This is a genomic window from Methanocorpusculum sp. (genome assembly GCF_030655665.1).
Lineage (GTDB): Archaea > Halobacteriota > Methanomicrobia > Methanomicrobiales > Methanocorpusculaceae > Methanocorpusculum.
Genome location: NZ_JAUSPQ010000006.1, coordinates 225,386 through 283,056 on the forward strand (window position 1 = coordinate 225,386; position 57,671 = coordinate 283,056).

Below are 57,671 nucleotides of genomic sequence, written 5' to 3' on the forward strand. Positions count from 1 at the left end.
TATCTCCTGCCGCCCGGCAGATACGCTTGAACCGATCTACGATAAAATGAAAGCCGACGCCGAAGCTCAGGGACTCATCAAAAAAGAAGAGGATGTCCTCACCTACATCCTCTATCCTGCCATCGCTCCGGCATTCCTGAAAGGCGAAAAGACAGCCGAAGCATTCCCGGTGATCCCGACCTCTGTCGGAGGCATGGCGCCTACGGATTATGACATCCCCAGATCCATGGAAGTCGAAGTCGACGGTGAGATATTTGCTGTGCGGATCCTCTCTGTTGAAGGAGAAGCTATTGTCAGCTCCGGAAAACCGACCGAGACCCGTCACCGCGGCGATGTTCCCGGCGGCGTGAAGAGCAGTATCCAGGGCATGGTCCTTGACATCAAAGTTCAGGCAGGTCAGAAAGTATCTGCAGGTGAGACCCTCCTCGTTCTCGAAGCAATGAAAATGGAGAACCCCATCGTCAGTCCGATCGACGGAACGGTCACCGAAATTTTCGTCGAGAACGGAGCAGTCGTCCAGAGCGGCGATGTGTTAGTGGTGGTGCAATGAGTAAAAACGAATACTTTGACAAAGTATTAGTTGCAAACCGGGGAGAGATCGCCATCCGCGTTATGCGTGCATGCCGGGAAATGGGCATCGAAACGGTCGCAGTTTACTCAGAAGCCGATGCAAACGCATTACACGTGAAGTACGCCGATGAGGCTTTTCTCATCGGAGCTGCTCACCCGACGAAAAGCTACCTCAATATGGACAGGATCCTCGAGGTCGCCGAAATGGCCGGAGCCGACGCGATCCACCCGGGATACGGGTTTCTTGCAGAAAAAGCAGCCTTTTCCGGTGCGGTGACAAAAGCAGGTTTCACCTTTATCGGTCCATCTGAAGCAACCATCAAAATGATGGGTTCGAAGCTCGATTCCAAGCAGGCGATGCATGACGTCGGGGTCCCGGTCCTTCCCTGGACCAAGAGTACCGACCATGACGAGGCAAAAGCATTTGCCGAATCGATCGGTTACCCGGTTATCGTGAAAGCGTCCGCCGGCGGAGGGGGTATCGGTATGACGATCGTCAACAACGAGACCGAACTCGACGAAGCGATCGCAAAATCCAGCAGGACAGCGGCTTCCGCTTTCGGCGATTCCACGGTCTTCATCGAAAAGTATCTGGCAAAGCCCAGACACATCGAGGTCCAGATCTTCGCTGATGGAAAAGGGGATGTGATCCACATGTTTGAGCGTGAGTGTTCTATTCAGAGACGTCACCAGAAACTCATCGAAGAGTCGCCATGCCCCATCATGACCGATGAACTCCGCGAAAGAATGACCCAGTCTGCGATCACCGTTGCAAAAACCTGTAATTATGAAAATGCCGGGACCGTTGAGTTCCTGTATGATTCGGGGAACTATTATTTCATGGAGATGAACACCCGTCTGCAGGTCGAACACACCGTGACCGAGCTGATCACCGGCCTCGATCTGGTCAGAATGCAGATCAAGGTCGCAGCCGGCGAACCTCTTCCCTATGCTCAGGACCAGGTCACCTGCAGGGGACATGCGATCGAGTGCCGTGTGAACGCCGAGGATCCGATGAACAACTTCCAGGCGGATGCAGGAAAGATCAGCCGTTACCGGTCCCCCGGTGGTCCGGGTATCAGGATCGACAGCTGCATCCATGCAGGATACTCGATCCCGCCGCTGTATGACTCGATGATCGCAAAACTTTGTGCGAGAGCAATGACCCGTGAGGAGACCGTCGCGAGAATGCGTCGTGCACTCACTGAATACGTCATCATCGGCGTGAAGACGACACTTCCGCTCCATTATGCAGTGATGAACAATCCGGAGTTTATCGCAGGAAATACCCACACGCATTTCCTTCAGGATCCGGAAATCACCCGGTCTCTTACGAGATATATGCGTGAAAGCGAGACCCGTATGAATCAGCTCGGAGATTCCCTCCGTCAGGGAAAAGAAAAAACCATCGCGGTCACCGCGGCAGTCAGCGCTTATATGAGTGCTCTTGCAGCAAAGAACGGCCAGAAAAAAGAATAATTTTTTTATTTTTATTTTTCTTGTTTGCGATACCCTTCCATCATCAGGGTCGCGATATTTTTTACCGGCAGTCCGGTCACCTGATTAAGATGGAATTCGCAGAACGGACAGACCGTCACGATGTAATCGGCACCGGTCTTTTTTACCATCTCTGCGCGAACTGCTCCGATCTTTGCCGCTTCTTCAGGCTGACCGGATTTCACGCCGCCGCCTGCTCCGCAGCATCTCGCAGGCATCTCCACGAACTTTTCGGCGACCGAGTTCAAAAGGATCCTGGGTTGTTCTGAGATACCCTGTCCCCTGAGCAAGTGGCACGGATCGTGATAGGTGTAGGTCCCTTCAACCTTTGCAGGAGCAACAAATCCGATCTCGCAGAGGAACTCGGTGATGTCGACGACCCTGAACGGGGTTTCATAATCGTTTTTCAGCGTCGATCCGCATCCTGCGCAGATGGTGAGGACGGTGTCAACGCCTGCGTTGACAAACGCATCGATGTTTCGTTTCTGCAGTTCGGGAACGAATCCCGAGAGTCCTGTTCTGATCAGCGGCGAGCTGCAGCAGACCTGATCTTTTGGAATGATCACTCTGACTCCGTTTTTGCGGAGAAGGTCCATGGTGTCCAATGCAGGCTGGATGACTCGTCCGTTGAACATGCATCCGACGAAAAATCCGACTGTGGCCCGGATCTCGCCTTCAGGTTCGATGACATCCGGTACCCGTTCGAGGAATGTCGGCTCCTTTCGCTCGACCGAGCGGCCGGTTTTTTCAATCAGAGAAGCAAGGGCTTTGTGTGCCGGGAGGGAGAGCCCTCTCTTTGCCGCTTCGGCCCGGAGTTTTTCAATAGCTTTCCTTGGCGTTTCGATCTCTTTTGGACAGACCTCGACACATTTATGACAGGTCGTGCAGGAAAAGAGTCCCTTGTCGATCGCTTCAAGGATCCGGTCCCCTTTGTCCCGCGGATCGAGATTAAGTCTCTGCTCCTGGCGCATGATCGTCGGACCTTTGTAATCCGAGGCGGAGATCGCGGGACAGGAGGAGATACAGGAGTAGCATTCGATGCATTCCCGGAGAGGTTTTATCTCCTCGATCTCCTCCTGTGTAACAGGAGAACAGTCGCATCCGTTGTTCATCCAGGCGATCTGTGCCATGATCGGGGCAATGTCGACGACCAGGTCTCTGATCCTCGGCAGCTCGAGGGGTTCGATGATATCGCCTTCGCGGGCTTCCTGCATGCAGGCAAGGACCGGTTCGCCGTTCACGCGAACCGCACATGAACCGCACTGCCCGCCCCGACAGCAGTGTCGGTAGGCAAAGCCTGGATCGATCGTATCTCTGACGGCATCCAGAACATTGAGTACGCGTGCAGCTTTTTTGACACTGACCTCATACTCAACAAATTTGGGAGGTTCTCCGGTGTCCGGATCGAAACGGGAGATGGTTACTTTCATAGTTTTTCCTCCAGGATCTCAATGCCTGATTTGCCTTTGACAAAGAATGTGTGCCCAAACGGCGAGGTCTCGTTCGTCCAGGTCTGTTTCACATCGGTCCGGGTGTGGGCTCCTCTGGATTCTCTTCTGAGGAGCGCTCCTTCGATAACGAGCTGTGCGACAAGCAGCATATTTTCTGTGATAACTGCATCGGGAAGTTCACGCGGGCTGTCGATTTTCAGCGGAGTGTTCTGCAGTTTTCGGATATCCCGTTCAGCGACCCTGAGGTCCAGCTCGTTTCGGTAGATCCCGACATTGTTCCACATCGTTGTTTTCATGGACCGTCGGACGTCAGCGGTTTTTGTCGAGCCGTTATAATATGACGCAAGTTTTTCTTCTGCTGCCTTTATTTGATTCTTGTCGACATTTTTGGCAGTCCGTTCGGTTTTGCCTGCCGCGATCCCTGCCCTTCTTCCAAACACCTGGGTGTCGGCGAGAGCGTTTCCTCCAAGGCGGTTTCCTCCGTGAACTCCCCCGGTCACTTCTCCTGCTGCATAGAGATGGGGCACTGTTGTTTTTGCGTCAGGTGTGATCATTATCCCTCCCATGAAGTGGTGGGCTGTCGGTGCGACCTCCATTGGTTCGTTTCTGATATCCACGCCGAACTGCAGGAACTGATTCAGCATGATGGGAAGGCGTGTCTCGATATGTTCACGCGGGAGATGACTCACATCCAGCCAGACACCTCCGTGAGGAGTGCCCCGTCCCTCAAGAACTTCGGTGGCGATTCCTCTCGCAACGACGTCGCGTGTAGAAAGTTCCATGCGTGCCGGATCATATTTCGTCATGAACCGTTCGCCAAGTGCGTTTTTCAGGATGCCCCCCTCTCCTCTGACTGCTTCGGTGATCAGCCGTCCGCGGGAATCGTAAGGGGTCACGGCGCCGGTCGGGTGGAACTGGACTTGTTCCATATCGATGAGCTGCGCTCCGGCTTTGTACCCAAGTGCGTATCCGTCCCCGGTCCCTGCGGTCGAGTTGGTCGTCGTGTCATAGACCTGGCCTGCTCCTCCAGTCGCGAGGATCACTGCATCGGCCGTGATGACCCCGAGCTCTCCTTCACGATCACAGGTTATCGCGCCGTTCACCCGCTCGCCGTCATAAAGCAGGTCAAGGACCGTCACTTCATTTTCGATCTGGACCGATGAACCCCTGAGTTTTTCAAGCAGGGTCATCACCAGTTCGTGACCCGTGTGGTCACCGGCATAACAGGTCCTGGCACACCGCTGTCCGCCAAAAGGCCGCTGAGCTATCGTATTATCTTTTGCCAGATCGAAGACGGCACCCCAGGAAAACAGATCACGTATTCTGTTCGGAGCTTCTGCGGCGAGAGTCTCTACAAGCGACTCATCGTTCAAAAATGCCCCGCCTCTCATCGTATCTTCGAAATGGGTCTGTATCGAATCTTCTTCGTTCAACACTGCATTGAATCCGCCTTCTGCCATGACGGTACACCCGCCTTTGCCGGTGATCGTTTTTGAGACGATGATGGTCTCGCCAAACGTTTCCGCTTCAACGGCGGCACGTATTCCTGCGCCGCCTGAACCTATGACCAGTACATGACAGTCTGTTTTGTTTTCGATGCCCATTTCGAATCCTTTAGTATATTTATAGGAAGAGGGAGGGGATAAAAGCAAGGGAAAAGGAAAGTTATACCTCGAGAATCGTCTCTCCTTCCGGTGTCGTATAATATTTTATCACGGTCCCGTCGGGTTCAGTGGCGGTATACCGGATGTTTCCTTCGGAATCGGTAAACCAGACCGTTTTTGATCCGTCGATGAAAAGGATAGACCCCTCGGTCTCATCTCCTGTGAGGATATTTCCATCTTTATCGGTATATGGTGAATTTTCATCCGGCTGTGCCACGCATCCGGCTGAAAGGATCAGCAGCAAAAGGATCATTCCGGCGATCAATATTTTCTTCATGAAAGAGTGTTGGTCCGAATAATTGATATCCTTTGTTCCCAATCCCGCAGAGTATATCTCTTGCTACGACCCATAATCTACACAACTATTCAAAGGTGCTATCAATAATATGCGGCTCGTAATGAAATTCGGTGGAACATCGGTTGGTGATGCAGAGTGTATCGCGAAAGTCGTTGATCTCATCAAAAAATCCCGTGAGGAAGGTAATGAAATCGCTGTCGTAGTTTCAGCAATGACGAAAGTCACCGACCAGATAATCACGGAGGCTGAAGGGATCATCAGCTGTACTGACAAGAATAATCTGGATACGTTCATCAATGACCTCAGAAACCGGCATATTACGGCACTTCGTGTTGTGGCTCCGGATTATATCGATGAAGTCACCGCTCACATCAACGTAAGACTTGAGCGGCTCAGAAATATCCTCATCGCTGTCAACCATCTTAGAGAACTCACGCCGCGTTCCCGGGATTACATCATCTCCTTTGGTGAAAAACTCTCTGCACCGATCGTTTCTGCGGCGCTTCGTCAGGCAGGTATCCCGTCATTTCAGATAAGCGGCTGTGATGCAGGAATTCTTACAGACGGTGTTCACGGCGGAGCTACTGCGCTTCCGGAAAGCTACCCAAGGATCATGGAGCGTATCGGATCAAAGCTTAGAGCTCAGGTCCCGGTCATTCAGGGATTCACCGGTTGTTCCGGTGAGGGCGCAGTTACCACTCTCGGCCGCAGCGGATCGGACTACTCCGGAGCGATCATCGGAGCAGGTATCGATGCTGAAGAGATCATTATCTGGACCGATGTGGACGGTGTTATGACCACGGATCCCCGGCTCATTCCCGAGGCACGCGTCATCGATTCACTGTCGTTCCTGGAAATGATGGAGATGTCCTACTTTGGTGCAAAAGTCATCCATCCGCGTGCTCTTCTCCCGGCAATGGAGAAAAACATCCCGGTCTATGTCAAGAACACCTTTAACCCGACACACCCCGGAACCGTTGTTATCAGAGAAAGCCATGCCGACAAACGCATCGTCAAAGCCGTTTCACTCATCAAAAACAGCTGCATGATAAGTATCAGCGGATTTGCGGCCGGCAGACCCGGAGTGGCAGGCGAAATATTCACCTCTCTTGCGGCAGCAGGCGTGAACGTGATGCTCATCAGTCAGGGTTCATCTGAGATGAACATCTCGCTGATCATCACCGAAGAACAGGTAAATGCTGCAAATAAGGCTCTTATCCAGATCAAAAACAAAGGACTGATCCGTGAGTACACGTTTGCCAAGGATGTGAACGTCGTTTCGGTCGTTGGTGCGGGAATGGCGGGGACCCCCGGAACTCTCTACCGGATCTTCCATGGACTCGGTGTCGCAAAGATCAATGTGATGATGATCTCCCAGGGTTCGGAAGTGAACGTTTCGTTTGTGGTAAAGGAAACGGACGGGATCCGTGCAGTAAGAGCGATCCACGAGGAGTATGATCTCGAAAAGGAGGAAGCATGACAAAGAAGTATTCGTATAAAGAGGCCGGGGTCGATATCAACCTTGAGGCCGACGGGGTAAAAGCCCTGATCCATCAACTGAGCTACAAACGCAGTGGTGAGCATGGAATGGTCGGCGATGTCGGTCACTTTGCCGGGATGATCGATTTCGGCAGCAAGGTCCTTTCCTTGTGTACTGACGGTGTCGGAACCAAGATGCGGATCGCTGACGATCTTCAGGATTGGACAACGGTCGGTATCGACTGTATGGCGATGAATGTGAACGACATGTATGTCATGAACATCGAACCGATCGCGTTCGTCGATTACATCGCGACCGAGGGTATCAAAACCGAGCAGATGATCCAGATCGGTGTCGGTCTCAACGAAGGAGCACGTCTTTCCAACATCAATATTGTCGGCGGCGAGACTGCTACGCTGAAGGGAATGATCAATGGACTTGACCTTGCAGGCACCTGTCTCGGTGTTCAGGACAAGGATAAGGTCGTCACGGGCGAAAAAGTTGCACCCGGCGATATCATTATTGGTGTCGCAAGCACCGGCGTTCACTCAAACGGGTACACGCTTGCACGCCAGGTCGCTGAAGAAAACGGAGGCTATGCAACCGTTCTTCCGTCCGGCAGAACCGTCGGCGAAGCATTGCTTGTTCCAACAAGGATCTACTCTGAGGTCCTTGATGTCTGCAGCAAAGCAGTCGTACACGGCATGTGTCACGTGACCGGCGGCGGTCTGCTGAACTTCCTTCGGATCTCCAATTACGGTTTTGCGGTCGAAGACCCACTTCCGGTTCCGGAGATCTTAGCATGGATCACCGAGAAGGGCGCTCTTGAGATGAACGAACTCTACCGTACCTTCAATATGGGTATGGGCTTTGCGTTCATCGTGCCAAAAGAGAGCGTGGAGACCGTTCTTTCCATGGTCGAAGGGGCAAAAGTCGTCGGCCGTGTGATCGAAGATCACAAAGTCACGCTCAAGGGCGTAGAAATCACCTAATTTTTATCTTTTTATAGGGCGTACCTGTTGCCCATCCAAAAGTATATTTACCGATTAAGCAATTCTAAATACCTCATTACCAAGCCTAATAAGCGCCAACATAGTATCCTTTGTCCCTGCATTAAACGTTGAATAAGAATCATCTGGTTCGAACAGTTTCCCATCTTCATCCCCAAAGTAGATCTTTCTCTCAAATAGATCTGTATTGGGATATAATCCATATTTTTGAATATCATAACAAAGATTATGAATATCTTTATCAGACAATGTAAATGCAGGATAAAATACGATTGAATAACCTGCAGATTTTACCTCATTGATAATTTCATCAGGAGATTTATTAATTTGTTTCGCAACTGAGTATATTGAGTTGATTGTTACAGATTTGCTCCTTTCAACATCTTTGGCTGCTTTTGAGATTAATTCATCCGGAAACAGACTACAATCATCACCATTATAGAATAAATCATGAATCTTTCGCGTCATTTTGGCAGATTGCTGAAATTTAATACATCTCCAGTTAAGTTTCCAGGATCTTGGTTGTGATGTAATCATCTCCTGAAATGTGGCTGCTATGGTGTTTTGTTTGGATTCATCAATATTCATCTGAGTGTTATTTTGATAATTGAAAAACTCATTCCAGCAGAAAGCTCTCTGAAGGGTTGGGCGCTTAAAGTGCTGTACCCCGATTATTGAGTTTATTCTCGAATCACCACCACCATTATCAACTGGGTAAAGATAGAATGAGATTGGATGTGCTTTTTTGATGCATCCTATTCCCTTGGTTACCATTTTGCATTGATCAGTATCATAGTCATATCGGTGTGTTGCAAAAAATGCTGCGATGAATGGTTCACTTGAAACATCAATGAGATTGGTTCGAAGTCCATAATGTTGAGCGAGAGCTTCCCAATTTATGTTAATTTTTCCCATCTGTGCAAGAATCGTATTTGGAAAAGTTTTGGCAATCTGAGTAAACTCCTCAATTTTCAGGAGATCGATTAACTGCTGAGTCGAAAATGGAATCCCAGTTGTTCTGGAAATATCCCGCTGACAACTTGGAAGAGTTGTTTCACGAAATTTATACTCTCCTCTATATAATCCTGGAAAATGTGTTCGAATGTGTTGTCGTAAAAATTCAACATTTGAGGATGATTCGCCCATTATATTTTTATAATAACCTGCTTCAAAGGAATAAGGAAGCCCGACTCTTTTCCCGTTGTCGTATCTTAATATCTCAGCACTAGGGCTTGGTATTCTATAATCTATTTTTTGGCAGTTTTTCAGATAGAGCATGTGATGAACTGGGTGCAGCTGCCTTATTGCCTCGAATATATCATCGCAAATTTTACAATCTGTTGAGGGATGATAAGTGTTGTTGATATCCAATTCAGGGGTTATGTTATAGTCTGTCAATAATATTAATTATCCGACATAGTATGATATATTTTTAGGGTCATATTTGAATTGAAATTGGTTACAAAGAATCTCAATAGAACTTACTCAGTGTTAGTCTCGATCCAATTTGGAAAGGGTCTAGTTGAGTGTGGAAACATGAGAAAAAAACCAACCGCGAATCGGCGCGAATCCCGCAAGCCTTTGGCTTGCTCCCAGAATCGGATTTGCTTATCCTCACTCTCGCAATTCAGCTTCGCTGTCTTGCTCGCCCCTCATCGGGAACGTTCGGGCAAATCCTGTCGCCGCCCCAGCGGCTCCCAATAACAATTTCTTCCTCCCCTCCTCCTCCAAATAACGTTTATCTGAATATTTCTTTCACGAGAGGCGCTGGGGCGCCGATAGGATTTGCCCGAACGTTCCCGATGAGGGACGAGCCGTCGTGTCGTCTAGACACGACGAGCGAGAGTGAGGATAAGCAAATCCGATTCTGGGAGCCCGAAGGGCGGGATTCGCGCCGATTCGCGGTTGGTTTTTCTCATGTATCAAAAAACATCCCGTACACGAAAATCAAAGTACATCTTTCATGTACCTCAACTTTTTGATTGAGAGCACACCGCGTAAGTCTTATTTTAACAAGACCTGAAATCGGTTATTGATATCGTAATACAATGATCCTGCAGTCAAATTCACAATTACTAAATTTACCAAAATTAGTAATTGATGAGTAATTCAAAAAAAGAGATGGTCCCCTATACTCTGGTATAGGTGTGTGTTACATCCTTCCAGGTCTCGGTAAGTATTCCATCAGTTCCGAGGGTGAATGTTGAGATATCATTCAGATATGAATAGCTGTAGATCCCGTCCTTCTTTGACCAGATAAGCGGATAGGTGGATTCCAGCGTGGTATTATTCTGATAATACCAGGAGAACGCTCCTGAATTATTCTCATAAAATGCAAACTCTCCCTCGTAGATCACGCCGTCATTTTCCCATGGAATGTCCTTTGTCCATATGCCGACAAATCCGTCTCCGGAGAATCTGTCTCCGCTTCCGTCTCCGGAAATGGCAAAGGTCTTCTCATCGTCTGAAAGAAGGAGCTGATATGCAAATGCCGCCTCATAGGTCGAATTGCCGACTGCTTGCCATGTTATATTGAACATACTGATACCCTTTGCAGGATCTTCAAACACCTCGGTCACATTCCCGGTCCCGTCTGCATTGAAAACATACGTGAAACTCGTAGCGTTGAATTGTTCCGGATTTACCACATTCCAGGTGCCGGTAAAAGGATCGGGTGATGCCCCCGGGCTCGTACATCCGCTTGCAAAGATGACCGCGAGGATAATGATCCCGACAATTGCGATTTCTTTCATACCTTGAATAGTATGCAACCATCACACTTGAATTTGCCGAGGGTGCAGTATTCTCAGAGAAAAATCCGCAAAAAAAGTGAAAGAAAAATCTATCTCTTACTCGAAGGTTTACCCGTCTTCTTTCCCCGATAATTCGGGGAGGGTTTTTTGCCGTATTTTTCCTTCAGTAAGGCGATCTTGTCAGGAGCTTTATTTCCTGTTGAAACACCGGCGATCATTCTGGTGAAACTTTCACGTCCCATCAGCAGATTGTAGGCATTCTGCTGTTTATTGAACCGTACCATTACCGAATCGACGGCCACCACAGATCCGTAGGATGCGGTGAGCAAAGCTTCATGCTCGGGTATTCTGTGGAATGCCGGCAGTGCCAGGTAGGTCGGCGTTGTGCCCGTCCCGTCACAGACGAGGAACAGATAATTTTTCGCATCGCCGATGTCTGCCGACATTACCGAAACCGTGATATGGATCCTTCTCTCCAGATGTTTTTTGAGTTGGGAGAGTCTTGCTCTCTTTGCATCCGCCGGGATCTTGTATCCGCATTTTCTGTGCCCGTCGGTTCTGAGGATCGCATAGGAAAACTTCACATCCGTGTTCACGAACCTGAACTTCTCTTCAGCACCGCCAAGTGCGAACATAAGGTCTGTTGGTTTGATGTCGGCATAGGAACGGAACGACCAGCAGGGTGAAACCGTACAATACATGCCCCGGAGATCATTACAGGGGGCGTATAAGGTAAGGCCTTGTTTCTTCACATCGCGTGAGAGATCGCGGAGCATCGTTGAATTGGTAAGGTCGGCTGGTTCAAGGAGGACCAGATTTCCGTCAAAGACAAGATGCTTCGACAGTGCCATGACAAGTTCTGCTTTTTTCTCCGGGTCAAGACCGCTCAGTTCGTTGATAACATTTGAACAGACGATCAAGTCGAACTCCCCTTCGGGGATGTCTTTCGTGATATCTTGTGCGAGCGGTTTTTCCGCGGTGACTTTTCCCCCGGCATTTTTGAGAAACTCAGGAACGATCACCTGATACGCTTCGATATGGGTCTCGTAATATTCAAGGGACGTGATCTCGGCGGTCATCCCCTCCAGACAGGAAAGGACACGGGCAACACCGATCGAAACGGTTCCGGGTCCGGCCCCGATGTCCAGGATCTTCACATGTTTTCTGATCAGGCCCGAGGTGATCATTGCGGCAAAAAATTCAGAGAACTCGAGAACATAGCCCGGCATCTGGTATGCCATGTAGCCGAGAACGCTGTATCCTCCTTTGTAGGAGATACTCTTCTGCACTCCCTCTTTCCAGTATGATTCCTTCTGGGTGATGATGGCGTTTCGGATCTTTTCGAGAACAGTCTCATCTTTCCAGGACTTGCCGGTCACCTTCTCGATATATTTGATCGTCTGTTTTTCAAGTTCAGGGACGCTGCGTATCTTTAAAAAAGCGTTGAGGCGGGTTATTTCCTCAGCGGTCGGGATGTATCGTGGATTATCCATTCTATGTTACACGAGTGTTTTGACGGAGTATCCGTCAGCTTCTGGCTCAATTTCGAGTTTGGTCTTCTTAGCTTTTGAGGAGACGATACCCGAGTTTCCGCTCGGGTCAGTGATGATGACGGTAAATGGTATTTCTGATCTTCTTGCTTTATCGATCTCTTCCAGGAGTTTTTTTGCCTGGGCGATCTCGTCTCCTTCACAGGATATCGAGGCGCGTTTTACTGCATCCTCTGCCCGTTCAAGGATCCCTTCGATGTTTGATACGAATCCAAAGCAGGCTGGCCCCGGATGGATATTTATGCCGAACTCGGGGATATCGATCTCACCCTGCATACTGCGTATGACCCGTGCATCAAGATCGTTCTGTGTCTCTACTTTCATCTCCCAGCGGCTTGGTTCGTGGTCGTTTAACACCATGGTATCGACGATGCGAAACCCACAGTTGCAAACGCCGCAGATCAGGAGAATGTCGGAAAAATACGGGATATTTTCCGTATCATATATGTATTCGATATCCTCTCCGCATTCAGGGCAGGGGGCGGGGATTACCTGACGCATTGGGTGTTAGTACCCGCCGAGTTTCTCGCGGGAGATACGGACACCGGTCGGCACAACGATAACGTAACGTTGGTCGCCAAGTCCGATGATGTCACCGTTCACATCACGGGAAACGGCACGAAGATCGCCCATTACACGATCGAACATGATTTTATCGAGTTTCAGTTTGGTGATGTCGATGATGACAATATTTCCGTTGTAGATCTCGTCTTTTATCTTCGGACAGTCTTTGATATCACAGACGCTTGCGACTTTGACATACATCGTTGCGGGTTCGTTCTCTCCGACCGCGCCTTCGTATGCCTGCAGATCAAGCTTCATGTAAGTATCTTCTTCTGTTGATTTATCCTTTGAGCCAAATACTCCGTCAAGAAATCCCATATGAAAAATAGTTTAGTTGTTGCTTATTTAATTCTATCTGTGTGAGCCCTCTAGATCTCCATATTCCAGAGCTCATCGCCGATGTAATGCAGATTTTTCGCCGCCTTCCCCTTCTCGAGCGCGATGATATCCTTTGCATCATACAGTGGAAGGACCACGGCGAGGGGTTTGTTATGGCTCTCATCGACTGCGAGTGCCGGCTGACCAGCCTTAACATCGTCCGTGACCGAAACGATTCCCGGTCGCATGATATCTGCGCCGTTGATCATGTAGGGAATTGCCCCCATATCGACTACGATACGTCTGCCGGTAAACGGACGGGAGATCGCCCCGCGGAGTGTGGGGAATGCCCAGTCATCCTTTTCCATAACGAGCGGCTTTTTGTCGATGATGTAGATGTTGAATTTTGATGCTGTCTCTGCGATTTCGATCATCGGAGCATTGTACAGAGCAGCTTCTTCTCCGATATTCTCTGTAAGCTTTGTCATCAAAGCCGCAAGCTGACTTTTTTTGATGGCGTGGCGTTTTTTGATGATAAGTTCTACCATTTGTTATTGTATTATTTGGCGCGTGAAATTATATAGACTCCGTGACCGGTCATTTGCGAATATCATGTGTAAGCATAGGAGATTTCGCCTGCCTGCCCTGTTTTCAAACTTCAGATTTTGGGCTCAACTCCCCGCTATCTTTATGTGTCACAGTGGCGTATACATTAAGCACTCGTCCATGAGTCTTAGGCTTATGTGACGTCCGAAACCTGCATGAAAGCCGCGGCTTTTGTGTTTGCCCGGCATATTCTGCCTGCGGTTTTCGTTTCGGACTCTCTCCCTGAGAGAAACGAGAGGTAATCCAATGACAAAGCGACCACTAGAAATTTTAGATCAGGTTCTGAACCGCCAGCCGGTTATCATTTCACTGAAAGGTGGACGGGAGATCCGTGGAGTTCTTCAGGGATACGATGTTCACATGAACCTGGTTCTTGACAAGGCAGAGGAAGAAGGAGAGAACGGGATTGCTGAACTCGGCACTTTGATCGTGCGCGGAGACAACGTCATCTACATCTCTCCATCTGTAGAATAAACATCGAGGTGAATTAACAATGACAAAAGGCACTCCATCAATGGGTTTGAAAAATAAGCATTCCCATATCATCTGTCGCCGCTGCGGTAAACAGTCTATGCACGCACGGCACGGAGTATGTTCATCATGCGGCTTTGGCAAAAGTTCAAAGATCCGTGGGTACAACTGGACGAAAAAAGCAGCAGAATAATTAAAAAGGTTGTAATATGAGTGGTATTGCAGGCATCGTCGACTCTCGAGGTGTCGCTTACCCCCTTTATTATGCTCTGCATGCCCTGCAGCACAGAGGGCAGGAAGCTGCGGGCATATCTACTTTTGACGGGCTTGTATTTCATATGCATAAAGGTCCCGGACAACTTTCCGAAGTGTTTTGTGAAAAGGTACTGGACCGTTTGGTCGGTAACGTGGGTGTGGGTCAGGTCTTATACACCCAGAAAGCACATCGGGGACGAACGGAAAATATTCAGCCGTTCAACTTTACGTTCAAAAACCACAAACTTTCCATTACCGTTTCTGTTGCTTTGATCAACCGCGAGACACTTCGGAGCGAGTATGAGGGTAAGGGACACATTTTTTCGACGACAACCAATGCTGAGCTGATAGCAGCGATGATCGCTCACGAGCTGATATCCGGTGTTTCAGCAGAAGATGCGTTCGTAAATACGATGAAACGGCTTTCCGGGGCGTATGCGGGAGTCGCCGTTCTGGATGGTGTTTTGTATGCATTCCGTGATCCCCTCGGCACAAAACCGTTGTGTTTTGGGAAGACCGATTTTGGTTTTGTCGTGGTTTCCGAAAGCGAGGCTCTGGATATTCTTTCAGGGACCTTTGAAGGGGATGTTCGCCCCGGCGAACTTCTCACAATAACAGATGACGGGATTTCCCGCCGTCAGGTCCTCGAATCTGACCATAAAGCATATTGCGTGTTTGAATACGTGTATATTGCGAGACCCGATTCGGTCCTTGACGGCGTGCTTGTATATGATGCCCGAAGAAAGATCGGGGCATGTCTTGCAAAAAATCCTCCGAAGGCTGATCTTGTTTCCCCGGTCCCTGACTCGGGCATTGCCTTTGCTACGGGATATGCCTCGGAATCCGGGATCCCGTATATCGAAGGTCTGTTAAAGAACAGATATGTCGGCAGGACCTTCATTATGCCGGCTCAAAGTCTCCGGGAAAATGCCGTACGGATGAAGATGAATCCGGTCCGCCGCCACGTGGCCGGAAAATCGGTTATCCTGGTGGACGACAGTATCGTTCGGGGAACCACATCCCTCAGGATCGTTGACATGGTCAAGGATTTCGGCGCTGATGAGGTCCACCTGAGGATAGGTTCCCCGCCGATCGTCGCTCCGTGTTATTTCGGGATCGATCTTGCTACCCGTGAGGAACTGATCGCCGCAGGTCTTAATGTGGAATCGATCCGTGAAAAGATCCATGCCACGACTCTTCAGTATGTATCGACCGAGGATCTCGTTGCTTCGATCGGAATCCCTGCCGAGGATCTTTGTATGGGATGTTCCAGCGGCAGATTCCCGCTTGAAATACCTGGCGAATGTTCGGGCTGCTGTAGAAAGATCACTCCGGTCAAAAACTAATTTTTTAGCGAAGTTTCTTGTATTTCCGAAACCCACCGAATGGTGATGCAACTGCAGTATACATTAACAGAGAATGATTATATCGCGTTCAATAAATCCCATTATTCCCGTTCGCCCAGTATGAGAAGACAGTTTTCCAGGTCCCGTTTTTACATGTCGGCAGTGTTCTTTTTTATCCCGATGTTACTTGCGGTCACATTTACCGGGTTTACCTATCTCTGGGCAGGGCTCGCCGGAGGCGTGATCGTTTTTGCCCTGATCTACTGGATCTATCCGAAGTTCTACTGGAAGATGATCGACAGAAATCTCAGAAAGTTTCTGCGTAAGGGAGGCCCTGGCGTGCCCTGGGAAATGCCGGCAGAATTGTCTCTCAAAGATGACGGCATGCATTTCTCTATCGGTCCAAACTCCTCAGTCTCCCCCTATTCATCGGTTCAGGATATCGTGAATGAGAACGGGGCAGTGTATATTTACGTGGATGCTCTGCAGGGAGCGATCATCCCCGCCGGTGTTTTAGGGACAGATGAGTTTGTTTCTGCGCTGAAAGCAAAACTCCCCGCTAATTCATAATTTTCATAACCTTCCCCGTCCAATTCCCTTTACCATGATTACAGTTTTTTCCGGCGGAACAGGAACGCCCAAACTCATCCGCGGTCTCAGACAGATCCTGCGTGATCACGAGATCACTGTTGTCGTGAACACGGCTGAGGATCTCTGGATGTCGGGCCTGTATGTTTCTCCGGATATCGACTCTATTCTCTATCTCTTCTCCGGTCTTTTGAATACCGAATCCTGGTGGGGGATCCGCGGAGATTCCTTTGAGACATTTCATGCGATGGAAAAACTCGGCTACACTGAACTCCTGCCCCTTGGGGACAAGGACCGTGCCACGAATATTGCCCGTGCAGAGTTTCTCAGAAACGGAATGACCCTTACTACGGCCACCGAGAAGATCGCGAAAGGCTACGGCGTATCTGCGCGGATCCTTCCGATGTCGGATCAGGGTGTTACGACGTATGTGGTGTGTGAGGATGACTCCCTGATGCATTTTCAGGAGTACTGGGTGGGCAGACGCGGGAACGTGAATATCAAAGGAGTCGTCAGAAAAACAGCAGACGGTTCTCCGCTGAAAACCACCCCCGAGGTCATCTCGGCGATCGAGGAAAGTGATGGGGTTATCATCGGTCCCTCAAATCCGGTCACGAGCATCGGTCCTATCCTTGAGTGTGCCGGTGTATGTGAGGCTCTGCAAAACAAGTTCACGGTGGCCGTAAGTCCGTTTATCGGGAACCGGCCGATCAGCGGACCTGCCGCCGCTCTGATGAAGGCATGGGGCTATGAATCCACGTCCTACGGGACCTGGCAGATATACAAAGATGTGGTGGATATGTTCATTCAGGATATCAAGGATTCTGCAATAGAAGTGCCCGGAGCTCATCGTCTGGACACCATAATGACCAATGAAAAAAAGGCTGAATCCCTTGCGTGGGATCTGCTCTCGTACTTCCCGAGAAAATAAAAAAATAAGACTTGTGCGGAGTTGGTGCGGATAGATGAGATTCGCGGTTAAATAACCCGACGGTCGCAAATCGGAGATTTGCTCAGCTAAGGGCGAGCCTGTTCGCAAACCTTCGGTTTGCTCTCCGACTCGGGTCTACGACCCTCGCTTGTCGGCTCACCCGCCTCGGCTGAGACCGACCTTGCGGGTCAGCCCGCAAAAAAATCAGAGGGAACGCAGGCGGAATTCGTGCGCTGCTTTCCCTGGGTCAGCTGATTCGTAAATGGCACGGCCGACAATGATCCCGTCAACATATTTTTTGATATCTTCGGGCTGTGCTCCCTGAGCACCCACACCGGGCGAATAGATCTTCATCGAACTGCCGATGATATTTCTTAAGATCATCGTACGCTCTGGTCTTGTCGCAGGAGCGATGATCCCGTCGGCTCCTGCCTCCTTCGCCATCTTAGCCATTCGTTCGGCATTCTCACCGCTCAGAAAATCAAGAGCTCCGGGGTGACTCATTTCACAGACCACAAAGGCATGTCCCCCGTGATCATGTGCCCCGTCCACGATCGCCTGAAGAGAATCCGATCCGCAGAATGCGTGGGTGATGATCCCTGAGCATCCTGCTGCAAAGACCTCTTCGCAGATAAGGGTGTTAGTGTTAGGAATGTCGGCAACTTTGAAATCGGCAATGATCGGGATGTTGGATTTTGCCAGCTCCTTTACGATTCCCATACCGGTCGAAAGGACAAGCGGGTAGCCGATTTTTATTGCATCGAGTTCCCCTTCGCATGCCCGAGCTACACGGACCGCTTCGCCGGCGCCTTTTACATCAAGTGCGAGAAGAAGTTCGGCCATTTATTTTCCCTCCAGACGCTCCAGCGTTGCTGCGGCAAGAATCGGGAGTGTTATTGTGGCATCGCCGTACACGGTAACGCCGGTCCCTCCCTCGCCGATCTTACCCCAGGACTTTGCTTCGTCAAGCGTCGCCCCGGAAAGTCCGCCAAGGTCGGGGCGGTCTCCGGTAAGCTGGATCACATAGGTGAAATCGTTTGGCGTCATCAGCATGCTCTGAAGCGTGAAGTTCTTCGGGACCCCTCCGCCAACTAAAACCGCTCCGGCCTTTTTGACATTGAACACCTGATTCATGAGAACATGCATATCGCCGATCGCGTCAAGGATCGTCTTTTTATGGAACTGGGAAAACATCCAGTACTGGAGACCAAGGACCGAGTCCTGAAATGCCGGGCAGTAGATGGGGACATCATGTTTCGCTGCCGCTGCAAGGATCCCTGTGTCAAGTTCATTGCCGATCGTTTTCAGAAGATTGCTGATCGTGATGGGCTCTTCAGGAAGCCCGCAGTATACGTCCTGAATGAACTCTTCCAGATCCTCGAATGCATCGTTTGGCAGGAATACATCGTAGATCCGGTTTATTTCATCGTTTCGGAGTTCGACATCATCGCACTCCGCTTTACCATGATAGTGATGACAGCCGATCGCTTCGATGACATCATGGGTGAGGTTTGCACCTGTTGAGGTCAGAACATCGATGTGACCTTTTTCTATGAGTGTAGTTACGATCCCTCCCATTCCCGCCGGGACCATCGCTCCGGAAAGAGCGAAGAACTTTGTCATGTCGGGGTCGGAGAGCATTTTCTCGTACACTTCTACGGCATGGAAGAGACTTCCTCCGTTATACGCTCCTGCTTTTCCCATCTCACAGACCAGTTCATTCACGGTCATGTCGCCGCGGGGGATAAACTGCTTGACCGGGGTACTACAATGTTTATGCATGATTTTGACCTTAATGCTGGATATAGTTGGTTGGGTAAACCCATATAGGTATGTCTTGCCAATGAAAAAATAGAACGTCGTACCTCATGTGCACTCTATCTTGCAGCATCTCAGGGTCGTGGTTACCCCGTCAGAAAACACTCCTTTTATCGAAATATCTCTGCTTCCGGAGACCCCTTCGACAACTCCCCGAAACGTGCAGGTATTGCTGTATATGTGCTGTCGTGCCTGATCTTCAGTAAGCTGCACACCGTTTATACAGATGATGATTTCTCTTAGATCGGCGACATCATTACCCCCAGATATGAAAATCACTACATCGTCCCTGGAAACAGAGACTGCCGTCTGCACATCTTTAGTCAGGAATGGATTTTGCATAACCAAACTGCTGCTGAACAACCCGGTGCTTGTCGCGGCGATGAGTATCAAAATGAGCAAAGCTATCAGAATGATTCCTGCCGAGGTCATGGTCTTACCTTTTTTGATCCTGGGTCCGGGTTTTTTTCTCATACTACTGGTGATCGGTCTTGGTCCCAGGAATACTACCGTAAACTCTGCACAATACCGATTTTTTGATTTTTGGATATTTTTCTGAGTCTCTCTTAACTGCACTGTGAATGGGGGATCGCAAAAAGATACTCATAGTCTCAAATGCTTTTTAGGATATGAAAAAGCACTATGAATTATTACTAATCTAAAATCGTAATACAAAATAATAAAGATATCTATCCTGGCATTTTCTTGGGATAAGAGATACAAAATCGATTAAAAACTGCCGATCTAGTAATTACAAAAAGACTCTCGGAATAATTGGTGAGGGCAGCAGTATCCACACTGCTTTGTACTCCACATCCCCCACCTAACAGTAATATATGACGTTAACTGGTTTTAATCTTACCGTCTTTCCCTGACAGAACACTCTGTTTTTTCAGGTCAGAGACGACTCCTGATAAATACTCGGGCGATAAATCAAAGGAAATCACATCTTCTGTTCCTTCGAGCGGGAAGGCGGGGGCATCAAAGGCGGCAAGCAGCTCTGCTTCGCTCTGCTTTCCCTCAGAAACCAGTTCATGGACCTTTCCGATCAAAGCCTGTTTGAAAAAGACCGCATCCACGAATCGCGCAGCTTCGTCGTCCTCAACATCCATATGATCTAAGAACTCGGTAAGATCCTCAATGTCGCATACGAACAGAAGTTCTACGCCTGTTGTTATAATAAACTCGGTAGTCGAGGAGGTTCTGATGTGGCTCATCGTTCCGGATTCTTTCAGATCATCTTCAGTTACACCGTTGAAGTCAGTATATGCATACATAACGCGGAGATCTTCCGGATTTTTTGTTCCAAGAAGCGTGTAGCACTCCTTTTCCTCTGATACTTCCAGAAGATCATTATCTTCCAGGGTCCCAAGGATCATCAGTGCATTCATGAATTTATCGGATGCCTGTTTTTGCACATCTTCGCCCATTGCATCGATAGATTCCGCCTGTGCCAGAAGTTGTGAAGGTGTTGCATCCGTTAAACAGTCTCCTGTTTTGTGTGATGCGAAAAACTCCTCAAGGGTTTTTTTGCGTGCAAGAAGATCGGACTTCAGTTCATCCAGATCGGCATCCGTCTCACGCGCATGTATTTTATCTATGAGCTGCAGGATCGACGCTATGCTTCCCTCAAAGTAGGGTGTTCCCGAAAAGCTGTGTTCAACCGATATCCGTGACGGACATCCCTTTTCCCGGAGATACTTCTGAAACGCTGCCGCGTCTTCCCGGGAATAAAAGGTGATTTTTTCTTCCAGTGTCATCTGGTTATTTGTATGCTCTCTATATGGTTATTAATTCCGTGCTACTATGACACTTGTTAACACGGAGCATATTATTTTATACAGGGAGCACAAACATTATATCAGCACATCAACACCACTTAAAATCCGGAATACAGTTCGGTCTCCGGCGTGGTGCAAGATTACCACGGGGTATCGGCGGGACTGTTTTTCGGGTTATTTGTATTTGTTTTGTGCTGATTTAGGTGAATTACTCATGGATCTTGATACTGGTGCAACAGCCTGGGTTCTCATTTCAGCAGCATTAGTGTTGATGATGGTTCCCGCAGTCGGGCTGTTCTATGGTGGTATGGTAAGGAAGAAGAACGTCATCTCAACGATGATGTTGTCCTTTGTGGCACTTGCCCTTGGTATAGTTCAGTGGATTATCATTGGTTACACGCTTGCCTTCGGCGCTGATGTTGGAGGAATTATCGGCTGGTCTTTGGATTATGTCGGTCTTTCGGGAATTCCGATCGACGGAGTGACAGGCGGTATACCTGACATTTTGTTCGTCTGTTTCCAGATGATGTTTGCCTGTCTGGCACTTGCGATCCTGACATCAGGTATCGTTGGACGGGTGAAAATGTCCTCCTACATAGTCTTCGGTTTTCTGTGGCTGACCCTGGTTTACGCACCTCTTGCCCACTGGGCATGGGGCGGTGGCTGGGCATATAGCCTCGGTGCCCTCGACTTTGCCGGTGGAACAGTCGTCCACATCAGTTCTGGATTTGCAGCCCTTGCTCTTGCTTTAGTCATAGGTAAGAGGGTCGGGTACGGCAAACAGATGTTCAGTCCCCACAACATCCCAATGACGCTTATCGGCGGAATGTTCCTGATTGTTGGCTGGTTCGGGTTCAACGCAGGTTCTGCACTTGCTGCAAACCAACTCGCTGCAAGCGCATTCCTCGTAACCGCAGCTGCAGCTGCCACTGGTGCTCTCACCTGGATGGCACTCTCCTGGAAGAGCGGAAAGCCGAACTCCCTGGGTTTCATCTCGGGAGCCATTGCCGGTTTAGTCGGTATCACTCCGGCAGCAGGATACGTCAATGTTGGCGGTGGACTGCTGATCGGTATCATTACCGCTGCTGTCTGTTACGGTGCCCTTACCTGGAGAATGAAGGTTGGGCTTGATGAGTCTCTCGATGCCTGGGCAGTCCACGGTATGGGAGGTTTCACTGGTGCAATTCTGACTGGTGTCTTTGCAGTCTCCGCAATCTGCGGGGTCGGTGGACTTCTTGAAGGAAACATCATGCAGTTCGGCATCCAGATCCTTGACGCGGTGATCGCAGTGGTTTTCGCCTTTGGAGTGACCTTCATCCTTGGATGGGTCATTGACAAGACCATGGGACTCCGGGCCACAGAAGAAGAGGAATACATCGGTATGGACCTTGCCCAGCACGGTGAACAGGCATAAGCAAAAAGAGGTTTCACAACATGAAAATGATAACAGCTATCATCCGCCCGGAAAAGGTGGATGAGGTATTGAATGCACTTGAGCAGAACAAAATTCCGGGTGTCACAATCACCGAAGTTCTTGGTCGCGGCGAGCAGGGAGGCGTCTGCCTTCAGTACAGAGCCGGTAAAATGCAGGTGAAAACCCTGCCTAAGGCCAAACTCGAAATAGTTATCCCGGATAAAGATGTGGAGATGCTGATAAAAATCATCCGTGAACATGCACGGACCGGTAAAAAAGGAGATGGCCGGATCTTTGTTCTGCCTGTTGAGGCAGCAGCTTGGGTCAGGACCGATGATTACATCACCGGATAACCCCCTATTTATTCTTTCCTTTCTCTCAATCCAATCTTTTTTTTTAATGATCTGATAAGTCGCCTTAATCTCTCATCCTGACAGCTGGTTTTGCCAGATGCCGTCTTGATCCCGGCGGGACTTCATACCATCTTGTCTGAATAGTTCTCTCTCGGCTCTCCACATCGCGAACTCTTGCAGAACATTCCCGGCATTTGTACCCCTTGTCTTTTCCTGCAGACGTCATCCGTCCGCCGCAGATCGGGCAGCGAGGAGACGAACGATGTTCCTGTTCCGTGAGCCGGTCAGGTCTGAATTTTTCCAGATGAAGGATCCCTTTCTGGAAACTTCCGCAGACGGTGATCCGGTCCCCGCAGGCAAGTTCACGGACCGCGTTCCTGAAATATTTGGTTGGTTCAAACGCAAACACCTGAATGCTCTCACCATTTGCGAGGATGGTGAACTGCACATGACCTCCGCGGTTCGTTCTCGGCGCTGATTCTACCACACCAAAAAACCGGTATGATTCCCCTTCAACAGGTCCCCCATAGGGGAGGGAAAGGAGATGAGCATCCGTTCCCTGATTTGTTTCCCAGATTTGAGAGAATGCCGGCTCTTCGGTATCCAGAAACCCAGTCGCTTTTTCGACCCACTCGGGAGTATCCCCGCGGATCCCGTACAACACCGGGTCTTTTCCATGAGGAACACAGACGATATCTCTCCGAATAAAATCCACCGTGTCCCATGTGTGTGGCGCCGTTTTATCCTCTGAAGTAAAAAATCCTTCTTTTTCAAAGATACGTGGAGTCCCGAGCACGTCTGCCTTTCGGTATGCAAGACATTCAAAGGTTTTGTCCGGGAGGACCGACGAGACGGCTGCCAGTGCCCCAATCAATCCTCTGCCGTTTTTGTATCCTTTATACAACGCCCCGATCCTTTCCAGCCGCGAGACCGTCTCTTCGATTGTGCAGAATCTCTGCAGAGTCTGAAAATAAAATGCAGGGTCCGGAGGAGAATCGACCACAACAACGCCGGGATTCGTTTTTTCGCAGTCGAATTGTGCGAACCGGTCCACAAACCCACAGGCAATGTCAAAAACGGTTTTTGGATCGCCCCCCAAGATCTCGATACATATTGCCGCGTTACCCCGCGTTTTCCAAATGACGTTTGGATTCAGCCTGACAAGACGATGGTTCGTGACCTCATACCCCAAGCGTTCCAGCTCATCGGCTATCAACGCCCCAAGGTACGTCGTACACATCCCGTCAGGTGAATCCGTGTCATCAAGCCCGAGTAACATAAATGATATTATTTTATAGAACCGCATTACTATTACGATTATACATCTTATGTCCAACGACAGACTCCTCCAAAATGTGGTCAGTATCCTTCTGATGACTGGATACAATGTCTCGGAACGATGCGAAATTCGTCCGAGAAGTTTCGACCTTATGACATCAAAGGGAGAGAATCTGCTGGTTATCAAAGTAGTTTCACAGATCGATAGTGTAAACGAAGATATTGCCTGGGACCTGGATATGATCGCCCGGCATCTCCACGCGGTCCCGCTTATCATCGGGGAGCGCGCGCGTGATGTCGCTCTGGAACGGGGGGCGATCTATCTCAGATATGGGATCAACGCCGTTTCGTCTTCCACTCTGTATGATTATCTTGCAGAAGGCGAACTCCCTCTGGTGTATGCTTCACCGGGAGGTCTGTATGTGAACATCGATGCAGAGAGACTTCGAAACCTCCGTGAAGAACAGTCGATGTCTCTTGGCGATCTTGCCCATGCATTAGGTGTTTCCCGACGGACGATCAGCAAGTACGAAGGGGGGATGGGTACGACCCTTGAGATGGCGATGCGGCTCGAGGAATTTTTCAACGATGATATCGTGATGCCGATCGATCTGCTGCATTACACGCCTGCCGAAGAGGAACGTGTCCCGGCATCGCTTGCCTCCGGTCATAATCCGGAATCCGATGCTCTGCCGAAAAGACCCGAGGATCATCTCAGGTCGATAGGTATCAATGTGCAGGAACTTAGAAGGTCGCCTTTCCACGCATTTGCGGTGTTTGAAAACAAAACGATCCTTACCTGTTACGGATCTCCGCAGAAAACCGTTCAGCGGGCAGAACTTGTGGGCAATATCTCCCAAATCACCGGCACCCATTCATTGTGTGTGGTCTCTGATTATCGGAAAGAAAAGATGATCGGCAAAACGCTCGTGATAGGTGAAGAGCGTCTCAAGGATGTGGAGGACGGCGAGGATCTTCTGGAGATGGTGATCGATGAGAAATAATACGTTTTTTACAATCTGGATGTTAAAATAATACCTTTTATATCAACTCGCACGCGTAGTAACACTTATTACATAATACGTGTTATTGTAATATACAGGTGAAAACACTACGCACATACCTGATTTTCTGTTTGGTTATAGCGGACTCGGCGTCCCAATTGGTATCGTATTCTGGATAATTGCTCTTGTCTTTATTGCTCTTGCAATAAACTGGGCAAGGAAAAATCTTGACGAATCTAAAATCCCGATCCTTGCGGTCATCGCCGCAGGCATTTTTGCCCTTCAGGCATTCAATCTTCCTACCGGTTTTGGTGTATCTGGACATTTAGTCGGCGGTGCTCTCGCAGCCATCATTCTCGGCTCGCCTTTTGCTGCTGTATTTATTTTGACGATCGTTCTTGTCATTCAGGCACTCATCTTCGGTGACGGCGGAGTCCTGGCACTTGGTGCAAACATCATCAATATGGGTGTTGTTGCAGGATTTGTCGGATTTTACTCATTCAAAGGACTCAGATCAGCTCTTCCAAAGCTTCCTCTCGCGGGAGCAGCAGGTATAGCAGCATGGCTTGCGTGTGTTATCGCTGCCTGTTGTGCCGCTGTTGAAATCGCCATTCTCGGCGCTGTTCCGATCTCGGTCGGTCTTCCGACAATGTTTATCTACCACGCGATCATCGGTATCATTGAAGGTATCATAACTGCGGTTGTGGTAACGCTTGTCTTCACCGTTCGCCCGGAACTGACGGGAGATACGACGAAAAAGGCTGTCCCGATCAAGAAGTTCCTTGTTGCTGGTCTTGTCATCGCTCTCATTATCGGGGGCTGTGCGGTCTTATTCGCATCAGGCGATCCGGACGGACTTGACAGCACACTGCTTGTGAGTGGAGGCGTTAAAGAAGTATTTGCTCCGGCAACGGGAGAAGAGATCATTGAAGCTGAAGATCCGATCGGATGGTCGGCGCCAATGCCTGATTATGCTCTCGGAGATAGTATGGCCGGTGGAATAATAGCCTTGATCATAGGAATCTTTGCAGCTCTCGTTGTAATTCTCCTCGCGGCGAAGATCGTCTACTCCTCCTCAGGGAAGAGTAGTTAACTCCTCTTTTTTTCATCCAAAGTACGTACAACCCCTTCATTAATTCAGATTATGTAAGAACTCTAATATAGGGATACGACAAATACTTCAATATGGTTGGAGAGTCGGATCTTTCACGTATTGGTATTTCGCTGCCTGAGAATCTTCTGAATAAATTTGATGATATCATCGGGAAACGCGGATATTCTTCAAGATCGGAGGGGATCAGGGATGCGATCCGTTCCTATATCACGTATTATGAATGGATGAATGACGTTTCGGGAGAACGCCAGGGTGTCATTACGATGGTCTATGATCACGATCACCGCGGTCTTATGGAAGCGATCACGGAGATCCAGCATGGAAACAGACATATTGTCCAGTCCACTATCCATTCACATGTCAGTGATGAACGGTGTCTTGAGGTCATTCTTGTCCGTGGTCAGGGCGAACAGCTCAAAACGCTTGCAGAGCGCCTTATGTCTCTCAAAGGTGTTGAGTCAGTGAAACTGACAACAATAAAAATCGACTGATACATTATCGTCGTAATAAAAATAATCTCTTATTTATTCGTTTTTTGCTTCAGAGAAGCTCTGTCTATCAACGTATTCAGCACGCTCTCGATAAACAGAATCCCACCCTCGACCCCGGCAATTGGCCGTGCCGCTATCGAGACCCTGCTTCGGTCGGGCGGCGTGATCCCGAGGAATGCGGCGTTGGGATGGGCATTTGCTTCAAATGTTGATCCTAGAATAAGGTCAGGAGCGCAGTCAGCAATCTGCCTGGTGATCTTCGTCAGATCGGTTTCACAGGGAATAGATACTGCATCACTGTTTCGTGCAAGGATTACCGGGACCTCGGAGCCAAAATAATGTTCCATCATCACTGTGGCGAACACTGCGTAACTCTCCTGAGCGCAGACGGCCACGACCGGCGGTTCATATTTTCGGAGATACTTGTCGCATGAATAAAAAATCTGCTCGTCAGCGCGTTTCCATTCCTCAAAAACCGGATCTGTATCTGCGTTCGGGAATGTATCTGCGAGTTTTGCACAGGTCTCTTTCAGATTGGAGAACAGAAATGAACCAAGCATCGTTCCGATTCCCGACGGGTACGACGGATTTACCGATACGGTATGGAGAGCCGCTCCCTGCCGGAGATTTTCATAGCTGTCTTTCGCGAATCGGACGGCCACCGGGATTCCCATTTGTGAGAGAAGCCGCTCGGCTTCGTGGAGATTTCCCCGCCAAAAGAGATCCAAAAGAGAAACCCCGTCGATGTTCACGCCTTCGCGCGATGGATCCGTCTTGATCCCGAGACTGTCGAAGGCGATCTTCGCTCCCTTCTCAACATTCCCGATAAATCCGGGAGCGTCGACAAAGATCCCTTCCCCTCCGGAAAACGCCCCCGAGAGATCATCGCCGGTAAGTGCCGGGATACAGGTGTTCAAAATGGCGATCGGTTTGTTCGACGTCGAAAGATTGCTCACGACTTCTCTCAGGCGGTTTACCGTCCCGAACACGATCTCCGACTCCAGGAGATAGGTGCTGAACAGCGGGACCTTCAGCAGTGACCGTGGATAATAATAGCAGCCTGAAGAGCCGTGGATAAGCACGTTGATCCCGGAAATGCCGGCAAGGACTGAACAGGCCCCTGTCATGGCGCACGGCCAGACCGGATTCACACACAGCCTTTCATCCATGGAGGATCGCCCTCCTCCAGAGATAGAGCATCTTCATTGTCCCGGATACCCCGACAGGCAGATAGAACGGCAGTCTCACTTTGATTCCCTTGGGAGACTCGGTCATCCCAAGGCGTTTTAGCGCTTCCCGTGCCACGGCAAGTGTTCCTTCGAACGGTTCGACCCCGAGGCAAACCTCGCTCTCGGAGAGATTTGCAAATCGTTCGAGCATCATTTTCTGGTGTTCAGTCTCTTTCGAAATCGCTTCTGCGATAACGTCTGCAGAAAGTCCGCAGGCTTTTCCGGTCTCCTGCAAAAATGCGATCGAACCTGAGAGTCCCCGTGGAAACTCGCCGATCACCGGTCGGTTGAATCTCTTTCCAAGTTCACGTCCCGCATCTGCGCAGCGTCCGTCTCGTAAAATAAAACAAGAGACTGTTCCAAGTTTTCGGAGATCCGCTATCCCGGCATTTCTGCAGAATCTGACCGTGACGGTAAGGTCCAGCAGATCGAGCAGCCGACTCACCTCGGCAAAATTCTCCTCGACCTCGGACTCCAGATTTTTTTCCCCGATGATTCCAACAGTCCCAGGAATCGGTTCGGCAGGCGCTGCCAGAGTTGAAAGTCCGATCAGTGCAGCGTTCTCCCCGTCCTTTGCACTCCCTCCAAGGAACCCGGATGTTGGAATATAGAGGGCCGACGCAGCATACGGATGTTCCCGGCAGACGGCCAGACAGTCATCGCCGATCGTTTCCGGCACGCAGGATGTAACTACGATGATCAGCTCCGGATGTTTCTCTGCTGCACGGTCAAGAGCCTGATTAAGACAGGCCTCTCCGCCGAAGATGACATCTTTGTCAGAAAGACCCGAGACCAGGATCTCAGGGACGATTTTCGTCTCCGCTTCGTTCATCAATGCATGGAGCATGGAAAATGTCTGATGGGCACAGCCTTTCGGGGCGTGAACTACCGTTACTGCCCCGGGAATAAAACAGGCGACGGAAAGGGCACCTGTGAGGGTGCACCCTGCCATCCTTGACTCAGAGATATTCTCTTGCAAGTTCTTCAAGTTCCTCTAATTCGAGCGGTGTCGGGATCCTGAGATCAGTGTTATCCAGCATCGTTTTTGCACAGTCACGGTAAACAGCCGCCTGCTCGGATGTCGGGTCGTGTTCGATGACCGTCATCTGATTCACTTCCGCTGTCCTGACCGAGTTGCTCCGCGGAATATAACAGATAAGCTTTGACCCGATCCTTTTTGCAAATTCCTCGACGAGTTCCTGTTCGTTCTCCATATTTCTCGCGTTGCAGATCACACCGGCAAGCCGGCATTTCGCGGTGCTTCGCTCCGATATCCGGGCTATCGCTTTACAGATATTATTCGCCGCATAGAGACTCATCAATTCCCCGCTTGTCACAAGATAGACCTCTTGTGCATATCCGTCTCTCATCGGCATCGCAAACCCTCCGCAGACGACATCGCCAAGAACATCATATACTATTACGTCCCCATAGAGCGAATTCATTTTTTCCAGAAGCTGGAACGTTGCAATGATCCCCCGACCCGCACACCCGATCCCCGGCTCAGGTCCTCCTGCCTCGACACAGCGGATGTTCCCAAATCCCTGATAGATTATGTCCTCACTTTTGATCTTCTTCTGATCATACATCTGTTCAAGAACGGTCGGGATCCAGCGTCCGTGCATGAGCATACGGGTACTGTCATGTTTCGGGTCACAGCCAATCTGCATGACATCCAGGTCCATCTCCGAAAATGCCGCCGAAAGATTTGCCGATGTAGTGGATTTTCCAATACCTCCCTTTCCATAGAGGGCGATCTGTCTCATTCCCGTATATATTGATTTGCAGAATACATATAATTTGAGTTAAATCCATGTTGTCTGGTCAGGAGACCGAACCTTCATGCTATTATTCATCTCTCTTACGTGTGCCTTTTTGCGTATCGAATCCCCGAAGGATACCCCATATCAGAATAAGCACCGGGATAATTTCCAGTCTGGTGATCCACATAACAAAGATAATAATGACTTTCGAGTAATCCGGCATCAGAGGTCCGATAACTCCGGTCGAGCTGCCGTTGTTTCCAATACAGCTGCAGAGATCATAGATCGTACCGGCGAGATTCTGCGAAAAGTACGGGTCGTGCAGGAGCACGATCAGTGTTCCGATCATGAGCAAAACATACAGCAGTATCACAAGAAGGGATTTTGTGATCAGTGTTTCCCCCGCTTTTCCGTAGAGAGGTTTTCCGTCGTGACGTATCGGGACCACTGCACGCGGACTCTGCAGCGTCTTTCTGAACCACCAGCTAAATGCTTCGAACATGATCTGGATACGATTCAGTTTGATACCTCCCGATGTACTTCCCTGGCCTCCTTCGATCATAAGGAATATCGAAAGGAACAGGATCGGCGCCATTCCCCAGCCGGCAAAGGTCGTGTTCTGGAATCCGGTAGAACTCACGACCGAACTGGCCATGAAGAGACTTTCCCGAAGGGTGTCCATGAGAGGCATTCCTGCGGTGAAAAGTTCAACGATCAAAACCGCTGAAACCAAAATGAACACGCCGATCAACATGTGCAGGATCCGGTCGTGCAGGATCTCCCGAAACGATCTGCTGACATATATCACATAATAGAGCCGGAACGGGATCGCTCCGGCGAGCATGATCGGAACCAAAACCATTTCGAGCGCAAAATTGTTAAAGTGTGTAATACCATCGGCATATATTGACATGCCTCCTGTGGCGATCGCACAAAAGGCAATGTTGACTGCGTCCCAGAGACTGAGTCCCGTCAGAAGAATTGCGAGAATCGCAATCAGCGTTAACGTGAGGTAGATTTTCCACATCTGAAAAGCCGTCGCGATCACGCTCGGCATGAATGATTCCGATCCGCCTTCGGAGCGGTAGAGATTCTGGGTGACCAGTCCTGAGCGGCTTGCAACCGTCAGCGTGAATGCGACGATCCCGAGACCGCCGATCCACTGCATCAGTGAACGCCACAGAAGAATGGTGTTCGGCCAGTCTTCCAGATTCGTTGCAAGGGAAAATCCTGTCGCGGTCCACGCCGACATGGATTCGAACACAGCATCGAGGAATGGCATGCCTGCAAAAATGAAGGGAAAACATCCAAGAAATCCGACCAGAGCCCAGATAACAGCGGTCGCGGAGATCGAGAGACTTGCTCTCGGGGGTTTCGTGTTTTTCGGCAGAAGGTGAAGTAAACCGCCAATCCCCAGCATCGCGACCGTGGAAGTTGCCATCCAGGGAAGAGCATACCATTCCTGATAGAGACACCCGACAATGATCGGAAGAAGTGTGGCGGCACCTATGAGCAGAAGTACTGACCCGATATCACGACCAATCGCCGGAAGTTCCCTGAGATACCCCATTTGTAGTACAATTAGGTGTTTGATAATAATAGTCGTTCCCAGAAAAAGCTTTCAGGAATAAAAAAATAAATGGAGAGAAAGTCTATACTTCCTTGACCCAGAGTCCGTGCTGATTACAGTACTCACATGCTTTCTTTGCCTTTGCCGTGGTCTTTACTATCATCTCGGGTTTCTCTCCTGGCACAAGGAACTTCTCGTGAACGATCTCATCATCGGTTTTGAGAGCGACCCAGGTGATGTAGTGTTCATCAACCATTGGGTGAGCGACCGAACCGACGGCCACTTTGTAGCCTCCCGGGACCGTTTCGATGACCGGGACATGTTTTTCGACCGAGGCGTCAGTACTGTTTTCTGCAAGCAGGTTCATCGGCTGGCCGCAGCAGACAAGCTGCCCTTTGCCTTTTCCAATTACTCTGACCGTGTTTCCGCAGATAGCACATTTGTAGATTTCTTTTGCCTGTGTCATACTAGAATCTTAGGTCAAACGTAAATAAAAACGTACGTATCGGGGAATAAAAAAGAGAATCAGAGCGTTTTATGACGCTCTTCAATAGAATCTGCAAGTTTGTGCAGAGCTTCGATCGCCGGTTCATCCGGGAGACCCTTGATGTACACCGGTTCAAGCATTTCGGCTCCGAGAGGAGACAGCATCTCGGCAAGATAGTTCACGGCATTGGTTCCCCAGCCGAATGAACCGATCACGCCAAGGTACTTAGCTTTCGGACGAAGTGCTCTGACCAGATATGCAGTATTTACTGCAACCGGGTGAGGGCCGAAGAGAACGGTCGGTGTTGCAAGAATAATTGTGGCTGCATCAACGATCGCACTGCCAAGTACACCGGTGTCCGTTTCAAGAAGATTGTACTGCTGAACGGGGATCCCGCGCTGAACAAGATCGTCAACCAGGAAATCCACCATCATTTTGGTACTGCCGTGCATGGATACATACCCGACAACGACCGCGTTCTTTGGCGTGTCAGATGACCATTCCCGATACAGATCAATGATCTTTGCGGGAAGTTTCAGGACTGGACCATGACTTGGACCGATAATGACCGGCGCGATCTCATCGATCAGTGCAAGATACTCGCGGACCGATGCCCTGAAAGGCATCATGATCGCTGCATAGTAGCGTTTTGCTGCCTCCAGATATTCGGGAAGATCATTATCCTGGAAAAGTGTCGGGGATGCGTAGTGGGTACCAAGGAAATCCGAGGTGAACAGAACTTTGTCTTCGACCACTTCTGCAAACATCGTGTCGGGCCAGTGGACCCAGGGAGCGAGATAGAACTTCAGCGTCTTGTCGCCAAGAGAAAGTGTCTCTATGTCCCCGATAACGATGAACCGCTCTTCGAGTTCTTCCAGATGATGCATAGCCATCAGAAGTCCTTTACAGACCTCGTTTGTGACGACCTTCACCATCGGATACACTTCGAGAAGCAGCGGAAGCATGCCTGAATGATCCTGCTCAGCGTGCAGACAGACGACGTAATCCAGAGAATGCTGGTCCAGCCGCATAAGATTGGTGATGAACTCTGCTTCTTCGTGGGGTTCACCAGTATCAACAAGGGCGGTCTTTTCGCTTCCTTTTACGAGGTAAGCGTTATAACTGCTTCCTCTCGGTGTCGGCATGATCGCATCAAAGTACCGGAGGTCCCAGTTGATCGTACCGACCGCATAGATATTTTCAACAATCTCGCGGGCTGCCATGAGCGTTTACACCTTTTTGAACTGCGATTTGCTGGCGCCGCAGACAGGACACTTCCATGTGTCCGGAAGCGATTCAAAAGCGGTTCCTGGCGGGTACATGATACCTGCACCTTTTTCAGGGTCGTAGACGTATCCACAGACCGAGCAACGGTATTTGTCCATTTTTATCAATCCTTCCTTAGTTTCTAAGGCATTACAATAATTCGAGCCTCAAGGTTATAAGTGCTTTCTATAGGATAATTTAGCCGTAATATTAACATCTGTAAACGCCAATTAACAACTACACTATGGCGAGTGTAAGTCTTCGAAGATATGGTCAGATCGCTGATGTATTAGTCAAATATGGGTTTGGGTACTTCATCAACGAACTGTTTCCCGGTTTTATCAATACGAAAAAAACAGCTGTTGAGGAGTACAGCGGATACTCGACGTACGTCAGGGTCCGTATGGCCCTTGAAGAACTGGGTCCCACGTTTGTAAAATTCGGTCAGCTCATGAGCACGAGAACTGAACTGTTCCCTGCCGAAATGATCGACGAGCTGTGCAAACTGCAGGACAGGGTGGGCGTGGTCCCGTTTGATGAAGTCATCCCCACGCTGGATGAATACATCCCCGACTGGCGTGACGTTTTCACCTCAGTCGATCCAAAACCCCTTGCTGCTGCCTCTATCTCGCAGGTGTACCGGGCCGTAATGCAGGACGGGACCATTCTTGCCCTGAAGATCCAGCGTCCCCGGATCACAGAAAGGATCGAACAGGATGTCGTTCTCCTTCGATCCATCGCCCAGCTGCTTGAAGACAAACGCCCGGAACTGCGTATGTATAATCCGGTCTCTCTTGTCGACGACTTCACCACACAGATCAGAAAGGAACTGGACTTCAACCGTGATGGTATGAATGCCGAGCGCCTCGCCCGGAACATGAGACTTTCCGGCATCCCCGGCATAAAGGTCCCGAAGATCTACTGGGACTTCTCCGGAAAAGAGCTGCTTGCCATGGAATTTGTTGCCGGATGCAGAAGCGACGACATCGATGCGATCATTGCGATGGGCATGGATCCAAAAGAGCTGTCAAGCCGTGGTCTGAAAGCCTTCATGGTCCAGATCTTCCAAAACGGTTTCTATCACGGCGATCCGCACGCAGGAAATCTCCGGATCTCGCCGTCCGGCGACCTGGTCTTCCTCGACTTCGGCGTCTGCGGAGTCGTGATGAAGGATATGAGAAACAAATTCATCTCGCTTATCCTCGCGCTCCTTTCTGCCAACACCGACATGACCATCCGGTACATCAAAAATCTGGGTGTTCAGATCCCTCAGACTGGTATCGACGAATTCCGGGGAGAGCTGTATCTGGCTCTCCAGGATTACAAAGAGATGGGTGCCCAGGTGAACTTCTCCGGTCTCCTCGGCTCTATCCAGGATTTGTTCCAGAAAAACAACATCCGTGTTCCGCCAAACATCATGCAGCTCTTAAAAGCCCTGATGCTTGTCTCCAATGTTGCCTTCACCCTTGATCCGGATCTTGAATTCACCAAAGAAGTGGAACCTTTCTTAAAGCAGATCGTGGCAGATGAGATGAAGGACCCTGCCAACCTGCAGAAAAAGATGCTGGATGCCAAAGTCAGACTCGAAGATCTTGCCCGGGTCCCTCGGCAGCTCGGCTCGGTTCTCGAGATGGCTTCGGAAGGAAAACTCAAAGTGGATATCTCTGCTAAAGAGGTCACGCAGCTGAGTAAAACGATCGAAAGTTCCGTTGATAAACTGGTTATCGGGCTGATCCTTTCTGCGATCGTGATCGGTTTGTCGCTTGTGATGATGAGTCAGACTTTTACGGTCGAATTTGTCCCGATCATCGCCTATATCATCGCTGTTTTAGTTATCATCGTGATCTTCTACAAGATGCGAAGTCGAGGCAAAAAACACGATGATTAACCTTTTTTTTACCGTCAATTCGTGACAACAAGTATATCAAAGAGAAGGAATGATAATTATAGTTATTCACTACCCCTTTGGGAGTTAACCAATAATGACGCATACTACGTTAAAAGAAAAATTACAGATGCTCGGTATCAAGCGTGTTCTTAGTTACCTTGATTCCGACCCTGACAAAAACATTCCAAAGCTCCTTAAGTGGGTCGAGCTCCTGGACAGAAACAACACGCTGGACGGTCCTCTTCCCACCGTGAAACGTGTGCTCTCCGACAAAGACGGAGTTTGGTACAAGTTCATCAAAGATCTTTACACCGATATCGATCCCGGGGTCCGAAAACGGATCTTCGAGAATTTTATCGTCAATGCTGTTGTTCTCGGCAGAGACAAGAAGATCAAACTCAGAGATGAGGAAGGATGCAACATCCCCTGGGCCATTCTGATGGATCCGACCAGTGCCTGCAATCTGAAATGTATCGGATGCTGGGCAGCTGAGTACGGCAACCGGATGAATCTGTCCCTCGAAGAATGGGATTCGATCATTGAGCAGGGAAAAGCCCTTGGTACCTACTTCTTCCTCTACTCGGGCGGAGAACCTCTTGTCCGGAAAAAGGATATCATCAAGATGTGCGAAAAGCACAGTGACTGTATTTTCCTTTCCTTTACGAACGGCACGTTAATCGACGAGGCATTCGCCGACGAGATGCTCAGAGTCGGCAACTTTGTTCCGGCGATCAGTATCGAGGGTGACGAGGCAGCGACCGACGGAAGACGCGGAGCTGGGGTCTATCAAAAAGTCATCAAGGCGATGGCGATCCTGAAAGAGAAGAAACTCCCGTTCGGGATCTCCTGCTGCTACACGAGTGCAAACACCGATATTATCGGCAGCGATGTCTACATCGATGATATGATCGCCCGGGGAGCAAAGTTTGCCTGGTTCTTTACCTACATGCCGGTCGGCGTTGACGCCGTTCCTGAGCTTCTGGCAACGCCTGAGCAGAGAGAGCATATGTATCACCAGGTCAGACACATCAGAGCTACCCGGCCTATCTTTGCCATGGACTTCTGGAATGACGGCGAGTATGTGAACGGCTGTATCGCCGGCGGGAAATTCTACCTCCACATCAATGCAAACGGCGACATTGAGCCGTGTGCATTCATCCATTACTCTGATGCAAACATCAGGACCCACACACTCCTCGAGGCATACAAATCCCCGCTCTTTATGCAGTACCGGAAAAACCAGCCGTTCAACCAGAACCTTCTTCGTCCCTGTCCGTTACTCGACAATCCGGAGAGACTCGCTGCAATGGTCGATGCTGCAGGGGCAAAATCCACGGATATGGTGAACCCCGAAGACGTGCACGATCTGATGAAGAAAACCGTTCCCGCTGCAGAGAAATGGGGACCGGTAGCCGACGAACTCTGGAAAGAGAATCGTGCCGAGAAGGCTGCAAAAGCCTGCTGTCCGGGCAACTGCACATGCAGCTGTCAGACTCCTGAAAAGAAGTAATACTCCCAACTATTTTTCACAATTTTTAACGTGTCATATGTTTTACACTGATTACTCAGTATGATCACGTTTCTCGTAGGCATTTGTATCCTTATCTTCGGCTATTTCTTCTGGAGTAAGGTTGCGGAAAAAATATTCGGGCCCGACGACCGGAAAACGCCGGCACTGAATCATCCGGACGCGGTCGAGCGTGTTCCTCTTTCCACAAGGCGGAATCTCCTGATCCAGTTGTTGAACATCGCGGGTATGGGTCCGGTCGTGGGCGTGGTCCTCGGTATGAAGTTCGGTGCGATCGTTTTTCTTCTTCTCCCGATCGGAAACGTGATCGGGGGGGCCGTTCACGATTATTATGTGGGGATGATCTCCGCGAGGAACAACGGTTCCGACATGACAAGCCTGGTCAACAAGTTTTTCGGCAGAAATGTCGGCGGGCTCTTTATTGTCCTGGTCATTCTTTCGCTCCTGCTTCTCGTTACGACGTTCACAAACATTCCGGCAAACTTCATTCAGCTGCTGCTTCCGTTCGGCGTGTCCGTTCTGATCTGTGCGGTGATCGGGATATTTGTCTATTATATCATCTCGACGATCTTTCCGATCGACAAAGTGGTCGGCAGGATCTATCCAATATTCGGCGTGGCTTTGATCGTGGTCACAGCCCTTTTGTGTATTGCATATATTCCATTTGCTTCGGATATTCCGGATATTGTTCTGACACCGGCGGGAATTGCGGCGGCATTCACCGCTCATCCTGACGGTCAGCCGATCATTCCGATGCTCTTCATCACGATCGCCTGCGGGATCCTTTCCGGGTTCCACGCGACCCAGTCGCCGATCACGTCGAGGACGATCACCTCGGAGCGTGAAGGACGACGAGTATTCTACGGTATGATGATTGCGGAAGGGATCATCGCGATGATCTGGGCGGCAGGGGCTTCGATAATTTTCACGCTCAAACCGGAGATGCTTGCGTCAACGAACGGGAACGCGATCATCTTCGAGATCCTGGATATGGTGTTTCCGACGTTTCTGATCGTGCTCGCGATAATCGTGCTGATCATCCTCGCGATCACGAGCGGGGACACGGCCCTTCGAGTCATCCGGACCTCGGTCGCGGGCCACTTCGGATTCGATCAGTCGACGATGAGAAAACGCATCCTTCTGGCTCTTCCGTTGGTTGCCGTGATTACCATGCTTCTGTTCTGGTCAAATCTGATCCCGACCGGGTATGCGATCCTCTGGAATTACTTTTCCTGGTTCAATCAGGTCATCGCCTCGTTTGCTTTGATGACGGCGACGGTGTATCTGATCAGCAAAGGAAAACCGTTCTGGATCTCGATGATACCGGGCGTTGGTATTTTGTTTATCGTGATCTCGTTTATTTTATGGGCAAGCCCGGAACACCTCGCAGGAGTGCCGTTTGGGATCGGCATGCCTCTTGAGATGTCGTATGTTGTATCAGGTGTCCTGACGGCGGTGATCTATGCTCTTGTGATAAGGCAGGGAAGGAAACTGAAAGCTGACAAAACCTTCTCGGCTGACGAGGAGTAGCTGCTTCTCAGAGATTCGGCGAATTCACCACGGTCTGATATACATATTCCCGATTATACGGCTCAGAAATGATGAGATTATAGATGTCTACAAACCGGTTCTGTTCGCCGACCGTGCTGCTGTACGTGGCGTAGGTACTGGTATATGTTGAGAAGTATGCCTGATATTCTGCATACAGTGTCTCATACTCTGTTTGATATGCAGTATATCCATCCCAAGCTTCATCGGCAGCTGTGAGGAGTTCGGTCTGTTCCGCTTTCAGGATATCCCACTGCTGCACATACTCGGCATATGTTATTTTATTTGACGAATAATCGCTGTTTAATTTTTTCTGCTGAGTTGTAACTGCATTTGCCTGGTCGATATACGCATTATATGCAGAGAGTTTTGCGTCCATCAATGCCGCTAGGGAGTTGAGATCGTTCTCGTATTGGGTTATGGTCTCTTCCATGGTCTCGAGTGTATTCGTATTTGATTCTGTTTTCGCGGAGAGTTGGTTGATCAGTTCAGCGGCTTTGTCCCGGTAGGCGAGGATCGCCTCGATCTGATAGCCGGCGGTGTAGATTTTTGTTCCTTCTCCGGCTGTGATCACGACGGGCGTGCTTTTGAGTGAGGTCCCGTCTTCGAAGGTGAATGATTTGTCTGTTACATAACTATAGCTGGTTGTTTCAAGGATCGCATATCCGCCGGTATCCGGATAGGCGGTCGTGTCGGTGGTTTTGATCCCGACCGTTGCATGGCTCTCTTCTTCAAAGACAAGTAATACTGCATCATACCCGGCACGTGTGAGGAGCCCGGCAAGGAGCATGCTTTTGTCGTCGCAGTCTCCGAATTTGTCGATGACGGTTTCAACAGGATAGCGGTAGTCTTCTTTTGTCGTATACGGTATGCTCTGGACAAAGGTCGCGAGCAACTCGACATATTCGTCGTCCGTCAGACTCCATGAGGTTCTGACGTGGTCTGTCTGGTCGAGGATCTGTGCATACATTTCCTCCTGCAGGGGATCGTTTATGATATTATTATAATATTCGAGTGTTAGTATTTTGGTGTAGGGAATGGTTTTTGATCCGGCATTTCCCGCTCCTTGATAGGTGGATGCCGGAACGGAGACGAACAGGGTCACCGAGCTGTCTTTGAAGGGGAAGGTGTATTCTGCGGCGAGGGTCCCGGTATAGGAGTCGTCCGGGTATATGTGGGGATTTGAGTTCAGATAAAAAAGATAGTATCCCGTGCAGGAGATCAGTATCAGGAAGATTACGAGGAGTATGGGGAGTATGATCTTTTTCATAAGGGAACGTTGATATGTTTTTTAGCTGTTCTTCTGCTTTATATATTCTGTGTGGGCACGTTGGGTGCTGAGGATTTTTGGGAGGTCTACTAGGCAAACTGCTGTTGCTGAAGGTTTTTTCCACACGAAAATGAGATGAATGAGATAAAAAAAATCATCGGCATCTATTTCGTTCTCTTCTTCCAATTATCCAATAATCATGATCATCAACAATCCTCAGAATAGTACAATAGTACCAACTAATTTTAGTCACTTAAGATTTGCAGTTAATTCAAGTTATGATTCCATGATTACCACTCTTAAATCAATGAAACCTTCACCGGAACTCACTTCGGAACAACAGGACCAGATATTTTTAGTAATTGGTACTTTATTACAGTGGATTATGGTTTGTTGGGAAAGAAGAGATAAGAAAGATGGTAGCTCTCCGGATGAACAATCCTTTATGGATGCATTAAGACAACCTAATAATTTATTGAAACATAATCATACCTTTGTGGAATTTCAATATTCATCATCTGTTATTACTGGCGGATTTAACCGTGGTGGGTTTAATCGGACTGCTTTTAATCGGAGCATTGTTATTATTAATTATTTTTGGAAAAATTTGGATGACATTCTTGTAAAGAAAAATCATAGAAGCTATATTAAGGAATATAATATCCAACTTAGTGGAAAAGAAATAATTCCAACTCTGAACAAAGCAAAAGAAATCGTATTAACATCTTTGCCAGACGTAAAATCGTAATAGAACTTTACTCACACAAATCCTGTGGGCTGAAAATATTACCTTTACGAAATTGATGGACATCTACATCAGCGGATAGCTCGCTCTAACGACACGCCCCTGCACCTCCAAATTCCCCCGTCCCCCGCTGATCTTCGGCACATCGCCCACCGGCCCCTTGAACACCATCTCCGCTCTGAGCATGCCGATCGACTCAAACCTCATCTCAAGCCTCTCCGGCTCTCCGGCATTCGCCACGCTCTGCAGATGATTTGCGATCGACAACACCTGCATCCGGTCAAGCGTCCACTGTCTCCCGCACTCGAACAGAAACTTCTGCAGATTCGCGTCCTTCGAAAAATCGAACGACCGGTGCTTTCGGATACCGATTTTCAGCACAAGACCGAGGACCAAAACCGCCATCGACCCGGACGTCAGCGGCGACGCGAAGAACAGTGCCAGCGTTTTCGGGAGACCTTCATACAGATACGGACACACCGCCGACGAGACCCCGATCAGAATCGGCAGGATCACCACAAACTTCCGCCGGGGATCCAGCATCCGTGACGAAATACTCTGGATACCGGTGACCATCACAAACGTCACCGCATACAAAAGGGTCGCTCCAAGGATCGGCTTTGGCAGAATATGGAACACCCAGCCGATTGCCGGCAAAAATCCGCACAGAATCAGAAAGAACCCGAGCCCGAGCCCGATCCGTTTTGCTGCGATCCCGGTCCCGACAACAAGTCCCGTCGCTCCAGAAGATGAACCGATCCCGACCCCGCCCAACGCTCCCGCGATCGCGACCCCTGCTCCCTCCGACATCAGACCGTTTTTCAGCGTATTCTTCTCGCCCTCTTTCGTGTAGGCGTTCAGAAGCGAAATGTTTCCCACCGACTTCAACATCACGCAGATCATCGCGATCGTAAACGGAATCAGCAGAGCGAAATCAAACGAGTAGGAGACGATTCCGATCGGATTCGGGATCCAGAACACCGAAAGGCTCGTGATCTCGAACAGCGTCTCGAGGCGGAAAACGCCCAGAAACACCGAAGCTGCCATTCCGATCACGATACCGATCAGAATTGCATAGAATTTAAAAAACCGCTTCGGGATTACGCTCAACAGGATCGTGGCAGAAAGCGTGATAATACCGACCACGGTCGATGCCGGGTCCAAGGGGCCTGCGTCCACGCTCCCGAAAAACAGCGGAAATGCAAACGGAACGATAGCGATCCCAAGAAGAAACAAAACGACACCCGTGACCTCGTTCGGGAACACGATCCGGAAAAACTTCGTGAACCGGCTGATTACCATCTCAAAGAGTCCCGAGATGATCAGCATTCCATACAGAAGAGGAAGGCCGCCTGCCGTCGCAGCAAGAAGCGATGCCGGCAGATACGAAGAGTTCGGCACCATCGGCAGAAGGTATCCTGCCCCCGTTTTCGCAAAAGACTGAAGGATCGTGGCGATCCCCGAGCCGATCAGGGTCGCACTGATCAGAAACATCGTCAGATCCGTTGATCCGCCGATCGCATTGCTGATGATAACCGGATACGTCATGTACACGGCAAGGACGAAGAAATGCTGCAGGATCGTGAGAACCGTCGTTCCCAAAGGCACCCTGTCATTGACATTGTAGATCGGTTCATCCCCCTCAGCCATTATGAACATGTGTTGGTTGTACTTTTATGTTAAAGCTTATCGTAGGAATAGGATTATCAATTTTTCAGACATATAAAATAGAAATCCTATGAATGAGAAGCAGGAGTTTATCACCAGGATCGAAAACCAGATTCAGGTCGAAGAGGAGTATACAAAGATGCTCGAGGATGGAAAGCATCGTTTGTCCCGCTCAAAATATCTGATCCTGATTCCGCTCACTTTGTTTGTGATAGTGGCAGTGATTTCCAATATGAAATACCAGAATCCCGGCCAGATCCTCATGATCTGGATCGAAGGAAGCTTCTATCTCTACATGTTCTACTTCTTTTTGATGATGATCCCGTCAGTGGGGTCGGACGCAAAAATAAACATCTTCGATAAAAAATTTCTGGTATATGTGCAGGAGTTTCTCAGGCTCGCAAATATTCTGCGTACCGTCCGAAAAAACCGGCTGACCCTGGTCGAATTTTTCTGGAACTCTTTTCTCATCAATACAAAACCGCTCGTGAAAGGTTTCACCATTCTGTATCTGATCGATCTTCTCTGTGCGGTCGTCATGAAATTTTTCGACATGATCGACTGGATGATGTTCCTTCTGCTTGTTGTCCAGATCGGAGTGATCCTGATATTTTATTCAAGGATCACTGCCGCAAAACCCGGAACTCCTGGATTTTTTGTTGGGAAGCCTCTTTCCGAAAAGGAAAATACCGGAATTGCGGGTGTGAAAGCCTGGCTGTATGTCGGTATCTTTTGTCTGTTTACCTGCCTCATCATTGTGGGTGCGATGTTTTTCCCGGGCATGACGCTTGGACAATTTCTCAGCGACATCACGCTCGTTCCCGGAGAGTATCCGTTCCTTCTCGTTCTGATCCTCATAACCCAGGGTCTGATCCTGAGATATTTCCAGGGTGTCGAGAGCAGAAAACTGATGAACTCTCTTAACGAACATCACCTCTCGGTCTTAAAGGACGATCTTTTACCGCGGGTCAGCCAGGCTCACCCGGAGGATCTTACCGATCTGAAACGCGAGTTCCTGCTTTTTATCATGAACAAGCTTCTGGTCCAGGAGTTTTTCTACCGGTTCCCGGCATATGTCCTTATGCCCAATTTACTTCTGGCTCTCGATCCGGTCGCTCAGGAGATCCTGGTGAAGACCGGCGAGGATAAACATCTCAAATATATGCTGTAAAAAAAGATTAGAAGGAAGATCCACTCATTTTGAACTCCGAACCCGATCCCGATCCGGCGTAGAGTGCAGCACTCTCGGTAAGAGATGCCGTTATCACATAGGAGACGATACTCATGACGATCATCAGAATGATCGGGATGAGGATGCAGGTGAAGACCTTTTTCGGGGGGAGTTCGGTGATGGATGCAATACCGAAGATCCAGACCGGAATACACCAGAACATGACCGCTCCCTGCAGTGCGAGGCTCACAATCGGGTCTATTGTGCCGACGAGTCCAACGAGTCCGCTCAGAAGAGCCCCTATCGCGAGGATCGCGGAAGCATAACCGGTCACGGCGAGCATCTGCTTAAAGGTGCATTTCGCATAGCCCAAGATTTTAACACCGGCTAAGAACAGTCCGGCGACGACTGCCCATGAGATGAATATACCGATGATCCCCGCGACCACGGTGATGACTGCTGTGAAAATATCTCCCGGGAGAATGAAGACAACTGCAAGCAGGGAATAGATAAGCGTGATCAGCGCCGGGATCAGGAGACCTTTCGGACTCTCTTCGAAGAACTGCTTTTGATCGAAAAGCAGGTATTTGACTGCATTTTTCATATTCATAGATGTCGGATAATATTTCTATTCAGTCACTATTAACTTTCCCCAGTGACCTTGTCAGGAGAGCGATCGTTTTTGCATCGACGATCTCTCCGTGGGCGATCATCGCAAAAATATCAGCTTTCGGCACTTTCACGACTTCGATGATCTCGTCTTCGTCTCTTGCGCAGTCCTCGCATGGTACAAGTCCCCGTGCTTCAAAGAGCCAGAGTTTTTCCGTGCAGAATCCGGGCGTCGAGTACACATATCCTCGCGGAATATACTCATTTGCCGAGAACCGGGCTTCTTCTGCAAGCTCCCTTTTTGCACATTCCAGGGGCGTTTCATTCCCGTTATCCATGCCGCCTGCCGGGACTTCAAGGATGTATTCATCGATCACGGCGCGATACTGTCTTATCAGATATACGTGGGTCTCATCGGTCGGGAGAATGCACACCGCCGGGACCGGCTGGACGAAGAGATAGTTCCTGTCCTTTCCATTCGGCAGGTGAACGTGCCGGGTTTCGATGGTGAGTCTGGGCGTGTCGTAGATTATTGTGCCGGTCTCCGGTTTGGCTGATCCGAGTGCTTCAAGTAATGGACGGATCTGCGCTTTGCTCACGAAATCCGCCTCATTTATCTTCAGTCTTTTCATCATCAGTTTGTTGCCGATCCCGATTTTTTTGTAATCGAGTGCTCCGCGAAGATGAAAGGTCTGGATAGTATCCTGCATTTTCCAGGAAAAATTTTTGGTACGGAGATCTTCGTATTTCTTCTTGTCTGCCGGGTCAGTCAATCCGACGGTAAAGACAATGATCTTCTTGTCCTTGATCTGTTCATAATTGTCCGAGATCAGCGCGATGCCGGCGATACACCCGACGTAAACGCCGGCTCCGTAAATGATCGTGTCGTACGGCATGAGATCATCAGGCTTGACATCATCGGCATTTTTCAGATCAGCCCCTAATTCTTCAGCGATCCATTCGGCATACTGTTTCGTGGATCCGTATTTCGATTTATAAATGACAACTGTACTCACGTTTATCCCTTCTTTATTCAGAATTGGTCGTGATGAGATAAGTGCTTTAGTATCGCCGCGGCGGTCCGCCGAAAAAAAGGAGTTGGTATTATTCTGCTTGGGAAATGCTGATGTGAACTTTGAGATCATCGATCTCCCAGTCCATTGCAAGAGTTGCTTCGTCAGCAGCACCGCATTCGCAGGGTTCCCCGTCCGCTACTCTGATCTTGAGGCAGTTTGCCCTGACCTCGTTTTCGATGACATCATGCTGGGAATTCACGAGAGGCATGACCCGTGCATCATCGATGACGACATCTGCTTTGATCTTTGCATCGACGGCGAGACCTGCCTGTTTTCTCATCTCCTGGATCCGGCGGATGACTTCACGGGAGTATCCTTCGGCTTCGAGTTCCGGCGTGAGGGTCACGTCAACATAGATCATGCCGTTTTCGATCGGCGAGGAGAAGATGTTTGCCGGCATCTTCTCTTCAAAGGTTATGTGCTCATCGGTAAGTTCAGCGGTAAACCCGTCCTTTTCCATTACAACTTTTCCGTCTGCCGTCAGGGAAGCTTTCAGCTGACTGCCGTTTGTTTCTTCGATGAATGCCTTGACTTTGGGCCCGTCGCGTCCGAACTGTTTGCCGATCACTTTCATGACCGGGACCGCGGTCCAGTCGAGTTTGTCCCAGATGCCTTTCACGACCGTAACGGAGCGGGCATTTGCCCGGTCACAGCACATATCGTTCATTGCCGAGATGGCGCCGGCGACCTTATCCGATTCGGTCGCGACAACGATCTGTCCAACCGGCCAGCGCCCTTTGCGTTTTCCGTTCTGGCGGGCGTTCGAGACTGCTTCGTCGAACTCCTGAACGATCTCCATCTCCTCTTCGAGGACCGGGTCGCGCAGTGAATCGTTTCCGCTGAACCAGTCGACCATATGGACCGATTTCGGGTCGCCTTCACATCTCAGGTTCTGGTACATTCTTTCGGTGATGTGGGGGGCGAAGGGTGCGAAGATGGTAACGAGTCTGCGCAGAACGTAATACATGGTGTCGTACGCCTGCATCTTCGAGACCGATTCTTCTTCGAGCCACATTCTCGGTCTGACCAGCTGGACATACCAGCGGGAGAGTTCATCGAGGACGAAGGTGCTGATCGGGCGGGTCGCCCGGTGAAGGCTGCAGACCTCCATCTCTTTAGTGACCTGCTCGGCAAGAGAGTTCACGCGGGAGATGAGCCAGCGGTCTTCTCTGCCGAACTCTTTGATGTGGTCTTCCACAACTGAAGGATCCCAGCCGCCGTCTTTCGTCGCCGGTTTGTAGCTGTCGAGTGCCATATACGGGAGCGGGAATTTGTAGACGTTCCAGAGAACATTGAACATTCGGTGGTTCGTCTTAACGCCTTCAAGGGAGAAGCGCATATCATCCCAGGGAGCATTCGCCGAAAGGATGTACTGACGCATAACATCCACACCGAACTGTTCGATGACGTCTTCGGGTGCAATGACGTTTCCAAGACTTTTACTCATCTTTTTGCCGTTTGCGTCAAGCGCGAATCCGTGCATGAGTACAGATTTGTACGGGGATCTGCCAAAGGCGATCGTGGAGAGGGCAAGCTGGGAATAGAACCATCCGCGTGTCTGGTCCTGTCCTTCGAGGATGAAATCCGCCGGCCAATATTTGGCGAAGTCTTCGGTCTTCTCCGGGAACCGGAGTGTTGCCCAGGATGCGATTCCCGAGTCGTACCAGACATCGAAGATGTCCGGGATACGCTTCATCGTTCCGCCGCATTCGCAAGGCATCGTGATGTCATCGACGTACGGCCGGTGGGGATCGGTCATCTTCTGACCGGAGAGCTGTTCGAGCTCTGCGTATCTGCCGACGACATGATATTTATTACAGATCGGACAGACCCAGACCGGGATCGGGATACCCCAGTATCTCTGCCGGGAAATACACCAGTCGCGAGCCTCTTGGATCCAGTCATGGAATCTGGCGGAACCTGCCCATTCAGGGAACCAGGTGACTTCTTCCGAGATCTCTTTGAGCATCTTTTCCCTGACATCCTTTGCTTTCAGGAACCACTGTGAGGTTGCACGGTAGATGATCGGAGTCTTGCATCTCCAGCAGTGTCCGTATCGGTGAGTGATCTTCCGGACAGCAAGCATGGCGTCTCCTAAAACGTCGATGACCCCCTGATTGGTTTCGGGTGCTTTGACGTATTTTCCTGCAAAGACACCCGCTTCTTCGGTGAAGTTTCCGTTTCCGTCGACCGGGCAGACGATCGCGAGATCTTCTTTCAGACCGACGAGGTAATCGTCCCAGCCGTGACCCGGAGCGATATGGACCATTCCGGTGTTTTCCATCGCCACGTAATCGGCGATGACGATACGGTGCTCGATCTTTTCCTGAATGGGAACCGCGGAAGCGAGGGGAGAATTGTATTTTGTTCCGGCGAGTTCGGCTCCGGTCTTTGTTTCAATGACCGAGTAGTCCTGATATTTTCCGTATTTGAGGATCTGTTCAACGAGGTCTTTTGCGATCCAGAGGTCTTCGGTCTTTCCGTCTTTTACTGCCCGGCATTTTGCGTAGACAAAGTCTTTTCCAACGGCCACTGCCACGTTTGCGGGAAGGGTCCAGGGGGTTGTGGTCCAGATAACGAGGGATTCGTTCTCGGCTCCCTGAATGGGGAATTTAACGAAGATAGACGGATCGGTCTCGTCCCAGTACTCGACTTCAGCATCGGCGATCGCCGTTCCGCAGCGGGGACACCAGTTGACGACCCTGGATCCGCGTTCGAGCATCTTCTCTTCTTCGCAGCGTTTGAGGGTGTACCATGCAGCTTCGATGTATCCTTTATCGACCGTCTGATAGGGGTCGTCGAAGTCCATCCACGTCCCAAGTCCCCGGAACTGATCGCTCATCAGATCTTTGTGGGTGAGAGCGAACTCACGGCACTCTTCGATGAACTTTGCAACACCATACTTTTCGATGTCTGCTTTGTTTTTGAACCCGAGCTTCTCTTCGACTTTGACCTCGATTGGAAGTCCATGCATATCGTAACCGGCACGTTCGATGATATGCTGACCGGTCATCGAGTGATATCTGATGATGGAGTCTTTGAGGATCTTGTTCCAGGCAGTCCCGAGATGGATGTAGCCTGTTGTGTACGGCGGTCCGTCGACAAAGAACCACGGCTGGCCAGACTCGTGAAGTTTGCGTGTTTCACGATAGGTATTGTTTGTTTTCCAGTACTCCCGGACGTCGTTTTCGACAACGGCTGGTACATAACTTTCTGATATTTCTTTCACGAGTTTCTTCCCTCACTCAATATGTGGGTAAATATTGGTCGTCGTTATACATAAGGGGTTTTGTGTCCCGGCGTGCTCTTCTCAGAGTCAGTTTCATTGATGCCCAAATTTTATGTGAAAATAATCCTCGATTCTAACCTTTATGAATAATGACTGCGAAGTAACTGTTTGGTAATCATCATGGACGGATATGCAGGAAACATGGTCTATGTCGATCTCTCTACCGGGGCGATAACAATCAAACCCACGCCGCCGGAACTCAAAAAGTCATATATCGGCGGACGGGGATTTGGTATCCGGCTCCTGACTGATATGGTTGACCCGAAGATCGATCCGTTGAGCGACAAGAACATTCTCGTCTTTGCAGCCGGACCGCTGACCGGCACCGGCATTCCTCTTGGGAGCAGATATGAGGTCTCGGCCGTCTCACCTCTCACTGGGACCGCGATGAGCGGTAACAGTGGGGGAGTCTTTGGCTGGAAGATGAAAAAGGCCGGGTTCGATGCGGTCGTTATCACCGGCAAATCCAAACAACCGGTCTATCTGTTCCTCGACAACGGAAAGGCCGAACTCAGGGATGCTGCTTATCTCTGGGGTAAAACCACCGGGCAGACTACCGACGCCATCATGGATGAGCTCAAGGATCCGAGTGTTCGGGTATCCTGTATCGGCCCTTCGGGAGAAAAACTCGTGCTGTTTGCCTGCATTATCAATGAAAAGACCCGTGCAGTCGGACGGGGAGGGGCCGGGGCCGTAATGGGGTCAAAGAACCTGAAAGCGATAGCAGCCAGAGGAGACCAGCCTATCAAGCCGGCGGACGAAGAACAGCTCAAGGTTGTTAAAGAGCGCGTGAAAAACAAGATCGAGGAGAACGGGATCGCCAAGTCGCTGCACACGTACGGAACGGCTGTGCTCGTCAACATTCTCAACGAGAATTATCTCCTGCCGACCCGCAACTTCCAGACCGCCCATTTCCCGGAGGCTGATAAGATCTCCGGCGAGACGATGGCGAAAACGATCCTCAAGAAACCCAAAGGATGTTTTGCCTGTATTGTGCAGTGCGGACGAGTGCATGAATTCGACGGCGAGACCGGAGAGGGGCCGGAGTATGAACCTGACTGGGGATTTGGTGCCGACTGCGGTATCGACGATCTAAAAATGATCGCCCGGGCCAACAATCTCTGCAATGAGTATGGGCTCGACTCAATTTCGATGCCGACAACGATCGCATGTCTGATGGAGATGGCGGAGAAAGGGTATGTCAAACATCCGATCCGATTCGGCGATGCAAAAGGGATGCTGAAACTCGTGGAGCAGATCGCGAAGCGTGAGGATATCGGCGATGAACTTGCCGAGGGATCTTTCCGGTTTGCGACGAGATACGGTCATCCTGAACTGTCGATGAGCTCCAAGAAGCAGGAACTGCCTGCCTATGATCCCCGGGGCATTCAGGGATACGGACTTGCAGCTGCCACCTCGGTTCGAGGTGCAGATCATGTATATGCATACATGATCTCTCCGGAGATCCTCGGGGCGCCTGAGAAGATCGACCCGTACCTGATCAAGGGAAAACCCCAGTGGGTCAAGACTTTCCAGGATCTGACCGCTGCGATCGATGCACTGGGCATGTGCCTCTTTACGTCCTTTGCTCTCGGGGCAGAGGATTACGCTGATCTTCTTACCGCGACCACGGGAGTGAAGACCGATGCAGAAGAACTGCTGAAAGTCGGCGAGCGGATATGGAATCTTCAGAAGCTCTATAATATTCAACGCGGGTTCGGCCGCAAAGACGACACCTTGCCGGACAGGCTCCTGAACGAACCCCTGACAGAAGGTGCCCCGACAGGCCAGGTATCCCGGGTACATGAAATGCTCGATGAGTATTATACGCTTAGAGGCTGGGACGCAGAAGGCACACCGACAAAGGAAAAACTCCAGGAACTGGGGCTGATGTAAAACATCAGGCCATGCTGAAGGATTCATATATGTCAAAAGAGTCTTCGGATACCCGGTTTCTGAGGCAGATCTCTCTTTTTGGAAGAGAGGGTCAGAAGAAACTTAAGGACGCCCGTATCCTTCTTGCCGGGGCTGGTGGTCTAGGTTCGGCGATCGCGACATATCTCGCGGCCGCCGGTGTTGGCTATATCCGGATCGTCGATGAGGATGTCGTCGAGCGTTCCAACCTCAATCGGCAGATCCTATTTCATGAGCAGGATATCGGTGTATGCAAGGTTGAAGCAGCGGAAAAAACGATTCATGCACTCAACAGCGATGTCGAAGTGGATGCAGTATGTCGGCATATCGATGAGACATCTGTGGGGGATCTTGTCCAGGGGATGGATCTGATTCTTGACGGCATGGATAATTTCGCCGCCCGCTATGTTTTGAACCGTGCCGGTCTCAATGAAAAGATCCCGTTTATTCACGGCGCCGTGAACGGATTCTACGGACAGGTAACTACCCTCATTCCCGGTGTTACCCCGTGTCTTCGCTGCATTGTTCCAACAACGCCGACCTGGGAAAAGAATGCGATCATCGGGGTGACTTGCGGAGCGATCGGCAGTGTCGAGGCTTCCGAAGCGATCAAGTATCTCACCGGAACTGGAAAATTACTCGAAAATCGGCTTCTGCTCTGGGACGGGCTTCGCGGCGAATGCGAATCGATTCAAATCATGAACTCTCCTGACTGCACCGACTGCGGTTTTTCAGAGGGTGAACCAGATGGCCGGAGGTTTTCCGTATGAAGATCACAGTGAAAGCGTTTGCCACATTCCGTGAGGTCATGGATATGCAGATCGAGCTTGAGTTTCCGGAAGGCACGACCGTTCGCACGCTTCTTTCTGAGCTCACCGGACGATACAAGGGACTAGGTGAGATGATGTTTGCCGATCCGGATACTCTCCGGGACTTTGTCAACATCCTGAAAAACGGGAGAAACATCCATTTTCTTGCCGGTCTCGACACTCCTCTTGATGATGGGGACATGATTGCCCTGTTCCCGCCGGCTGCCGGGGGATAAGGGCTCCCCTCGCACGAAACACGTGAAACCGGAAATAAAAATAGCTATGGATTTTTTGCGGGCATATCCGTCCTGCTTTCTTCATCCATGATACACAAGTATTTATCTACGGGGTGTGTATAAGGTAACGCAGTTATCTGTGGGAAATATCAGTAAGACTCTTTTGTCTCATTGTTTTTTTTCGTGAGCATTTATGCTCCAAGGAAATCCTATCATGGAAAGAAGAAATAATTTTGGCGCACCACGCCAGTTTAATGACGGCCCACGCGAAATGACCAAAACAGTCTGCTCAGACTGTGGAAAAGAATGCGAGGTACCGTTTAAGCCAACAGAAGGTAGACCAGTCTATTGTCAGGAATGCCTTCCAAAACACCGGACCCCACGGAACCGGTTCTAATACTGTTCGGACTTAACTGTCCAAACACATCATTTTTCTAAAATCTATTCAGTATTCTGTTTTGTGCGGTTTTCGCAATACATGTGTTTTCTCTTCTGACTACCCAACTATATCAGTCAGATTCATCAGGCAAAAAATCCAACACTAATAATAATGGAGATTCAGTTATACGGAAAAGCGGTACTTTGCAAAGTTGCCGAGCCCGTCGATACAATAACCCCTGAACTTTTAGCCGCTCTTGACGAGATGGTCCCGATGCTCAAAGAACACCGCGGAGTCGGTCTTGCTGCCCCGCAGGTCGGGATCGGAAAACGGTTCTTTGTGATGAATCCCGGAGACAAAGTCCGCAGAGTCATCAACCCGGAGATCCTGAAAACCGGCAATGCCTTTGTCGAGATGGAAGAGGGCTGTCTCTCTGTTCCCGGCATCCATAAAAAAGTCCGCCGATCCCGGAGGATCACGGTCAGATATACCAATGAAGCCGGCGAACTGATCGAAGAGGAGCTGAAGGATTATCCGGCTCGGGTCTTTCTGCATGAATATGATCATCTTGACGGGATCTTATTTGTTGATAAGATCTCGCCGATCGCGAAAAAAATGATCGCAAAGCAGCTTGAGGATCTAAGTAAAAAGGAGGCGTAACGTGCGTGTCCTATTTATGGGGACGCCTGAGTATGCCCTTTCTTCTCTTCGTGCGGTGTTTGCAGAGCATGAGATCGTCGGTATTCTGACTAGGGTCGATAAACCGAATCGCAGAGGAAACAGGATCGAGTTTTCTCCGGTGAAGGTTTTCGCACTTGAGCATGGGATCCCGGTTTTTCAGCCGGAAGATATGAAGGACCCTGCTCTCTTCGAGCAGCTGAAGGCTCTTTCTCCTGATATTTCCGTTGTGGTGGCATTTGGGATGATGATACCCGATTCGATCATCGATCTCCCGAAACACAACACGATAAATCTGCACGGCTCGCTTCTGCCGAAGTATCGGGGAGCAGCTCCGATGCAGTATTCCGTGCTGAACGGGGATAGTGAGACCGGAGTCTCGATCATGTACGTGACGGCTCGACTTGATGCCGGCGATGTGATCCTCTCTAAGTCTATCCCTCTGGATGAAAATGCATCTTATGGGGAAGTCCACGACCTTCTTGCAGATCTCGGGGCCGAAGCACTGATCAAGGCTCTTGAACTGGTGGAGTCAGGTCAGGTCACCAGAACTCCGCAGGATGATTTGAAGGTGACGTTTGCCCCTTCCATCTCCAAAGAGGAGTGTGTGATCGACTGGTCTCTTCCTGCCGGAACGGTTCATAACAGGATCAGAGGGCTTTCACCGATTCCTGGAGCAAATACCCGTCTTCCCGACGGAAAACTCATGAAGATCTACAAAAGTGAGAAGGTCTTCGGGGATTATACCGGAGAGCCGGGAACGGTTGTCGATGTGATCAAAAAGAAAGGACCTGTCGTGATGACGGGGGGTGGCGCTGTCTGTATCCTTTCAGCAAAACCTGAAGGGAAACGCGAGATGCCGGGTTTCGAGATCGTGAACGGGCATTATCTCAAAGTCGGCGACTCACTCTGACCCGGTTCTTTTTTTTTTTGGAAAAGGAGGAACTCGGTTTTGGGTTTGATCCAGTTCGGGAAGGGTATTGCCTGATGTGGAAACATGAAAAAATCCCCCCGCGAATAAACGCGAATAAACGCGAATCGCATTTTTTCTGTTCCGCCCTCTTGACCTTCGGTCGCGTCCCTACGCTACGCCTGATCGGCTCCGCGTGGTCGGGACGGCGGAACGAAAAATGCTGGAAAACCCGCGTCGCGGGTTTTCTCACGAGGAATATGCAAAGATTCAGCCACATCAATATAAAATATAGAAGGAAGTTGGACTTGGAATCACACATGTAAAATAATGATTATGATTGATTTTTTGTTACTCTCTCAATATGTGTTAGATATTCATTGATAAATTCACGATTGCTTTTATTCGTATTTAAATTCTGCAAAAATCCGAATGGTTTCCAGCCGAAAATTTTGAAATTTACCACACTACCATTCATTCCCGTCTCTCTAAAATTTGGAAAATCATCTGTTCCTTCATCTAAAACACCTTTTCGCGGCAATAAAAAATCTGCAAGTGACCAACCACTACCACCATTACAATGACACTGATAAACAGCCTCCTTTTTTGGGAACGAACGGAGTATCATTTCATCCTGTTTCTTTTCCAACATAAAGCGTGAATATAGTAGATAATCTCCTTCTGTGATACCAACTCCTTCGATAGTTCCGTGACCAAATATCCATATTCGTGTTGTATTATTATTCAACAGAATATCTGTTAACATCTCATTACTCGTACACAAATAAAATTGATATGCTTGGTCAAGAAGAGTAAGACCCTTAGCCAAGTCAATCGCCGTATCATCAAATGAGTCAGTAAAAATCTCTGAATTTCGTGCAAGAATGATTGCAGTGTGGTTTTCATTTGAACGATTTGAACGATTTGAACAGTATTTCTCGATATTTTTATATGATTTTTTATCCGTGGAGATATGCAATAGAGATGCACAAATAATAACCCACGGAAGAAAAACGGAGAGTTCGATCATCTCAAATTTAGGGAATATTATTAGAGCAACAATAAAAATACAAACAATAATCGTTAGATGTACAAGGAATCGTGTTGGTTTCAAATCATAAATAAACTGAATAAACATGACACAGGTTAAAAAGATAAATACCCATGAAATACCGATGATCCAGATAGAATTGGATGCTATAAATGGAATGGAGAAATATTCTATATGTATTGCTATCAATAAGCAACAGAACAGTAAAATACCTGTGTTAAGAAGACATTTACGACGATATTTCATTTTTTGAGCGATAAATAAATCTTGAAAAAATTTTAGTTGATTATTTGATTCATCACTCATAATAATCACTGCTTATGCCATATTCCTCGGAAAAATGACAGATAACTAGAAATGATTGTCACATTTGAAATATGTCGTATTATACTAATTGTCATAGTAATCTCATTCAATTATCTGAATATTGGGCTCAAAACCATATAAACCCCTAACCGCCTGGTGCAATAATGCCCCGGAGAAGAGCAAAAATTCTGTTTTCTTTCAATAGAGAGGGGTACGGAAATAAGAAATCGAACTGCTTATTCATACTAGAAACACAGGAATAATTCAGCCAAAGAAAACCGGCGACGCGGATATTCCAGCATTTGTCCAAGAGCCGAAGGCTCTTGAGATGTCTCACGAGCTTATAGCCCGTGGATTTTCCACTCTGGCGTTCCTATCACGCGGAGCCGATCAGCCGAAGCGTAGGAACGCGGCCGAGGATTGAAACGACGAGGATAAGAAGACAGCGTATGATAAATGCGGTTCGCGGTTGGTTTTATTCTCTTGTGTCTACACGAATGCCGTACACGAAATCGACGTACACGAAATCGACGTACATGGTATAACGTACATCAGCTTTTTTGAATGATAGTGCACCGTGTAAGTCCTAATTAAAAAAAAGAAGAGGAGTCCTCAGTCGGTTGCCATTGCTTCGACCGGGTTGAGGTTCGCTGCTTTCCATGCCGGATAGAGACCGGATATCAGACAGACGATCAGCCCGATAAGAATACCGATCGGCACATAGGAAAGAACCGATACCGAAAACATCGCATCGATGGATCCGATCATTGCCATCAGCATCAAAGGTGCTGCGATCAATGCAAGCAGAGTTCCGATGATTGCCCCAATTAAACCGATCAGCCCTGCTTCGTAGAGGAACATCAGCAGAATCTGGCTTCTGTAGGTTCCGATACTTCGAAGGATACCGACCTCTCTCGTTCGCTCCTTCACGCTCATCAGCATCACATTTACAATGGCCACTGCTGCGACCAGAAGGGAGATTCCGCTGATGATGGTCGTGAAGATGCTTGACATTGACATGATATCATCGAAGACCGCCATGATCTCATATGAGTTCAGGATATAGACCGTATCATCGGAGTCTTTGTCCTCCTTACCGTTCATCTTCTTCTCGATCGCTGCGTCGATCGCATTCAGTTCCGTTGGATCATATGCCTTGACGATTACTTTGTCATAGAGACCGTGGTTGTCTCCGACAAGTCCGGTGTACCACTCGATAGATCCGACGACCGCATTGTTTGTGGAGAATCCAAACGTCATAGCGCCGCTGTCTTCCATGATACCGACGACTCTGCACGTCACCTCCTGACCGGTCGTATCGAGCATGATCATCCGGCTTCCGATCCTGAGATCGTTATCATCGGCAAAGGTCTCGCCGACGATAACATTGGTCGATCCCCGCGGAAGAGTGCCCTGGATCAGCGTGGCAAGTTTCGTGATGTCACTCGAATCCATTCCGGATATCGTGGCCATCGTGGTCTCTTTTCCGATATATATGTACTTACTTGACGAGTACAACGGGATGAATTCGTAATCTTTGGTCACGGATTTTACTGCAGACTCGATATCCCGGAGATCTTTTGTCGAAAAGCCCGTTGTTGTCGTTCCGTCGATGACTTTTTCACCTACCGGTGTGATCGTCAGCGTGTCTGCCGTGTCGGAGATCATCGAGTTCATCTCCTCGGTAAATCCTGCGCTGATCATTCCCATTCCGCAGATGGCAAAAACACCGATGATGATACCGATCATCGAAAGGATGGTCCGAAACTTATTCAGTTTCAGGTTTCTGACCGCAAGCGAGAGGACCATTGGCGAGTAGATCTTCTGCCATAATGATGTGTTTTCTTCACTCATCGACGATCTCACCGTCCTTGATGATCACTATACGTTCGGCGTATTCGGCCGTCTTTGGGTCATGGGTGACCATAACGACCGTTCTCCCTTGGGAGTGCAGCTCTGTCAGGATCTCCATGATCTGAATACTCATTTTTGAATCAAGATTTCCTGTTGGCTCATCGCACAACAGAAACGTCGGATCGTTTGCGAGCGCACGTGCGATCGAAACTCTCTGCTGCTGACCCCCGGAGAGTTCGTAGGGTGTGTGCTGCATTTGACCGTCGGTCAGTCCGACCATTCTGAGAAGATCTGCTGTGCGTGTCGTCGTGTCCTTATGTCCGTGCTTTAAGATCAGCGGATACTCGACGTTTTCATATGCCGTCAAGAGACTGATCAGGTTATATTTCTGGAAGATGAATCCGATCGTCTCTCTCCTGTGCAGGGTCATCTCATCATCCGTCATCTCCAGCGTTGACTTGCCGTTGATTTTAATATCGCCGGAAGTCGGCACGTCCAGGCACCCGATCATATTCATCAGTGTCGATTTGCCCGAACCTGACGGTCCCATGATGGCCACAAATTCTCCTTTCTGAATGGAGAAATCTATGTGGTTTAATGCATGGACGTCGCCCGCAGGCATTGGATAAATTTTCGAGACGTCATGCAGTTCGACCACAGGGATCGAGTTCATGGCTTACTTCCGTGCAAATATTTTTCCTTTCTTCCAGGCAACAAAACCGCCGGCAAGAATGACGAGTATTACAATGACAATCAGAACGGTGGCGACCGGGCTTGACTCGCCGGTCGTCTGGGTTTCGGTGACGGCTGTAGTGATCGGAACTACTTGTTTTTGTGTATAGACGTTTCCGTTCACATCCTTATAAGTAAAGACCAGGGTCACGTTGTTGTCGATTGGGTTACTGAAGGTCACTTCAAACTCTGAAAGACCGTCCTCATCCATGGATCCTACAACGTATGACGGATAGAGTCCTGATTTGGTCGCTCCTTCGGTCGAGACAACGAGTGCCTTTGCCGTTGTAAGTCCTGCATTGTTTACATCACCGACGATCGTGTAGGAGGATCCCGAGTTCTTCACTTCGAGGTTGTTGACGATCAGTTCAGCGCTGGTTTTGGAGATTCCTGACTCGAGAGGGATCGTGAGACTTTCGGTGTGCCAGTCGGCTCCGTTCCGGTAGGTTACATCGAAGGTGACCTCTTTCGTCTCGGCAGTTGTGGAAACGCTTAAATTCCCGCTTGCTGCTTTGTTGGCATCGATCGTTCCAAGGAAGAGCGAGGTCTGTTTGGAGGTGACTCCGGTTCCGGAGGCACTGATCTCGACTGCCTCGATCGCATTCGTTCGGAGGTTTCCGATCGTGAGGGCGACGGTCTGTGTGGTGTCCGGCTCGAATACATCGGGACGGTTGGTGATCGAGATGGCAACACTTTGATCGTCAACGATGACGGCAAACGGATATTTCAGATAATTCCCGTTATTGCCGCCGAAGTCCACATAAAGGACCGGATAAAAGGTGCCGGTTTCGCCTGTCGAGGTGATAGGAAGGGATAAGGTGAAGGTATCTCCCGCTCCAACGCCGCCGATCGGGTTCTGATACGGGGTCACTGATGATTTGATTCCGTCAGAGTCTTTGATGAAGATCTGATTGACCGGTATGAATTCTGTGCCGGTATTTTTAATCGTTACAGTAATGATACCCGAGTCACCCGACATCAGGGATTCTGGATACATGGAAAAATCCGTGATAACAAAGGTGGACTGGGTTGCAGCCGATACTGCTCCCGTGCCGGAGAGAATCAAAGCGCAGACGAGACATGCTGCGAG

55 protein-coding genes (2 of these 55 running past the window's edge) are annotated in these 57,671 nt (G+C 49.4%); 25 read left to right on the forward strand and 30 right to left on the reverse strand.

Translation table 11 applies throughout. The annotated features are described in order from the left end of the window. A protein-coding gene (locus Q7J08_RS04510) for a pyruvate/oxaloacetate carboxyltransferase (protein WP_304910501.1) crosses the window boundary here: on the forward strand, positions 1-550 show its 3' portion. Its footprint begins 1,184 nt before the window's first position; only the last 550 of its 1,734 coding nucleotides appear in the window; its start codon lies beyond the left edge, outside the window; its stop codon occupies positions 548-550. Further along, on the forward strand, positions 547-2,049 hold the full coding sequence (locus tag Q7J08_RS04515) for an acetyl-CoA carboxylase biotin carboxylase subunit (RefSeq protein WP_304910502.1): 1,503 nt from the start codon (positions 547-549) through the stop codon (positions 2,047-2,049). The genes Q7J08_RS04510 and Q7J08_RS04515 overlap by 4 nt, the downstream gene beginning before the upstream one ends. Before the next feature lie 11 nt (positions 2,050-2,060). Here Q7J08_RS04515 and tfrB read toward each other — a convergent pair whose 3' ends face one another. The 3 genes from tfrB to Q7J08_RS04530 all read right to left on the reverse strand — a co-directional run bounded on the left by tfrB (position 2,061) and on the right by Q7J08_RS04530 (position 5,459). Then, complete coding sequence (gene tfrB, locus Q7J08_RS04520; RefSeq protein ID WP_304910503.1) at positions 2,061-3,497, reverse strand: fumarate reductase (CoM/CoB) subunit TfrB; 1,437 nt, start codon at positions 3,495-3,497, stop codon at positions 2,061-2,063. Beyond that, on the reverse strand, positions 3,494-5,122 hold the full coding sequence (gene tfrA, locus Q7J08_RS04525; RefSeq protein WP_304910504.1) for a fumarate reductase (CoM/CoB) subunit TfrA: 1,629 nt from the start codon (positions 5,120-5,122) through the stop codon (positions 3,494-3,496). The genes tfrB and tfrA overlap by 4 nt, the downstream gene beginning before the upstream one ends. 61 nt (positions 5,123-5,183) lie before the next feature. Next, the gene (locus tag Q7J08_RS04530; protein ID WP_304910505.1) at positions 5,184-5,459 is read right to left on the reverse strand and encodes a hypothetical protein; all 276 of its coding nucleotides are present in this window, start codon (positions 5,457-5,459) and stop codon (positions 5,184-5,186) included. A gap of 109 nt (positions 5,460-5,568) precedes the next feature. Between Q7J08_RS04530 and Q7J08_RS04535 the strand changes: the two genes are divergently transcribed. Both Q7J08_RS04535 and purM read left to right on the forward strand, forming a co-directional pair. Next, positions 5,569-6,960, forward strand: a complete 1,392-nt coding sequence (locus Q7J08_RS04535) for an aspartate kinase (protein ID WP_304910506.1) — start codon at positions 5,569-5,571, stop codon at positions 6,958-6,960. Then, a complete protein-coding gene (purM, locus tag Q7J08_RS04540; protein ID WP_304910507.1) occupies positions 6,957-7,952 on the forward strand; it encodes a phosphoribosylformylglycinamidine cyclo-ligase in 996 nt (331 codons plus the stop codon). Before Q7J08_RS04535 ends, purM begins: the two co-directional genes overlap by 4 nt. Positions 7,953-8,006: 54 nt before the next feature. Here purM and Q7J08_RS04545 read toward each other — a convergent pair whose 3' ends face one another. From Q7J08_RS04545 to Q7J08_RS04570, 6 genes are all read right to left on the reverse strand, one after another. After that, positions 8,007-9,368 (reverse strand): FRG domain-containing protein, encoded by a 1,362-nt coding sequence (locus tag Q7J08_RS04545; protein WP_304910508.1) that lies wholly within the window; start codon positions 9,366-9,368, stop codon positions 8,007-8,009. 731 nt (positions 9,369-10,099) lie between these two features. After that, complete coding sequence (locus Q7J08_RS04550; RefSeq protein ID WP_304910509.1) at positions 10,100-10,723, reverse strand: hypothetical protein; 624 nt, start codon at positions 10,721-10,723, stop codon at positions 10,100-10,102. An 89-nt stretch (positions 10,724-10,812) separates the two neighbouring features. Continuing rightward, positions 10,813-12,216 (reverse strand): class I SAM-dependent methyltransferase, encoded by a 1,404-nt coding sequence (locus Q7J08_RS04555; protein WP_304910510.1) that lies wholly within the window; start codon positions 12,214-12,216, stop codon positions 10,813-10,815. 6 nt (positions 12,217-12,222) lie between these two features. Further along, positions 12,223-12,774, reverse strand: coding sequence for a ZPR1 zinc finger domain-containing protein (locus Q7J08_RS04560; protein WP_304910511.1), 552 nt, complete (start codon positions 12,772-12,774; stop codon positions 12,223-12,225). Between the two features lie 6 nt (positions 12,775-12,780). Further along, positions 12,781-13,155, reverse strand: coding sequence for a cell division protein SepF (gene sepF / locus Q7J08_RS04565; RefSeq protein ID WP_304910512.1), 375 nt, complete (start codon positions 13,153-13,155; stop codon positions 12,781-12,783). 50 nt (positions 13,156-13,205) lie between these two features. After that, positions 13,206-13,703, reverse strand: coding sequence for an RNA-binding protein (locus tag Q7J08_RS04570; protein ID WP_304910513.1), 498 nt, complete (start codon positions 13,701-13,703; stop codon positions 13,206-13,208). A gap of 304 nt (positions 13,704-14,007) precedes the next feature. Here Q7J08_RS04570 and Q7J08_RS04575 point away from each other — a divergent pair, with 304 nt between their 5' ends. The 5 genes from Q7J08_RS04575 to cofD all read left to right on the forward strand — a co-directional run bounded on the left by Q7J08_RS04575 (position 14,008) and on the right by cofD (position 17,352). Next, positions 14,008-14,235 (forward strand): LSM domain-containing protein, encoded by a 228-nt coding sequence (locus tag Q7J08_RS04575; protein ID WP_304910514.1) that lies wholly within the window; start codon positions 14,008-14,010, stop codon positions 14,233-14,235. A 19-nt stretch (positions 14,236-14,254) separates the two neighbouring features. Beyond that, positions 14,255-14,425 carry a 50S ribosomal protein L37e gene (locus tag Q7J08_RS04580; protein ID WP_304910515.1) on the forward strand — a complete coding sequence of 57 codons (171 nt, stop codon included), beginning with the start codon at positions 14,255-14,257 and terminating at the stop codon, positions 14,423-14,425. Between the two features lie 16 nt (positions 14,426-14,441). Next, positions 14,442-15,833, forward strand: a complete 1,392-nt coding sequence (gene purF, locus Q7J08_RS04585) for an amidophosphoribosyltransferase (RefSeq protein ID WP_304910516.1) — start codon at positions 14,442-14,444, stop codon at positions 15,831-15,833. Positions 15,834-16,013: 180 nt separating this feature from the next. After that, positions 16,014-16,403 carry a hypothetical protein gene (locus Q7J08_RS04590; RefSeq protein WP_304910517.1) on the forward strand — a complete coding sequence of 130 codons (390 nt, stop codon included), beginning with the start codon at positions 16,014-16,016 and terminating at the stop codon, positions 16,401-16,403. Between the two features lie 34 nt (positions 16,404-16,437). Beyond that, entirely contained in the window at positions 16,438-17,352 is a 915-nt protein-coding gene (cofD, locus tag Q7J08_RS04595; RefSeq protein ID WP_304910518.1) for a 2-phospho-L-lactate transferase, read from the forward strand. A 204-nt stretch (positions 17,353-17,556) separates the two neighbouring features. Here cofD and pyrF read toward each other — a convergent pair whose 3' ends face one another. From pyrF to Q7J08_RS04615, 4 genes are all read right to left on the reverse strand, one after another. After that, positions 17,557-18,195, reverse strand: a complete 639-nt coding sequence (gene pyrF, locus Q7J08_RS04600) for an orotidine-5'-phosphate decarboxylase (RefSeq protein ID WP_304910519.1) — start codon at positions 18,193-18,195, stop codon at positions 17,557-17,559. Then, positions 18,196-19,134 (reverse strand): deoxyhypusine synthase, encoded by a 939-nt coding sequence (locus tag Q7J08_RS04605; protein ID WP_304910520.1) that lies wholly within the window; start codon positions 19,132-19,134, stop codon positions 18,196-18,198. 84 nt (positions 19,135-19,218) lie between these two features. Then, a complete protein-coding gene (locus tag Q7J08_RS04610; protein WP_304910521.1) occupies positions 19,219-19,644 on the reverse strand; it encodes a hypothetical protein in 426 nt (141 codons plus the stop codon). A 368-nt stretch (positions 19,645-20,012) separates the two neighbouring features. Beyond that, complete coding sequence (locus tag Q7J08_RS04615) at positions 20,013-20,930, reverse strand: hypothetical protein (protein WP_304910522.1); 918 nt, start codon at positions 20,928-20,930, stop codon at positions 20,013-20,015. A gap of 235 nt (positions 20,931-21,165) precedes the next feature. Here Q7J08_RS04615 and Q7J08_RS04620 point away from each other — a divergent pair, with 235 nt between their 5' ends. Beyond that, a complete protein-coding gene (locus Q7J08_RS04620) occupies positions 21,166-22,365 on the forward strand; it encodes an ammonium transporter (protein ID WP_304910523.1) in 1,200 nt (399 codons plus the stop codon). A 20-nt stretch (positions 22,366-22,385) separates the two neighbouring features. Next, entirely contained in the window at positions 22,386-22,718 is a 333-nt protein-coding gene (locus Q7J08_RS04625; RefSeq protein ID WP_304910524.1) for a P-II family nitrogen regulator, read from the forward strand. 64 nt (positions 22,719-22,782) lie between these two features. Here the strand turns inward: Q7J08_RS04625 and Q7J08_RS04630 are convergent, their stop codons facing one another. Beyond that, positions 22,783-23,997 carry a tRNA(Ile)(2)-agmatinylcytidine synthase gene (locus tag Q7J08_RS04630; RefSeq protein ID WP_304910525.1) on the reverse strand — a complete coding sequence of 405 codons (1,215 nt, stop codon included), beginning with the start codon at positions 23,995-23,997 and terminating at the stop codon, positions 22,783-22,785. A 49-nt stretch (positions 23,998-24,046) separates the two neighbouring features. Here Q7J08_RS04630 and Q7J08_RS04635 point away from each other — a divergent pair, with 49 nt between their 5' ends. The 3 genes from Q7J08_RS04635 (at position 24,047) to nikR (ending at position 26,605) form a co-directional block, all read left to right on the forward strand. After that, entirely contained in the window at positions 24,047-25,000 is a 954-nt protein-coding gene (locus tag Q7J08_RS04635) for a transcriptional regulator (RefSeq protein ID WP_304910526.1), read from the forward strand. Positions 25,001-25,115: 115 nt separating this feature from the next. Continuing rightward, positions 25,116-26,093 carry a cobalt transporter CbiM gene (gene cbiM, locus Q7J08_RS04640; protein WP_370651234.1) on the forward strand — a complete coding sequence of 326 codons (978 nt, stop codon included), beginning with the start codon at positions 25,116-25,118 and terminating at the stop codon, positions 26,091-26,093. Between the two features lie 92 nt (positions 26,094-26,185). After that, a complete protein-coding gene (gene nikR / locus Q7J08_RS04650) occupies positions 26,186-26,605 on the forward strand; it encodes a nickel-responsive transcriptional regulator NikR (protein ID WP_304910527.1) in 420 nt (139 codons plus the stop codon). 29 nt (positions 26,606-26,634) lie between these two features. Here the strand turns inward: nikR and Q7J08_RS04655 are convergent, their stop codons facing one another. From Q7J08_RS04655 to Q7J08_RS04685, 7 genes are all read right to left on the reverse strand, one after another. Next, positions 26,635-27,774, reverse strand: coding sequence for a nitrogenase component 1 (locus tag Q7J08_RS04655; protein ID WP_304910528.1), 1,140 nt, complete (start codon positions 27,772-27,774; stop codon positions 26,635-26,637). Further along, positions 27,767-28,786: a nitrogenase component 1 gene (locus Q7J08_RS04660; RefSeq protein WP_304910529.1), complete on the reverse strand. Its 1,020-nt coding sequence runs from the start codon at positions 28,784-28,786 to the stop codon at positions 27,767-27,769. Before Q7J08_RS04660 ends, Q7J08_RS04655 begins: the two co-directional genes overlap by 8 nt. Before the next feature lie 7 nt (positions 28,787-28,793). Further along, positions 28,794-29,600 carry a Ni-sirohydrochlorin a,c-diamide reductive cyclase ATP-dependent reductase subunit gene (cfbC, locus tag Q7J08_RS04665; RefSeq protein ID WP_304910530.1) on the reverse strand — a complete coding sequence of 269 codons (807 nt, stop codon included), beginning with the start codon at positions 29,598-29,600 and terminating at the stop codon, positions 28,794-28,796. Between the two features lie 82 nt (positions 29,601-29,682). Then, positions 29,683-31,167: a TrkH family potassium uptake protein gene (locus Q7J08_RS04670; protein WP_304910531.1), complete on the reverse strand. Its 1,485-nt coding sequence runs from the start codon at positions 31,165-31,167 to the stop codon at positions 29,683-29,685. A gap of 82 nt (positions 31,168-31,249) precedes the next feature. Next, complete coding sequence (locus Q7J08_RS04675) at positions 31,250-31,633, reverse strand: desulfoferrodoxin (protein ID WP_304910532.1); 384 nt, start codon at positions 31,631-31,633, stop codon at positions 31,250-31,252. Positions 31,634-31,692: 59 nt separating this feature from the next. Then, positions 31,693-32,877 carry an FprA family A-type flavoprotein gene (locus Q7J08_RS04680; RefSeq protein ID WP_304910533.1) on the reverse strand — a complete coding sequence of 395 codons (1,185 nt, stop codon included), beginning with the start codon at positions 32,875-32,877 and terminating at the stop codon, positions 31,693-31,695. A gap of 6 nt (positions 32,878-32,883) precedes the next feature. Further along, positions 32,884-33,039, reverse strand: coding sequence for a rubredoxin (locus Q7J08_RS04685; RefSeq protein WP_011832552.1), 156 nt, complete (start codon positions 33,037-33,039; stop codon positions 32,884-32,886). 125 nt (positions 33,040-33,164) lie between these two features. Between Q7J08_RS04685 and Q7J08_RS04690 the strand changes: the two genes are divergently transcribed. The 3 genes from Q7J08_RS04690 to Q7J08_RS04700 all read left to right on the forward strand — a co-directional run bounded on the left by Q7J08_RS04690 (position 33,165) and on the right by Q7J08_RS04700 (position 37,866). Then, a complete protein-coding gene (locus Q7J08_RS04690; protein ID WP_304910534.1) occupies positions 33,165-34,808 on the forward strand; it encodes an AarF/ABC1/UbiB kinase family protein in 1,644 nt (547 codons plus the stop codon). Between the two features lie 94 nt (positions 34,809-34,902). Then, a complete protein-coding gene (locus tag Q7J08_RS04695; protein ID WP_304910535.1) occupies positions 34,903-36,318 on the forward strand; it encodes a radical SAM protein in 1,416 nt (471 codons plus the stop codon). A 60-nt stretch (positions 36,319-36,378) separates the two neighbouring features. Further along, complete coding sequence (locus Q7J08_RS04700; RefSeq protein ID WP_304910536.1) at positions 36,379-37,866, forward strand: carbon starvation CstA family protein; 1,488 nt, start codon at positions 36,379-36,381, stop codon at positions 37,864-37,866. 7 nt (positions 37,867-37,873) lie between these two features. Here Q7J08_RS04700 and Q7J08_RS04705 read toward each other — a convergent pair whose 3' ends face one another. Beyond that, positions 37,874-39,154, reverse strand: coding sequence for a hypothetical protein (locus tag Q7J08_RS04705; RefSeq protein ID WP_304910537.1), 1,281 nt, complete (start codon positions 39,152-39,154; stop codon positions 37,874-37,876). Positions 39,155-39,353: 199 nt separating this feature from the next. On the opposite strand from Q7J08_RS04705, the gene Q7J08_RS04710 reads away from it, so the two are divergent. After that, entirely contained in the window at positions 39,354-39,902 is a 549-nt protein-coding gene (locus tag Q7J08_RS04710) for a hypothetical protein (protein ID WP_304910538.1), read from the forward strand. A gap of 63 nt (positions 39,903-39,965) precedes the next feature. Here the strand turns inward: Q7J08_RS04710 and Q7J08_RS04715 are convergent, their stop codons facing one another. Then, positions 39,966-41,549, reverse strand: a complete 1,584-nt coding sequence (locus tag Q7J08_RS04715; RefSeq protein ID WP_304910539.1) for a uracil-xanthine permease family protein — start codon at positions 41,547-41,549, stop codon at positions 39,966-39,968. Positions 41,550-41,637: 88 nt separating this feature from the next. Between Q7J08_RS04715 and Q7J08_RS04720 the strand changes: the two genes are divergently transcribed. Continuing rightward, on the forward strand, positions 41,638-42,738 hold the full coding sequence (locus Q7J08_RS04720; RefSeq protein WP_304910540.1) for a hypothetical protein: 1,101 nt from the start codon (positions 41,638-41,640) through the stop codon (positions 42,736-42,738). A gap of 7 nt (positions 42,739-42,745) precedes the next feature. Here Q7J08_RS04720 and Q7J08_RS04725 read toward each other — a convergent pair whose 3' ends face one another. Genes Q7J08_RS04725 through ileS form a run of 3 tightly spaced genes read right to left on the reverse strand, consistent with a single transcriptional unit; the run spans position 42,746 to position 47,652 of the window. Then, entirely contained in the window at positions 42,746-43,348 is a 603-nt protein-coding gene (locus tag Q7J08_RS04725) for a Yip1 family protein (protein ID WP_304910541.1), read from the reverse strand. Between the two features lie 22 nt (positions 43,349-43,370). Further along, positions 43,371-44,492 carry a flavodoxin domain-containing protein gene (locus tag Q7J08_RS04730; protein ID WP_304910542.1) on the reverse strand — a complete coding sequence of 374 codons (1,122 nt, stop codon included), beginning with the start codon at positions 44,490-44,492 and terminating at the stop codon, positions 43,371-43,373. Next, positions 44,452-47,652, reverse strand: coding sequence for an isoleucine--tRNA ligase (gene ileS / locus Q7J08_RS04735; protein ID WP_304910543.1), 3,201 nt, complete (start codon positions 47,650-47,652; stop codon positions 44,452-44,454). The genes Q7J08_RS04730 and ileS overlap by 41 nt, the downstream gene beginning before the upstream one ends. Positions 47,653-47,832: 180 nt before the next feature. Here ileS and Q7J08_RS04740 point away from each other — a divergent pair, with 180 nt between their 5' ends. The 6 genes from Q7J08_RS04740 to fmt all read left to right on the forward strand — a co-directional run bounded on the left by Q7J08_RS04740 (position 47,833) and on the right by fmt (position 52,641). Beyond that, positions 47,833-49,608 carry an aldehyde ferredoxin oxidoreductase family protein gene (locus Q7J08_RS04740; protein ID WP_304910544.1) on the forward strand — a complete coding sequence of 592 codons (1,776 nt, stop codon included), beginning with the start codon at positions 47,833-47,835 and terminating at the stop codon, positions 49,606-49,608. A gap of 29 nt (positions 49,609-49,637) precedes the next feature. Then, complete coding sequence (locus tag Q7J08_RS04745; RefSeq protein ID WP_304910545.1) at positions 49,638-50,396, forward strand: HesA/MoeB/ThiF family protein; 759 nt, start codon at positions 49,638-49,640, stop codon at positions 50,394-50,396. Continuing rightward, positions 50,393-50,671 (forward strand): ubiquitin-like small modifier protein 1, encoded by a 279-nt coding sequence (locus Q7J08_RS04750; protein ID WP_304910546.1) that lies wholly within the window; start codon positions 50,393-50,395, stop codon positions 50,669-50,671. The genes Q7J08_RS04745 and Q7J08_RS04750 overlap by 4 nt, the downstream gene beginning before the upstream one ends. 214 nt (positions 50,672-50,885) lie before the next feature. Beyond that, entirely contained in the window at positions 50,886-51,068 is a 183-nt protein-coding gene (locus Q7J08_RS04755) for a CxxC-x17-CxxC domain-containing protein (protein ID WP_081406649.1), read from the forward strand. A gap of 153 nt (positions 51,069-51,221) precedes the next feature. Further along, entirely contained in the window at positions 51,222-51,710 is a 489-nt protein-coding gene (gene def / locus Q7J08_RS04760) for a peptide deformylase (protein WP_304910547.1), read from the forward strand. 1 nt (position 51,711) lies between these two features. After that, positions 51,712-52,641 carry a methionyl-tRNA formyltransferase gene (fmt, locus tag Q7J08_RS04765; protein ID WP_304910548.1) on the forward strand — a complete coding sequence of 310 codons (930 nt, stop codon included), beginning with the start codon at positions 51,712-51,714 and terminating at the stop codon, positions 52,639-52,641. A 331-nt stretch (positions 52,642-52,972) separates the two neighbouring features. On the opposite strand, the gene Q7J08_RS04770 is transcribed toward fmt, so the two are convergent. The 4 genes from Q7J08_RS04770 to Q7J08_RS04785 all read right to left on the reverse strand — a co-directional run. Continuing rightward, positions 52,973-53,995 carry a hypothetical protein gene (locus Q7J08_RS04770; RefSeq protein WP_304910549.1) on the reverse strand — a complete coding sequence of 341 codons (1,023 nt, stop codon included), beginning with the start codon at positions 53,993-53,995 and terminating at the stop codon, positions 52,973-52,975. 612 nt (positions 53,996-54,607) lie between these two features. Further along, positions 54,608-55,849 carry an ABC transporter permease gene (locus Q7J08_RS04775; RefSeq protein ID WP_304910550.1) on the reverse strand — a complete coding sequence of 414 codons (1,242 nt, stop codon included), beginning with the start codon at positions 55,847-55,849 and terminating at the stop codon, positions 54,608-54,610. Further along, entirely contained in the window at positions 55,842-56,522 is a 681-nt protein-coding gene (locus tag Q7J08_RS04780; protein WP_304910551.1) for an ABC transporter ATP-binding protein, read from the reverse strand. The genes Q7J08_RS04775 and Q7J08_RS04780 overlap by 8 nt, the downstream gene beginning before the upstream one ends. 3 nt (positions 56,523-56,525) lie before the next feature. After that, positions 56,526-57,671: the 3' portion of a hypothetical protein gene (locus Q7J08_RS04785; RefSeq protein ID WP_304910552.1), read on the reverse strand. It continues 30 nt past the right edge of the window; 1,146 of the gene's 1,176 nt are visible here — the last part of the coding sequence; its start codon lies off the right edge, out of view — the gene reads right to left on this strand; the stop codon is at positions 56,526-56,528.

Coding starts and splice junctions, on each gene's coding strand:
- Q7J08_RS04515 (WP_304910502.1), top strand. CDS start 547: ATGAGTAAAAACGAATACTTTGACAAAGTATTAGTTGCAAACCGGGGA.
- tfrB (WP_304910503.1), bottom strand. CDS start 3,497: ATGAAAGTAACCATCTCCCGTTTCGATCCGGACACCGGAGAACCTCCC.
- tfrA (WP_304910504.1), bottom strand. CDS start 5,122: ATGGGCATCGAAAACAAAACAGACTGTCATGTACTGGTCATAGGTTCA.
- Q7J08_RS04530 (WP_304910505.1), bottom strand. CDS start 5,459: ATGAAGAAAATATTGATCGCCGGAATGATCCTTTTGCTGCTGATCCTT.
- Q7J08_RS04535 (WP_304910506.1), top strand. CDS start 5,569: ATGCGGCTCGTAATGAAATTCGGTGGAACATCGGTTGGTGATGCAGAG.
- purM (WP_304910507.1), top strand. CDS start 6,957: ATGACAAAGAAGTATTCGTATAAAGAGGCCGGGGTCGATATCAACCTT.
- Q7J08_RS04550 (WP_304910509.1), bottom strand. CDS start 10,723: ATGAAAGAAATCGCAATTGTCGGGATCATTATCCTCGCGGTCATCTTT.
- Q7J08_RS04555 (WP_304910510.1), bottom strand. CDS start 12,216: ATGGATAATCCACGATACATCCCGACCGCTGAGGAAATAACCCGCCTC.
- Q7J08_RS04560 (WP_304910511.1), bottom strand. CDS start 12,774: ATGCGTCAGGTAATCCCCGCCCCCTGCCCTGAATGCGGAGAGGATATC.
- sepF (WP_304910512.1), bottom strand. CDS start 13,155: ATGGGATTTCTTGACGGAGTATTTGGCTCAAAGGATAAATCAACAGAA.
- Q7J08_RS04570 (WP_304910513.1), bottom strand. CDS start 13,703: ATGGTAGAACTTATCATCAAAAAACGCCACGCCATCAAAAAAAGTCAG.
- Q7J08_RS04575 (WP_304910514.1), top strand. CDS start 14,008: ATGACAAAGCGACCACTAGAAATTTTAGATCAGGTTCTGAACCGCCAG.
- Q7J08_RS04580 (WP_304910515.1), top strand. CDS start 14,255: ATGACAAAAGGCACTCCATCAATGGGTTTGAAAAATAAGCATTCCCAT.
- purF (WP_304910516.1), top strand. CDS start 14,442: ATGAGTGGTATTGCAGGCATCGTCGACTCTCGAGGTGTCGCTTACCCC.
- Q7J08_RS04590 (WP_304910517.1), top strand. CDS start 16,014: ATGTTACTTGCGGTCACATTTACCGGGTTTACCTATCTCTGGGCAGGG.
- cofD (WP_304910518.1), top strand. CDS start 16,438: ATGATTACAGTTTTTTCCGGCGGAACAGGAACGCCCAAACTCATCCGC.
- pyrF (WP_304910519.1), bottom strand. CDS start 18,195: ATGGCCGAACTTCTTCTCGCACTTGATGTAAAAGGCGCCGGCGAAGCG.
- Q7J08_RS04605 (WP_304910520.1), bottom strand. CDS start 19,134: ATGCATAAACATTGTAGTACCCCGGTCAAGCAGTTTATCCCCCGCGGC.
- Q7J08_RS04610 (WP_304910521.1), bottom strand. CDS start 19,644: ATGAGAAAAAAACCCGGACCCAGGATCAAAAAAGGTAAGACCATGACC.
- Q7J08_RS04615 (WP_304910522.1), bottom strand. CDS start 20,930: ATGACACTGGAAGAAAAAATCACCTTTTATTCCCGGGAAGACGCGGCA.
- Q7J08_RS04620 (WP_304910523.1), top strand. CDS start 21,166: ATGGATCTTGATACTGGTGCAACAGCCTGGGTTCTCATTTCAGCAGCA.
- Q7J08_RS04625 (WP_304910524.1), top strand. CDS start 22,386: ATGAAAATGATAACAGCTATCATCCGCCCGGAAAAGGTGGATGAGGTA.
- Q7J08_RS04630 (WP_304910525.1), bottom strand. CDS start 23,997: ATGTTACTCGGGCTTGATGACACGGATTCACCTGACGGGATGTGTACG.
- Q7J08_RS04635 (WP_304910526.1), top strand. CDS start 24,047: ATGTCCAACGACAGACTCCTCCAAAATGTGGTCAGTATCCTTCTGATG.
- nikR (WP_304910527.1), top strand. CDS start 26,186: ATGGTTGGAGAGTCGGATCTTTCACGTATTGGTATTTCGCTGCCTGAG.
- Q7J08_RS04655 (WP_304910528.1), bottom strand. CDS start 27,774: ATGGATGAAAGGCTGTGTGTGAATCCGGTCTGGCCGTGCGCCATGACA.
- Q7J08_RS04660 (WP_304910529.1), bottom strand. CDS start 28,786: ATGGCAGGGTGCACCCTCACAGGTGCCCTTTCCGTCGCCTGTTTTATT.
- cfbC (WP_304910530.1), bottom strand. CDS start 29,600: ATGAGACAGATCGCCCTCTATGGAAAGGGAGGTATTGGAAAATCCACT.
- Q7J08_RS04670 (WP_304910531.1), bottom strand. CDS start 31,167: ATGGGGTATCTCAGGGAACTTCCGGCGATTGGTCGTGATATCGGGTCA.
- Q7J08_RS04675 (WP_304910532.1), bottom strand. CDS start 31,633: ATGACACAGGCAAAAGAAATCTACAAATGTGCTATCTGCGGAAACACG.
- Q7J08_RS04680 (WP_304910533.1), bottom strand. CDS start 32,877: ATGGCAGCCCGCGAGATTGTTGAAAATATCTATGCGGTCGGTACGATC.
- Q7J08_RS04685 (WP_011832552.1), bottom strand. CDS start 33,039: ATGGACAAATACCGTTGCTCGGTCTGTGGATACGTCTACGACCCTGAA.
- Q7J08_RS04690 (WP_304910534.1), top strand. CDS start 33,165: ATGGCGAGTGTAAGTCTTCGAAGATATGGTCAGATCGCTGATGTATTA.
- Q7J08_RS04695 (WP_304910535.1), top strand. CDS start 34,903: ATGACGCATACTACGTTAAAAGAAAAATTACAGATGCTCGGTATCAAG.
- Q7J08_RS04700 (WP_304910536.1), top strand. CDS start 36,379: ATGATCACGTTTCTCGTAGGCATTTGTATCCTTATCTTCGGCTATTTC.
- Q7J08_RS04705 (WP_304910537.1), bottom strand. CDS start 39,154: ATGAAAAAGATCATACTCCCCATACTCCTCGTAATCTTCCTGATACTG.
- Q7J08_RS04710 (WP_304910538.1), top strand. CDS start 39,354: ATGATCATCAACAATCCTCAGAATAGTACAATAGTACCAACTAATTTT.
- Q7J08_RS04715 (WP_304910539.1), bottom strand. CDS start 41,549: ATGGCTGAGGGGGATGAACCGATCTACAATGTCAATGACAGGGTGCCT.
- Q7J08_RS04720 (WP_304910540.1), top strand. CDS start 41,638: ATGAATGAGAAGCAGGAGTTTATCACCAGGATCGAAAACCAGATTCAG.
- Q7J08_RS04725 (WP_304910541.1), bottom strand. CDS start 43,348: ATGAATATGAAAAATGCAGTCAAATACCTGCTTTTCGATCAAAAGCAG.
- Q7J08_RS04730 (WP_304910542.1), bottom strand. CDS start 44,492: ATGATCTCAAAGTTCACATCAGCATTTCCCAAGCAGAATAATACCAAC.
- Q7J08_RS04740 (WP_304910544.1), top strand. CDS start 47,833: ATGGACGGATATGCAGGAAACATGGTCTATGTCGATCTCTCTACCGGG.
- Q7J08_RS04745 (WP_304910545.1), top strand. CDS start 49,638: ATGTCAAAAGAGTCTTCGGATACCCGGTTTCTGAGGCAGATCTCTCTT.
- Q7J08_RS04750 (WP_304910546.1), top strand. CDS start 50,393: ATGAAGATCACAGTGAAAGCGTTTGCCACATTCCGTGAGGTCATGGAT.
- Q7J08_RS04755 (WP_081406649.1), top strand. CDS start 50,886: ATGGAAAGAAGAAATAATTTTGGCGCACCACGCCAGTTTAATGACGGC.
- def (WP_304910547.1), top strand. CDS start 51,222: ATGGAGATTCAGTTATACGGAAAAGCGGTACTTTGCAAAGTTGCCGAG.
- Q7J08_RS04770 (WP_304910549.1), bottom strand. CDS start 53,995: ATGAGTGATGAATCAAATAATCAACTAAAATTTTTTCAAGATTTATTT.
- Q7J08_RS04775 (WP_304910550.1), bottom strand. CDS start 55,849: ATGAGTGAAGAAAACACATCATTATGGCAGAAGATCTACTCGCCAATG.
- Q7J08_RS04780 (WP_304910551.1), bottom strand. CDS start 56,522: ATGAACTCGATCCCTGTGGTCGAACTGCATGACGTCTCGAAAATTTAT.